The sequence below is a fragment of the Streptomyces sp. NPDC002004 genome (assembly GCF_053593975.1).
Genome location: NZ_JBSFDP010000004.1, coordinates 1 through 57,671 on the forward strand (window position 1 = coordinate 1; position 57,671 = coordinate 57,671).

At 69.2% G+C, this 57,671-nt stretch carries 49 protein-coding genes and 2 tRNA genes (1 of these 51 running past the window's edge); 20 read left to right on the plus strand and 31 right to left on the minus strand.

Features of this window, described 5'->3' with window-relative positions; all coding sequences use genetic code 11:
* Window positions 1-934: penicillin-binding transpeptidase domain-containing protein (locus tag ACWCP6_RS08350; protein ID WP_450931593.1), on the plus strand; the 934-nt coding region annotated here is incomplete at its 5' end.
* A gap of 170 nt (window positions 935-1,104) precedes the next feature.
* Entirely contained in the window at window positions 1,105-3,087 is a 1,983-nt protein-coding gene (pknB, locus tag ACWCP6_RS08355) for a Stk1 family PASTA domain-containing Ser/Thr kinase (RefSeq protein WP_450931594.1), read from the plus strand.
* A 158-nt stretch (window positions 3,088-3,245) separates the two neighbouring features.
* On the opposite strand, the gene ACWCP6_RS08360 is transcribed toward pknB, so the two are convergent.
* The 6 genes from ACWCP6_RS08360 to ACWCP6_RS08385 form a co-directional block, all read right to left on the minus strand.
* Entirely contained in the window at window positions 3,246-3,998 is a 753-nt protein-coding gene (locus ACWCP6_RS08360; protein WP_450931595.1) for a class E sortase, read from the minus strand.
* A gap of 24 nt (window positions 3,999-4,022) precedes the next feature.
* The gene (locus ACWCP6_RS08365; RefSeq protein WP_450931596.1) at window positions 4,023-5,132 is read right to left on the minus strand and encodes a class E sortase; all 1,110 of its coding nucleotides are present in this window, start codon (window positions 5,130-5,132) and stop codon (window positions 4,023-4,025) included.
* Window positions 5,129-5,767, minus strand: coding sequence for an aminodeoxychorismate/anthranilate synthase component II (locus tag ACWCP6_RS08370; RefSeq protein ID WP_450931597.1), 639 nt, complete (start codon window positions 5,765-5,767; stop codon window positions 5,129-5,131). The genes ACWCP6_RS08365 and ACWCP6_RS08370 overlap by 4 nt, the downstream gene beginning before the upstream one ends.
* A complete protein-coding gene (locus ACWCP6_RS08375; protein WP_450931598.1) occupies window positions 5,764-5,925 on the minus strand; it encodes a hypothetical protein in 162 nt (53 codons plus the stop codon). Before ACWCP6_RS08375 ends, ACWCP6_RS08370 begins: the two co-directional genes overlap by 4 nt.
* Window positions 5,926-6,001: 76 nt before the next feature.
* Entirely contained in the window at window positions 6,002-6,694 is a 693-nt protein-coding gene (locus tag ACWCP6_RS08380) for a class E sortase (protein WP_450931929.1), read from the minus strand.
* A 31-nt stretch (window positions 6,695-6,725) separates the two neighbouring features.
* Window positions 6,726-7,505, minus strand: a complete 780-nt coding sequence (locus ACWCP6_RS08385; protein WP_450931599.1) for a DUF881 domain-containing protein — start codon at window positions 7,503-7,505, stop codon at window positions 6,726-6,728.
* A gap of 141 nt (window positions 7,506-7,646) precedes the next feature.
* Between ACWCP6_RS08385 and crgA the strand changes: the two genes are divergently transcribed.
* On the plus strand, window positions 7,647-7,901 hold the full coding sequence (gene crgA / locus ACWCP6_RS08390) for a cell division protein CrgA (RefSeq protein WP_450931600.1): 255 nt from the start codon (window positions 7,647-7,649) through the stop codon (window positions 7,899-7,901).
* 242 nt (window positions 7,902-8,143) lie between these two features.
* Here crgA and ACWCP6_RS08395 read toward each other — a convergent pair whose 3' ends face one another.
* Together ACWCP6_RS08395 and ACWCP6_RS08400 are read right to left on the minus strand one after the other, a co-directional pair.
* On the minus strand, window positions 8,144-9,037 hold the full coding sequence (locus ACWCP6_RS08395; RefSeq protein ID WP_450931601.1) for a rhomboid family intramembrane serine protease: 894 nt from the start codon (window positions 9,035-9,037) through the stop codon (window positions 8,144-8,146).
* A 105-nt stretch (window positions 9,038-9,142) separates the two neighbouring features.
* The gene (locus tag ACWCP6_RS08400; RefSeq protein WP_450931602.1) at window positions 9,143-9,676 is read right to left on the minus strand and encodes a peptidylprolyl isomerase; all 534 of its coding nucleotides are present in this window, start codon (window positions 9,674-9,676) and stop codon (window positions 9,143-9,145) included.
* 386 nt (window positions 9,677-10,062) lie between these two features.
* Between ACWCP6_RS08400 and ACWCP6_RS08405 the strand changes: the two genes are divergently transcribed.
* Window positions 10,063-10,776, plus strand: a complete 714-nt coding sequence (locus ACWCP6_RS08405; RefSeq protein ID WP_450931603.1) for a DUF5324 family protein — start codon at window positions 10,063-10,065, stop codon at window positions 10,774-10,776.
* Window positions 10,777-11,113: 337 nt separating this feature from the next.
* Window positions 11,114-12,124, plus strand: coding sequence for a DMT family transporter (locus ACWCP6_RS08410; protein WP_450931604.1), 1,011 nt, complete (start codon window positions 11,114-11,116; stop codon window positions 12,122-12,124).
* 96 nt (window positions 12,125-12,220) lie between these two features.
* Here the strand turns inward: ACWCP6_RS08410 and ACWCP6_RS08415 are convergent.
* Window positions 12,221-12,293: transfer RNA gene (locus ACWCP6_RS08415), tRNA-Ala, on the minus strand.
* A 181-nt stretch (window positions 12,294-12,474) separates the two neighbouring features.
* On the opposite strand from ACWCP6_RS08415, the gene ACWCP6_RS08420 reads away from it, so the two are divergent.
* Both ACWCP6_RS08420 and ACWCP6_RS08425 read left to right on the plus strand, forming a co-directional pair.
* Window positions 12,475-13,026: a DNA-binding protein gene (locus tag ACWCP6_RS08420; protein ID WP_450931605.1), complete on the plus strand. Its 552-nt coding sequence runs from the start codon at window positions 12,475-12,477 to the stop codon at window positions 13,024-13,026.
* Between the two features lie 27 nt (window positions 13,027-13,053).
* Window positions 13,054-14,550 carry a serine/threonine-protein kinase gene (locus tag ACWCP6_RS08425; protein WP_450931606.1) on the plus strand — a complete coding sequence of 499 codons (1,497 nt, stop codon included), beginning with the start codon at window positions 13,054-13,056 and terminating at the stop codon, window positions 14,548-14,550.
* A 66-nt stretch (window positions 14,551-14,616) separates the two neighbouring features.
* On the opposite strand, the gene ACWCP6_RS08430 is transcribed toward ACWCP6_RS08425, so the two are convergent.
* Together ACWCP6_RS08430 and ACWCP6_RS08435 are read right to left on the minus strand one after the other, a co-directional pair.
* On the minus strand, window positions 14,617-16,149 hold the full coding sequence (locus tag ACWCP6_RS08430; protein ID WP_450931607.1) for a hypothetical protein: 1,533 nt from the start codon (window positions 16,147-16,149) through the stop codon (window positions 14,617-14,619).
* Window positions 16,150-16,538: 389 nt separating this feature from the next.
* Window positions 16,539-16,667, minus strand: a complete 129-nt coding sequence (locus ACWCP6_RS08435; protein ID WP_003999697.1) for a DLW-39 family protein — start codon at window positions 16,665-16,667, stop codon at window positions 16,539-16,541.
* 314 nt (window positions 16,668-16,981) lie between these two features.
* On the opposite strand from ACWCP6_RS08435, the gene ACWCP6_RS08440 reads away from it, so the two are divergent.
* On the plus strand, window positions 16,982-17,443 hold the full coding sequence (locus ACWCP6_RS08440) for a DUF6344 domain-containing protein (protein ID WP_450931608.1): 462 nt from the start codon (window positions 16,982-16,984) through the stop codon (window positions 17,441-17,443).
* Window positions 17,444-18,265: 822 nt separating this feature from the next.
* A complete protein-coding gene (locus ACWCP6_RS08445) occupies window positions 18,266-18,739 on the plus strand; it encodes a hypothetical protein (protein ID WP_450931609.1) in 474 nt (157 codons plus the stop codon).
* Window positions 18,740-18,893: 154 nt separating this feature from the next.
* Here ACWCP6_RS08445 and ACWCP6_RS08450 read toward each other — a convergent pair.
* The 9 genes from ACWCP6_RS08450 to dnaA form a co-directional block, all read right to left on the minus strand.
* A tRNA-Ile gene (locus ACWCP6_RS08450) sits at window positions 18,894-18,970 on the minus strand.
* Window positions 18,971-19,103: 133 nt separating this feature from the next.
* On the minus strand, window positions 19,104-19,763 hold the full coding sequence (locus tag ACWCP6_RS08455; RefSeq protein WP_450931610.1) for a DUF3566 domain-containing protein: 660 nt from the start codon (window positions 19,761-19,763) through the stop codon (window positions 19,104-19,106).
* Between the two features lie 18 nt (window positions 19,764-19,781).
* Window positions 19,782-22,370 carry a DNA gyrase subunit A gene (gene gyrA / locus ACWCP6_RS08460; RefSeq protein ID WP_450931611.1) on the minus strand — a complete coding sequence of 863 codons (2,589 nt, stop codon included), beginning with the start codon at window positions 22,368-22,370 and terminating at the stop codon, window positions 19,782-19,784.
* A gap of 38 nt (window positions 22,371-22,408) precedes the next feature.
* A complete protein-coding gene (gene gyrB, locus ACWCP6_RS08465; RefSeq protein ID WP_450931930.1) occupies window positions 22,409-24,493 on the minus strand; it encodes a DNA topoisomerase (ATP-hydrolyzing) subunit B in 2,085 nt (694 codons plus the stop codon).
* Between the two features lie 276 nt (window positions 24,494-24,769).
* Complete coding sequence (locus ACWCP6_RS08470; protein ID WP_450931612.1) at window positions 24,770-25,309, minus strand: DUF721 domain-containing protein; 540 nt, start codon at window positions 25,307-25,309, stop codon at window positions 24,770-24,772.
* Window positions 25,306-26,430, minus strand: a complete 1,125-nt coding sequence (recF, locus tag ACWCP6_RS08475; RefSeq protein ID WP_450931613.1) for a DNA replication/repair protein RecF — start codon at window positions 26,428-26,430, stop codon at window positions 25,306-25,308. The genes ACWCP6_RS08470 and recF overlap by 4 nt, the downstream gene beginning before the upstream one ends.
* 64 nt (window positions 26,431-26,494) lie before the next feature.
* On the minus strand, window positions 26,495-27,370 hold the full coding sequence (gene gnd, locus ACWCP6_RS08480; RefSeq protein WP_450931614.1) for a phosphogluconate dehydrogenase (NAD(+)-dependent, decarboxylating): 876 nt from the start codon (window positions 27,368-27,370) through the stop codon (window positions 26,495-26,497).
* A 253-nt stretch (window positions 27,371-27,623) separates the two neighbouring features.
* Window positions 27,624-28,754, minus strand: coding sequence for a DNA polymerase III subunit beta (gene dnaN, locus ACWCP6_RS08485; RefSeq protein ID WP_450931615.1), 1,131 nt, complete (start codon window positions 28,752-28,754; stop codon window positions 27,624-27,626).
* Between the two features lie 1,172 nt (window positions 28,755-29,926).
* Window positions 29,927-31,882, minus strand: coding sequence for a chromosomal replication initiator protein DnaA (gene dnaA, locus ACWCP6_RS08490; RefSeq protein WP_450931616.1), 1,956 nt, complete (start codon window positions 31,880-31,882; stop codon window positions 29,927-29,929).
* A gap of 398 nt (window positions 31,883-32,280) precedes the next feature.
* On the opposite strand from dnaA, the gene rpmH reads away from it, so the two are divergent.
* From rpmH to ACWCP6_RS08535, 9 genes are all read left to right on the plus strand, one after another.
* Complete coding sequence (gene rpmH, locus ACWCP6_RS08495; RefSeq protein WP_003949374.1) at window positions 32,281-32,418, plus strand: 50S ribosomal protein L34; 138 nt, start codon at window positions 32,281-32,283, stop codon at window positions 32,416-32,418.
* A 20-nt stretch (window positions 32,419-32,438) separates the two neighbouring features.
* Window positions 32,439-32,810 (plus strand): ribonuclease P protein component, encoded by a 372-nt coding sequence (gene rnpA / locus ACWCP6_RS08500; protein WP_450931617.1) that lies wholly within the window; start codon window positions 32,439-32,441, stop codon window positions 32,808-32,810.
* Window positions 32,807-33,181, plus strand: coding sequence for a membrane protein insertion efficiency factor YidD (gene yidD / locus ACWCP6_RS08505; protein WP_450931618.1), 375 nt, complete (start codon window positions 32,807-32,809; stop codon window positions 33,179-33,181). Before rnpA ends, yidD begins: the two co-directional genes overlap by 4 nt.
* A gap of 3 nt (window positions 33,182-33,184) precedes the next feature.
* Window positions 33,185-34,441: a membrane protein insertase YidC gene (yidC, locus tag ACWCP6_RS08510; protein WP_450931619.1), complete on the plus strand. Its 1,257-nt coding sequence runs from the start codon at window positions 33,185-33,187 to the stop codon at window positions 34,439-34,441.
* Between the two features lie 15 nt (window positions 34,442-34,456).
* Window positions 34,457-34,969 carry a Jag family protein gene (locus tag ACWCP6_RS08515; protein ID WP_450931620.1) on the plus strand — a complete coding sequence of 171 codons (513 nt, stop codon included), beginning with the start codon at window positions 34,457-34,459 and terminating at the stop codon, window positions 34,967-34,969.
* Between the two features lie 99 nt (window positions 34,970-35,068).
* Window positions 35,069-35,785, plus strand: a complete 717-nt coding sequence (gene rsmG / locus ACWCP6_RS08520; RefSeq protein ID WP_450931621.1) for a 16S rRNA (guanine(527)-N(7))-methyltransferase RsmG — start codon at window positions 35,069-35,071, stop codon at window positions 35,783-35,785.
* Between the two features lie 356 nt (window positions 35,786-36,141).
* The gene (locus tag ACWCP6_RS08525) at window positions 36,142-37,215 is read left to right on the plus strand and encodes a ParA family protein (protein WP_450931931.1); all 1,074 of its coding nucleotides are present in this window, start codon (window positions 36,142-36,144) and stop codon (window positions 37,213-37,215) included.
* Window positions 37,212-38,309 carry a ParB/RepB/Spo0J family partition protein gene (locus tag ACWCP6_RS08530; protein ID WP_450931622.1) on the plus strand — a complete coding sequence of 366 codons (1,098 nt, stop codon included), beginning with the start codon at window positions 37,212-37,214 and terminating at the stop codon, window positions 38,307-38,309. Before ACWCP6_RS08525 ends, ACWCP6_RS08530 begins: the two co-directional genes overlap by 4 nt.
* Before the next feature lie 380 nt (window positions 38,310-38,689).
* Complete coding sequence (locus ACWCP6_RS08535; RefSeq protein WP_450931623.1) at window positions 38,690-39,307, plus strand: GNAT family N-acetyltransferase; 618 nt, start codon at window positions 38,690-38,692, stop codon at window positions 39,305-39,307.
* Window positions 39,308-39,395: 88 nt separating this feature from the next.
* On the opposite strand, the gene trxA is transcribed toward ACWCP6_RS08535, so the two are convergent.
* From trxA to ACWCP6_RS08570, 7 genes are all read right to left on the minus strand, one after another.
* Window positions 39,396-39,728 (minus strand): thioredoxin, encoded by a 333-nt coding sequence (gene trxA / locus ACWCP6_RS08540; protein WP_450931624.1) that lies wholly within the window; start codon window positions 39,726-39,728, stop codon window positions 39,396-39,398.
* A 42-nt stretch (window positions 39,729-39,770) separates the two neighbouring features.
* Entirely contained in the window at window positions 39,771-40,733 is a 963-nt protein-coding gene (gene trxB, locus ACWCP6_RS08545) for a thioredoxin-disulfide reductase (RefSeq protein WP_450931625.1), read from the minus strand.
* 240 nt (window positions 40,734-40,973) lie between these two features.
* Window positions 40,974-41,951 (minus strand): anti-sigma factor family protein, encoded by a 978-nt coding sequence (locus ACWCP6_RS08550; protein WP_450931626.1) that lies wholly within the window; start codon window positions 41,949-41,951, stop codon window positions 40,974-40,976.
* On the minus strand, window positions 41,948-42,694 hold the full coding sequence (sigM, locus tag ACWCP6_RS08555; RefSeq protein ID WP_450931627.1) for an RNA polymerase sigma factor SigM: 747 nt from the start codon (window positions 42,692-42,694) through the stop codon (window positions 41,948-41,950). The genes ACWCP6_RS08550 and sigM overlap by 4 nt, the downstream gene beginning before the upstream one ends.
* A 25-nt stretch (window positions 42,695-42,719) precedes the next feature.
* A complete protein-coding gene (locus tag ACWCP6_RS08560) occupies window positions 42,720-44,435 on the minus strand; it encodes a serine/threonine protein kinase (protein WP_450931628.1) in 1,716 nt (571 codons plus the stop codon).
* A gap of 118 nt (window positions 44,436-44,553) precedes the next feature.
* Window positions 44,554-46,743, minus strand: coding sequence for a murein biosynthesis integral membrane protein MurJ (murJ, locus tag ACWCP6_RS08565; RefSeq protein ID WP_450931629.1), 2,190 nt, complete (start codon window positions 46,741-46,743; stop codon window positions 44,554-44,556).
* A gap of 46 nt (window positions 46,744-46,789) precedes the next feature.
* The gene (locus ACWCP6_RS08570) at window positions 46,790-49,150 is read right to left on the minus strand and encodes a DUF6049 family protein (RefSeq protein ID WP_450931630.1); all 2,361 of its coding nucleotides are present in this window, start codon (window positions 49,148-49,150) and stop codon (window positions 46,790-46,792) included.
* A gap of 276 nt (window positions 49,151-49,426) precedes the next feature.
* Here ACWCP6_RS08570 and ACWCP6_RS08575 point away from each other — a divergent pair, with 276 nt between their 5' ends.
* A complete protein-coding gene (locus ACWCP6_RS08575; RefSeq protein ID WP_450931631.1) occupies window positions 49,427-50,902 on the plus strand; it encodes a CCA tRNA nucleotidyltransferase in 1,476 nt (491 codons plus the stop codon).
* Between the two features lie 109 nt (window positions 50,903-51,011).
* Here ACWCP6_RS08575 and ACWCP6_RS08580 read toward each other — a convergent pair whose 3' ends face one another.
* The 4 genes from ACWCP6_RS08580 to ACWCP6_RS08595 all read right to left on the minus strand — a co-directional run bounded on the left by ACWCP6_RS08580 (window position 51,012) and on the right by ACWCP6_RS08595 (window position 54,860).
* The gene (locus ACWCP6_RS08580) at window positions 51,012-51,527 is read right to left on the minus strand and encodes an LppU/SCO3897 family protein (RefSeq protein WP_450931632.1); all 516 of its coding nucleotides are present in this window, start codon (window positions 51,525-51,527) and stop codon (window positions 51,012-51,014) included.
* A 116-nt stretch (window positions 51,528-51,643) separates the two neighbouring features.
* Window positions 51,644-52,924, minus strand: coding sequence for an MFS transporter (locus tag ACWCP6_RS08585; protein ID WP_450931633.1), 1,281 nt, complete (start codon window positions 52,922-52,924; stop codon window positions 51,644-51,646).
* A gap of 100 nt (window positions 52,925-53,024) precedes the next feature.
* Window positions 53,025-54,107: an inositol-3-phosphate synthase gene (locus ACWCP6_RS08590; RefSeq protein WP_450931634.1), complete on the minus strand. Its 1,083-nt coding sequence runs from the start codon at window positions 54,105-54,107 to the stop codon at window positions 53,025-53,027.
* A gap of 60 nt (window positions 54,108-54,167) precedes the next feature.
* Window positions 54,168-54,860 (minus strand): PadR family transcriptional regulator, encoded by a 693-nt coding sequence (locus ACWCP6_RS08595; RefSeq protein WP_450931635.1) that lies wholly within the window; start codon window positions 54,858-54,860, stop codon window positions 54,168-54,170.
* 370 nt (window positions 54,861-55,230) lie between these two features.
* Here ACWCP6_RS08595 and ACWCP6_RS08600 point away from each other — a divergent pair, with 370 nt between their 5' ends.
* Window positions 55,231-57,671, plus strand: partial view of a transglycosylase domain-containing protein gene (locus ACWCP6_RS08600; RefSeq protein ID WP_450931636.1) — the 5' portion only. 232 nt of this gene lie beyond the right edge of the window; the window shows 2,441 of its 2,673 coding nt (coding positions 1-2,441); its start codon is at window positions 55,231-55,233; its stop codon lies off the right edge, out of view.

Genomic DNA, 57,671 nt, shown 5'->3' on the forward strand with positions numbered 1-57,671 from the left:
CGACCCGTCGACTTTCGCCGGGATCACGAACAAGGACGGGGCACGGTTCCAGAAGCTGGACAAGGACCCCGACAAGCCCATGACCAATCGCGCACTGCGCGAGACGTACCCGCCCGGCTCGACTTTCAAGGTGGTCACGGCCGCGGCGGCGCTGGAGAACGGGCTGTACACCGACCCCGATGCCCACACGCGGTCCCCGCTTCCGTGGACCATGCCGGGCACGACGACCGAGCTGAAGAACGAGGGCAGCATCCCCTGCAAGGACGCCTCGCTGCGGGAGGCTCTGCGCTGGTCGTGCAACACCGTTTTCGGCAAGATCGGCTCCGACCTCGGCAACGACAAGATGCTGAAGGAGGCGGAGAAGTTCGGATTCAACAAGGAACAGTTCGTTCCGGTCCGCTCAAGCGCGTCCGTGTTCTCGAAGGACATGAACCAGTCGCAGACCGCGCTGTCCTCCATCGGCCAGTACAACACCGCCACCACGCCGCTCCAGATGGCCATGGTCGCCTCAGCCGTCGCCAACGACGGCACTCTGATGCAGCCGTACATGGTCAGCGAGCTCCAGTCCCAGACGGTCGACGTAGTCGAGAAGCAATCCCCGAAGCAGCTGAGCCGGCCGCTGTCGAAGGAGAACGCCCAGAAGCTGCAGTCGATCATGGAGACGGTGGTCAAGGAGGGCACCGGAACCAGGGCTCAGATTCCCGGCGCCACCGTCGGTGGCAAGACCGGTACGGCCCAGCACGGCCTGAACAACAGTGAGAAGCCGTACGCGTGGTTCATCTCATACGCGAAGATGCCCGACGGCAGCTCGCCGGTCGCCGTCGCGGTCGTCGTCGAGGACGGAAGCGCCAATCGTGACGACATCTCGGGTGGCGGTCTCGCCGCCCCGATCGCCCGAAGCGTCATGAAGGCGGTCATCGACAGCAAGAAGTGACCCCGGTCACGTCCCCTTCACATCGGTGCACGTTGCGATACCGGTCCTGTATCGGGTGACGGTCGCGGCCGGGGCAGGCACAGCGAGCCGGGTACGGTATGCCCGGACAGCACACCGCCGGACCACACAAAGGTGCGGTCGGAACCGACGGAGAGGGCTGGTAGGTAGCTATGGAAGAGCCGCGTCGCCTCGGCGGCCGGTACGAGCTGGGCCAGGTGCTCGGCCGCGGCGGCATGGCCGAGGTGTACCTCGCCCATGACACCCGGCTCGGCCGCACCGTCGCCGTGAAGACGCTCCGGGCGGACCTCGCCCGCGATCCGTCCTTCCAGGCCCGGTTCCGCCGTGAGGCCCAGTCGGCCGCCTCGCTCAACCATCCCGCGATCGTCGCGGTCTACGACACGGGCGAGGACTACGTCGACCAGGTGTCCATCCCGTACATCGTGATGGAGTACGTCGACGGGTCCACCCTGCGTGAGCTGCTGCACTCCGGGCGCAAGCTGCTGCCCGAGCGCGCCATGGAGATGACCATCGGCATCCTCCAGGCCCTCGAGTACTCCCACCGCAACGGCATCGTCCACCGCGACATCAAGCCCGCGAACGTCATGCTGACGCGCACGGGCCAGGTCAAGGTCATGGACTTCGGCATCGCCCGCGCCATGGGCGACTCCGGCATGACCATGACGCAGACCGCAGCGGTCATCGGTACCGCGCAGTACCTCTCGCCCGAGCAGGCCAAGGGTGAGCAGGTCGACGCCCGCTCGGACCTGTATTCGACGGGCTGCCTGCTCTACGAGCTGTTGACGGTGCGGCCGCCGTTCGTCGGTGACTCGCCGGTCGCGGTGGCCTACCAGCACGTACGGGAAGAGGCACAGGCGCCGAGCGTCTTCGACCCCGAGATCACGCCCGAGATGGACGCGATCGTGCTGAAGGCCCTGGTCAAGGACCCGGACTACCGCTACCAGTCCGCGGACGAGATGCGTGCCGACATCGAGGCCTGCCTCGACGGCCAGCCCGTCGCCGCCACCCAGGCACTGGGCGCCGCCGGATACGGCTACGCCGGCAACGACCAGCCGACGACGGCGATGCGCCCCCAGGACGCGGGCGCGACCACGATGCTGCCCCCGATGAACCCGGACGACGGCGGCTACGGCTACGACGACCGGCCCGATCGGCGGCGCCAGCAGAAGGGCAGCACCTCCACGATCCTGCTGATCATCGCGGGCATTCTGGTGCTGGTGGGCGCCATCCTGATCGGCAAGTGGGTGTTCACCGACCAGAAGGCCGGCGAGTCGTTCAAGGCTCCCAACTTCGTGGGCCGGACCCTGCCCGACGCCCTGAAGATGGCGAAGAACCGGGATCTGACGCTCAACACCACCGAGAAGCCCTGCGCCGACCAGCCGAAGAAGAGCATCTGCTCGCAGAACCCGACGGCGGGCACGTCGGTCAGCAAGGGCGAAACGATCAACGTGACGGTCTCCACGGGGGCGCCGAAGATCGCGGTGCCGGACGTCCAGGGTCTGTCGTACGACGAGGCCCGGGCGCAGCTCGAAAAGAAGGGCTTCAAAGTCGAGAAGCAGACGCAGGAGTCCGACCGGACGCCGGGCAAGGTGATCGCCCAGGATCCCTCCGGCGACACGAGGGTCCAGATGGGCACCACGATCACCCTGACCGTCGCACAGCAGAAGCAGCAGGCCCAGGTCCCCGACGTCACCGGAAAGACCTGTGAAGAGGCCAAGCAGCAGCTGGAGGACAACGACCTCCAGGGCCAGTGCACCGAGGTCGAGAAGCCCGATGCCGAGCCGGGCAAGGTCTTCGCCCAGAGCCTCGACCCGGGCAGCGAGGCCGACCCGGGCTCCACGGTGAACCTGCAGGTCGCCAAGGCGCCCCAGCAGTCACAGGTGCCGACCCTCACGGCGATGCAGCTGAAGGACGCCAAGAAGGCCCTCCGGCAGGCGGGTCTCCAGGTCGGCAACATCAACGGCTCGCAGGACGACAACGCCTTCGTGATCGCCTCCGACCCGCCGGCCGGCACCACGGTCCCGGCCAACACCCCGGTCAACCTGACCACCACGGGCGGCGGCCAGCCGGGCGGTAACAACGGCGGCAACAACGACGGAGGCGGAGGCCTCTTCGGCGGCCAGCTGGGCGGCTGAGGCCGCACGGGAGCCGCTGAGGAGCCGCTCGTACAACCGAGAAGGGCCCGGGCCCGCAACCTTCCGTTGCGGGCCCGGGCCCTTCTCGTGCCGTGTCCTCCGCGGCGCCTCCGTGACGCCTCCCCGGCGCGTCCGCGGAGCTCGGACCGCCCGCCGCCCTAGCGCAGCTCCGCCGGCGGCGTTCGCTTGCTGTCGACCTTCACCACGCGGTCCAGTTCGCCCCAGACGATGTAGCGGTACTCGGAGGTGAAGACCGGGGTGCAGGTGGTGAGGGTGATGTAGCGCCCCGGCTTCTTCACGCCCGCCTGCTTGGGGACCGGCTTGAGGACGTCGACGTTGAACTTCGAGGTCTGCGGAAGGATGTCGAAGACCTTGTAGACGTACCACTTGTCCCGCGTCTCGAAGACGATCGGGTCGCCCTTCTCGAGCTTGTCGATGTTGTGGAACTTGGCGCCGTGGCCGTCGCGGTGGGCGGCCAGGGTGAAGTTGCCGGTCCTGGCGTCCGGCAGGGCGGCCTTGACCGGGGACGTGTAGTAACCGGCCACACCGTCGTTCAGGACCGCCGTCGAGGTGCCCTTGCGGACGAGGACCTCGCCGTTCTTCATGGCCGGTACGTGCAGGAAGCCGATGCCGTCCTTGGTGTCCAGGGCACCTGGGCCCGGATCCAACCAGTGGTGACGCACCTTGTCGCCCTGCTTGTGCGCCTCCTGGTCGGCGATGACGTTGGTCCACCAGAGCGAGTAGACGACGAAGAGGCCCAGCACGAGGCCCGCGGTGATGAGGAGTTCGCCCAGGACGCTGACGGCGGTCGCTATCGGGCCACGCCCCCCGCGTCGGCGCGCGGGTGCGGACGCGGACTGCCCGGTCCGCGAGTCGTCGGTCGTGCCTGTCACAGCTTCCGCCCTGTTCATGGGTACACGTTCACTGGTTCACGTTCACTGGATGAGCGCATCCGGCTTGCCCTTGCTGCGCGGCCGCTCCTCGACCATCTTGCCCCAGACGATCATCCGGTACGTACTGGTGAATTCGGGGGTGCAGGTCGTGAGGGTGATGTAGCGGCCCGGCCCGGTGAAGCCGGAGCCCCCGGGGACCGGCCGGAGCACACTCGTGTTCGCCGGTGGAGTCTGCGGCAGGATGCTCGTCATGTCGTAGACGTAATAGGCGTCCTGCGTCTCGACCACGATCGGGTCGCCCGGCTTCAGCCGGTTGATGTACCGGAACGGCTCACCATGGGTGTTCCGGTGCCCCGCCAGCGCGAAGTTGCCGGTCCTGGCGTCCGGCATCGCCGTCTTGTTGGCGCCCTCGCCGTAGTGCCCGACCATGCCCCGGTCGAGCACCTTGTGCTTGTCGACACCCTCGGCGATCGGTACGACGACGTCCAGCTTCGGGATGTGCAGGATCGCGAAACCCTGCCCCGGCTCGAATACGCCCGGCTTGCGCTTGCCCTGCGCCCAGTCGTCCTGGAGATGGTGCGCCGCGCCGTCCGCCTCCTGGTGGGCGAGGACATTCGTCCACCACAGCTGATAGGTCACGAACAGCAGCATCAACACACCGATGGTGATGAAGAGTTCACCGATCGCGCGGCTCGCGATCACTCCCGCGCCCGGCTTCTGTGCCCGGGCGGCGCGTCGCGCCTCCAGACGGGACCGGGGCGGTGGAGCGGGCTCCGCGGCCGGGGCGGCGGCCGCCGGCTTCTTCGGAGCGCGGCGACGGCCGCCGCGCTGCTTCGCCGCCTTGCGCCGCGCGGCCCGTCCGCCCGTCGCGGGCGCAGCTGACCGGGCCGCCATGCTGCGCACGTCCGCGGCCCGCAGACTGACCGTGGCGTCGTCGATGAACGGCGGTGGTCCGCCCTGCTCGGGGAGGGCGGAGAGTCTGGGCGATGCCGACGCGGTATCGGCGTACGCCTCACCGCCTCCGTACAACTCGCCGTCCCCGTAGGGGCCGTCGCCGCGGTACGAGTCGTCGCCCCCGTACATCGCACCGTCGTTCCCGTACGCCTCACCGTCGTACGGGAACCCGTCGCGCTCGGAGCGCAACGCTGTCACGCCGTGGCCCTGCCCACGACCGGGGCGAGCCCGGCGGATCGTGCCACCGCGCCGGTGTCCCCGCACTCGACCAGCCAGTTGGCGAGCATGCGGTGACCGTGCTCCGTGAGCACCGACTCGGGATGGAACTGCACACCCTCGACGGGCAGTTCACGGTGGCGCAGCCCCATGATGATGCCGTCGTGGGTGCGCGCCGTGACGTACAACTCGGCCGGGACCGTGGCCGGTTCGGCGGCCAGCGAGTGGTAGCGCGTCGCCGTGAAGGGCGACGGCAGACCGGCGAACACACCCCGGCCCTCGTGCTCCACCGGCGAGGTCTTGCCGTGCAGCAGCTCCGGCGCCCGGTCCACGACCCCGCCGTACGCCACCATCATCGACTGCATACCGAGGCAGACCCCGAAGACGGGCACGCCGGTCGCGGCGCAGTGCCGCACCATCTCGACGCAGACGCCCGCCTGCTCCGGCGTCCCGGGTCCGGGTGACAGCAGCACGCCGTCGAACCCGTCCTGGGCATGCGCCGTGGACACCTCGTCGTTGCGGAGCACCTCGCACTCGGCGCCGAGCTGGTACAGGTACTGGACCAGGTTGAAGACGAAGCTGTCGTAGTTGTCGACTACGAGAATGCGCGCGCTCACTGGCCGTTCACCGTCACATCGTTGAAGGGGAGCAGCGGCTCCGCCCAGGGGAAGACGTACTGGAACAAGACGTAGACCACGGCGAGGGCCAGTACGAGCGAGCTGAACGCCTTGACCCATGCGTTCCCCGGCAGATGCCGCCAGATCCACCCGTACATGCCGTCCCCACTGTCCTGCTAGCCGACGCCGAAACTTGCAGCACCAGAGTAAGGGGACACGCCGGGGCTCCGTGGGTCAGCTGCGCAAAGCCTTGGGCTTGCCTTCCTCAACCGGCTGGGTGGCGTCGAGGTGCCCCCAGACGATCAGCCGATGGCTGTGACCCCACTCCGGCTCGCACGTCGTGAGGGTGAGGTAACGGCCGGGCCGCCGGTATCCGGACTCACGGGGCACGGGGTCGATGACCCCGATATCCGTGGGCAGCGTTTTGTACGGCTTCGTGTCGATGCGGTAGGTGTACCAGGTCGCGCCGTCGGTGAGGACGACCGCATCTCCCGGGCGCAACTCCGGAAAGTCCTTGAAGGGGTCGCCGTAGGTCCGGCGGTGCCCGGCCACCGCGAAATTGCCCTGCTGCCCGAGCTGGGCGGTGCCCGCATAGTGACCGAGGCCCTTGTGCAGGACATCGGCTCCGGTGCCCTCCAGCACGGGCTTGTTCCACGTGAAACCGAGCCGTGGGACGTACATGACGGCGAACGGCTTGCCGGCCGGGTAGGGGGCAGGCCTCTTGTCGACGGCAGGTGCCTGCGCCGGTGCGCTCGGCCGGACCGGGACCGCACCCTTGGCCCACTGGTCCTGGAGCTGCTCGATCTGGTGCCCCATCGCGCTGTCGGCCTGCACGCCGGTCCAGAAGAGCACGTAGACCACGAAGAGCACGATCAGCGCGCCGACGGTGATGCACAGTTCGCTGAACGTCCTGACGATCACTCGCACCGACACGGCGCCCCCTGTGACTGCGCTTCGGCTACTCCTTGGGCTGTGCGTAGTGGAGATCCACTGTGCCCGAGTAGCCGGGAAGAGTCACCGCTCCGTCGTCCTCCACTTTCCAGCCGAGGCCGTACGCATTGACGTAGAGCATGTAGTTCTGGATCTGCGGGGAGTCGGCGAGGGCCTGCTTGAGCTGCTCCGGGTCGCCGACGGCGGTCACCTTGTAGGGCGGCGAGTAGACGCGGCCCTGGAGGATCAGCGTGTTGCCGACGCAGCGCACCGCGCTGGTGGAGATCAGCCGCTGGTCCATGACCTTGATGCCCCGGGCGCCGCCGTGCCACAGCGCGTTCACCACGGCCTGGAGGTCCTGCTGGTGGATGACCAGGTCATTGGGCTGCGGCTCGGGGTAGCCGGGGAGCTTGGCGGTGGCGTTCGGGGGAGCGTCGTTGAGCGTGACGGAGACGGCCTTGCCCCGCAGCTTCTGGGTGCCGGCGTCCTTCTCCAGCCCGGCGACCCGTGCGTCCTCGGCCTTGGTGCCGCCCGCGCCACGCTGGGCCAGCGACTCGACCTCGTCACGGAGCGATCCATTGGACTGGTCCAGCTCCGCGTTCTTGCGGCTGCGCTCCTGAATCAGATCGGAGAGCTTCAGCAGTGAGGCATCGGTGCGGATGTTGGTGCCCTTGGCCGTGTTGAAGCTGGTGAAGAAGATCAGCCCGGCCAGGGCGAAGACGGCGGCAGTGAGTACCCGCACCGGTCGCCAGCGCCGCGCCGGAGCGGGGCTGGTGCCGGTGCCGGGGGAGTCGGCAGAATTGCTCAACGTACCCTTACTCCTTACGGCGCCGTAGAAGGACTACGCTAACTGACGCCCGGGGGAGCACTCAGTGTCCCCTTGTACGTTGCCCCGGGGCCAGCCCCGTTCCCTGCGCGGCCATGCAGCGCATCGACAGGAGAGACCCTCGTGCCGAAGTCACGTATCCGCAAGAAGGCCGACTACACGCCGCCGCCGACGAAGCAGGCGCAGAGCATCAAGCTGACCAGTCGCAGCTGGGTCGCGCCGGTGATGCTGGCCATGTTCCTGATCGGGCTGGCATGGATCGTCGTCTTCTATCTGACGGACGGCAAGCTTCCGGTGCACGCCCTGGGCAACTGGAACATCGTCGTCGGCTTCGGTTTCATCGCGGCGGGCTTCGGCGTCTCCACGCAGTGGAAGTAGCTGTCACCCGAGCTCTGCCCTGAGCTATCCACCGAGTTATCCACAGCGCTTTCCACACTGGGGAAAAGGTCTGAAGATCTGTGGATAACCTCCCCGAGGTTGACGCCGGTGTGACTGGCCTACCACATCTGTGACTCTGTCGGCCCCTTGTCCTGACTGGGAAAACCCTGATCAGCGACAGGGGGCACAGTCGTTCCCCACGGCGTGCACAAGATCCAGCACACGCTGTGGACAACCTCCGCTCAACTGAGCTGGGCGGTCCTCAACAGCACCATGAGGACGACGACCGCCAGCACGACCGCACAGGTGCCGATCTGGAGCAGCGCCCGCCGTTCGCGCGGAGCGTGCACCATCGCGTAGGCGATCACGACACCGGCGACCAGACCGCCGATATGTGCCTGCCAGGCAATGCCGGGCACGGTGAATGTGAAGACCAGGTTGATCGCCAGCAGCGCGATGACCGGCCGCATGTCGTAGTTGAGCCGCCGCACCAGGACCGCGGTCGCGCCGAAGAGGCCGTAGATGGCCCCGGACGCCCCGAGCGAGGCCGCCGTCGGCGCCGAGAGCAGATACGTCAGCGCTCCGCCGGCCAGCCCGGACACCAGGTACAGCGTGAGGTAGCGGGCACGTCCCAGTGCCGCCTCCAGCGGGCCGCCGAGCCACCACAGGCTGAGCATGTTGAACGCGATGTGCCACACCTCCTGGTGCGTGAACATCGATGTCAGCAGGAGGTACCACTGGCCCTCCGCGAGCCCCTGGGTCGCCGGGATCGGCGCCGGCGGCCAGCGGCCGATCAGGACGAGGTGGCCGAGCAGACGGTCGCTCACCTGGACCGCGATGAACACGGCGACATTGATCCCGATCAGGATCTTGGTGACCAGCCGCGGGTCGCGTGTGACCGTGCCGCCCGCGAGGGTGAGGGGCCGGCTCGCCGCCGGGGTGTGGCCGGTGCCGGAGCCCGTGCGCACGCACTCCGGGCACTGGAACCCGACCGAGGCGCTCACCATGCACTCCGGGCAGATGGGGCGCTCGCAACGGGTGCACGTGATGCCCGTGTGGCGGCCCGGGTGCCGGTAGCACGACGGGAGGCCGTGCTCGTCCTGCGGCCCCTGTGGATTCTCGGGCGCCTGGTCCATGGGTTCCCCTCAATCTGCGTACGACAGCCCCCGCGAGACCGTACGGCGAACGCACCGCCCCGCCCTCCTTGTACACGGACGGGCGGGGCGGTTTGTTCCCTGGAATCAGCTCTCGCGCGTCTCCACGACGACCGACTCGATGACCACGTCGTTGACGGGGCGGTCGGTGCGCGGGTTGGTCTGAGCGGTGGCGATCGTGTCCACGACCTTCTGGCTGGCCGCGTCGGTGACCTCGCCGAAGATGGTGTGCTTGCGGGTCAGCCAGGCGGTCGGGGAGACCGTGATGAAGAACTGCGAGCCGTTGGTGCCCGGGCCGGCGTTCGCCATGGCCAGCAGGTACGGCTTGTTGAAGGACAGGTCCGGGTGGAACTCGTCCTCGAACTCGTAGCCGGGGCCGCCGGTGCCGTTGCCCAGCGGGTCACCGCCCTGGATCATGAATCCGCTGATCACCCGGTGGAAGACCGTGCCGTCGTAGAGCCTGTCGGTGGAGCGCTTGCCCGTCGCCGGGTCGGTCCACTCGCGCTCACCGTTGGCGAGCTCGACGAAGTTCTTGACCGTCTTGGGCGCGTGGTTCGGCAGAAGCCGGATCTCGATGTCGCCGTGATTGGTCTTCAGGGTGGCGTAAAGCTGCTCGGCCACGATCTGCCTTCCGTTGTCCTCTGTGACTCCCCCGATCCTCGCACGGACCCCCTGTCGACGAAGAAAGGCAGTCACGGAGGAGTAGAGCGGAAGCGAAAGTCGCCCGCCGCACGGGCGAACCGTGGCATGGTTCGGCGGCGAGCTCTCCGCCCACCCCGGGCGCCGGGGCCCACCGGTTGCGGACCGGGCCTGCACCCGCCCCGCGGCCCGCGCTCTCCCCTCGGCCTTCCCTCCTCCCCCGCGCGTCCCCCGTGACCCGGATGCCTGTCCTCGGGTGCCGCATAGCCCTCCGGAAGGCATGATCCGGAGAAGGGTGGAAAGGTGAACTGTGGCTTTCCGGGGGTTTTCCCCGCACCCCGACGTACGCCACCGAGGAGGAGGATCCCGTGACCCGCATCGACAGCGTGCGCGCCGCGACCGGCTCGGCGAAGGACAGCGTGCTGCATGCCGCGGAAGTGGTGGCGCCCTACGCGGACACGGCCAAGGACCGGGCCGCGCACTACGCCCACGAAGCACGCGTACGCCTGGCTCCGAAGATGTCGTCCGCCGCGCAGCTGGCGGCCGAGCAGGCCCGTGTGCAGTACGACGCGTATGTGGCGCCGTATCTCGAACAGGCCCGCAGCCATGTGCCACCGAAGGTGGACCTGGCCGCCCAGGAGGCGGCCATCCGCACCCGCAGGGCCGCACGCCAGGCGGCCGACTACTCCCGGCCGCGCATCGAGCAGGCGATGGCCGCGGCCGGGCCCATGAAGGACGAGGCGGCCTCGCGGTCCGTGGCGGCCATCGCGGCGCTGCGCGGCCAGGTCACGCCGAAGGAGATCGAGCGGCTTGTCCGCAAGCACGAGCGCCGGGCCGCGTGCGCGCATGCGGCCAAGGTGCTCGCGGTCGTGGGCGTGGTGGCGATCGGCGCCTTCGCGGCCTGGAAGTGGTGGGACAAGCAGGCCAACCCGGACTGGCTGGTCGAGCCGCCCGCCGCCACGGAGGTCTCCGAGGGTTCGTCGCTGAGCTCGGTCGACGGCACCGGTCAGTCCGGCCTCGACCCCGAGGTCCAGGCCAAGCAGGCGGAGGCGGAGGCCTCGGACCGGGAGGACCGCGGCTGAGAGGCGAGGCGGAGGCCGCGGACCTGGAAGACCGCGGCTGAGAGGCAGGCGGAGGCCGCGGACCGGCGTCCGGCCCCGCTGACGGGCGGGCCCCGTCGCCGACGGAGCCCGCCCCCGACGTGCGCCTGCCCGGTGATCTCCCGCTGGGCTACGATCACCGCGCTCTGCACGCGGTGCTCCCGTGCCGCCGGGGGGGACCGCCCGGCACGGCACGCCCTCGCACGGTGTCCCGGCATTCCGGCGTTCCTGTGAACAACGCACGCGACGGTACGCGCCCCGGGCCGAGCAGCTGCCCCCTGCCGGCCGTGCACACCGGTGCACACACCGAGGAGCGCCCATGCCCGTCACCACGCCCCGCCGTAACGCGCTGCGCGCCTGGTGGACCGACGTCCCCGTGCTTCTGGTCGCGGCGGTGTGGGGCTCCAGCTATCTGGCGGCCAAGGGCGTCACCACGTCCGGGACCGTGCTCGGTGTGCTGGTGCTGCGGTTCGCGGTGGCGCTGCCCGTGCTGCTGGTCGCGGGGTGGCGGCGGCTGCGGGCACTACGCGCCGGACAGCTCCGGGGTACGGCGCTGCTGGGGGTGATGCTCGCCGGGATCTTCCTGCTGGAGACGTACGGCGTGGTGCACACTTCCGCGACGAACGCCGGACTGATCATCAGCCTCACCATGGTGTTCACGCCCCTCGCCGAGAGCCGGGTGCGGGGCGTCCGGCTGCCGGGGTCCTTCCTGTCGGCCGCGGCCCTGTCGGTGCTGGGCGTCGCGCTGCTGACCCAGGGAGCCGGGTTCAGCGCCCCGTCCGTCGGCGACGGGCTGATGCTGGGCGCGGCCGTCGCCCGTACCGTGCACGTGCTCACGATGGCGCACCTGGAGTCCGTGCGGGGCGCGGACGCGCTGTCGCTGACGACGGTCCAACTCGGGGGCGCCGTGACGGTGTTCGCCCTGCTCTGCGCGTTTCCGGGAACCGGTGCCTCGCCCTGGGCGACCGCGTCGCGGCTCGGGACGGAGGACTGGCTGGGCCTGTTGTATCTGTCGGTGTTCTGCACGCTGTTCGCCTTCTTCGTGCAGATGTGGGCGGTGCACCGCACCTCCCCGTCCCGGGTCGGCCTGCTGCTCGGTACCGAGCCGCTGTGGGCCGCGGTCGTGGGCATCGCGCTCGCAGGCGACCGGCCGGGATGGCCGGGACTGCTGGGCGCCGTCCTCGTACTGGCGGGCACGGCCTGGGGCCGGGCGGCCGCGGACCGCCTCCACGGGGAGAGCGCGGAAAACCCCGTCGCCCGGTCCGCCGGGGCGGCCTCAGGCCCGCACGAGGAGCGGGTGGCGGCCGCCGCGGACGGAACGAACGCCTGACCGGAGCCGGGTCCGTCCCCCGAGGAGGCAGGAAGCGGAAGCAGGAGAAAACCCCACCCTGGCAGCGTTTCCGCTGGTCGGATGGGGTTCTGCGAGTGGAGCCTAGGGGAGTCGAACCCCTGACATCTGCCATGCAAAGACAGCGCTCTACCAACTGAGCTAAGGCCCCGCGGACGACGGCCCGGGCCGGAGGATCACGCTCCCGGCGGCGTCGCAGACCAGAGTACCGGGTAACCCCCCGGATCTCGCAAAAGGATTGGGGTCCCGGTGCTCGGCCACTCTCCGTAAGATGCACGACATGGTTCGCTACAGCGAACCGCGGTACTAGGGGAAGCGATGGGGAGACGCGCATGGACGCCGCACAGACGGAAGCAACCGCCAGAGCACGGGAGCTGCAGCGGAGCTGGTACGGGGAGCCGCTGGGCACCCTGTTCCGCAAGCTCATCGACGATCTGGGCCTGAACCAGGCCCGGCTCGCGGCGGTCCTCGGTCTGTCCGCCCCGATGCTCTCGCAGCTGATGAGCGGCCAGCGCGCCAAGATCGGAAACCCCGCCGTGGTGCAGCGTGTGCAGCTTCTCCAGGAACTGGCGGCCCAGGTCGCGGACGGCAGCGTGAGCGCCGCCGAGGCGACCGAGCGCATGGAGGAGATCAAGAAGTCGCAGGGCGGATCGGTGCTCAGCGGCACCGCCTCGCAGACGGTGAGCAGCTCCGGTGCGCCCACGGTCAAGCGGGTGGTCCGCGAGATCCAGTCGCTCCTGCGCTCCGTCGCGGCGGCCGGCGACATCATCGATGCCGCGGACGCCCTCGCCCCGGCCCACCCGGAACTGGCAGAGTTCCTCCGGGTGTACGGCGCCGGACGAACCGCCGACGCGGTCGCCCACTACCAGTCACATCAGAGCTGAGGCGCTGAACGGGAGCGACGCACGACGATGGGTGAGGTCTTCGCCGGCCGGTACGAACTGGTGGATCCGATCGGGCGCGGAGGGGCAGGCGCGGTCTGGCGCGCCTGGGACCACCGACGGCGCCGCTACGTGGCCGCCAAGGTGCTCCTGCAGAGCGATGCGCACACGCTTCTGCGCTTCGTGCGCGAACAGGCGCTGCGCATCGATCACCCGCATGTGCTCGCTCCCGCCAGCTGGGCCGCTGACGACGACAAGGTCCTGTTCACCATGGAGCTGGTCGCGGGCGGCTCGCTGGCGCATCTGATCGGGGACTACGGCCCCCTGCCGCCCCGGTTCGTGTGCACGCTGCTGGACCAGCTGCTGTCGGGGCTCGCCGCGGTGCATGCGGAGGGGGTCGTGCACCGCGACATCAAGCCCGCCAACGTCCTGCTGGAGGCGACCGGGACCGGGAGGCCGCACCTGCGGCTGTCGGACTTCGGCATCGCGATGCGCAAGGGCGAGCCGCGGCTGACCGATACCAACTACGTCGTCGGCACCCCGGGCTACTTCGCCCCCGAGCAGCTGCTCGGCGCCGAACCCGACTTCCCCGCGGACCTGTTCGCGGTGGGCCTGGTGGCGCTGTATCTGCTGGAGGGCGCCAAGCCCGACTCCAAGGCGCTGGTCGAGCACTTCGCGGCGCACGGCACGCCGTCGGCGCCGCGGGGCATCCCGGAGCCGCTGTGGCAGGTCATCGCGAACCTGCTGCAGCCCGATCCGCAGGCACGGTTCCGTACGGCCACGGGTGCCCGCAAGGCGCTCGCGTCCGCCGCCGAGATGCTGCCGGAGCCGGGGCCCGACGACGAGTTGGTCGAGGTCTTCGACCAACTCGGCCCGATGCCCGTCGGGTTCGGTCCCGACGGCCCCGTCGGAAAGGCGACCGGCCCGGACGGCGGGGCGTACCCGGAGCCGTCCATGTCGGAGACGGGCAGCTTCCACCTGGCGCCCCCGCCGCAGGCCACGGCCGCCGCCCCGCAGGGGGCCCGGCCGGCCGCGGAGCACACCGGAGGTTCCCCGTCGGCCCGGGCGACCCACTCGTCCCACTCCCCCCTCGAGAGCCGGCAGCCCGCTCAGGCGTCCTTCCCCCCACCCGCGCAGTCGCCGCACGGACAGCCGTCGACGGGACAGTCACCGACCGGACAGTCGCCGGGACCTCGGCCCGAGCCCACGCAGATGTCCGCACACCACCACGCCGCGGCTCCCGCGCCGGAGCCCCCCTTTCCGCCGGACCTCTCGCAGGCTCCGACGGCCGCCGTACAGCACGAGCACGCCCCCACCCGCCCCTACACCGCCCACGTCCCGCAGTTCCCGCAGCACGGCGTGGGCGGCGCCGCGGCGACGGCGGGAACGCCTTCGACAGGGGTGCCGGCGGCCGCGGCGCACGGCGCGGTACGCCGACCGGGACCGCCCCCGAAGGTCGCGATCCCGGTCCTGGTGGTCGCCCTGGCCTGTTTCGTGGTGGGCATCTGGGCGCTGTTCCAGAGCTGAGTCCCGGGACAGCCTGAGCGGGGACGGGCGGGCCGTGGGGCAACCCGAGCCGCCGGTGCCTGCGTGCTACCGGCGCCGGTGCTGCCCGTAGCGCCCGGGAGCCGCGGGGGCCGGGGCTCCCGCTTCCGTGCCGCTACGCGGGCCCGGCAGCGTGGCAGCCCCGGCCCCCGCGGCCGCGGCGCGGCGGCGTGCGATCACCGTCCAGCCGACGAGGAACAGCACCAGCGCGGCGCCCGCCCCGAGGGCGGAGACACCCACCGCGCGCATGGTGTCGGCATGGGCGCTGTCGCTCACCGTCCGGCCGCTCTCGGCGGCCTCCTTGTCGGTGCCGGAGACGCTGAACACGCCGGCGGGCTGCGCCGACCCGTCGTACGACGGACCCGGCTTCGGGGTGCCGGTCACCTTCACGCGCAGCGTCAGCCCGTGCGCGCCGCTGCCGTAGGTCGCTCCCACCTGAGGATTGAGGTGCACGGCCAGGTAGTACCAGCCGGCGAAGCGCATCTGGGAGTTCGTGTCGTCGCTGTCGTACCGGTTCTTGTAGTCGACCGGCGGGACGGGGTCGAGGCCCGCCGTCGTCTGCCCGCCGCTGTACGACGTCTCCGCGCTGTCCACGAAGCCGCGCACCGGGTTGTACACCGACATCTCGAGGGCGGTGCCGACGAATCCGTCGCCGCTGGAGCTGCCCAGCTCGGCGCTCGCGGAGAGCTGCTGCCCCCAGTCGACGGGCACCCGGTAGAAGAGCGTCTCGCCGGGCTTGATGGCGTCCTTCCAGACGCCCTGCTCCAGGCCCGGTGCCGAGCCGAAGCTGCTGCCGCCCCGGCGCCGCCGCGGTTCACCGGACGCAGGCGCGGGCGATGCGGAGTTCCAGCCCTGGGGAGGGGTCGTGGGACCGGCCTTCTTCAGGGAGGGCTCGGACGCGTAGTTCAGCTCCAGGTCCCAGGTGTCCTGCGGGGACGAGGCGCCGGTGGTGCGCTCGACGACGGCGTAGTACGTCCCCGCCGTCTGGCAGGTGCTCGAATCCGCCTCGATCGTCCTGGCCGCCGCCGCGGCGAGGGGGGACGGGCTCGACGAGGAGCCGAAGGTGCTCTCCTGGGAGGAGCACTCGTTGCTGTTGCCGTCCTCGACGGAGATCGAGATGCCGTCCGAGTAGGAGACCTTCGTCCCCAGCCTGGGGACGGCCGTCACCGAGACGTACGCGTTGTCCTTGGCACCGAGTTCCAGGCGGTAGTAGAGCTTCCCACCGGGCTTGATCGAACTCTTGTACGCCGAACCGGGGTCGAGGCGCTGGGCGTCCGTATTGCTCGTCGCGCCCGTGACGGTCTTCGCACCGGCCTCGAAGGCGTACGGATCGGGCTTGCCCACGTCCGAGGCCCGCACCGCGGAGGCCCGCACCGCGGAAGCCCGTACAGGCGAAGCCTTCGCCGACGAGGCCTGCGCAGCCGCGCCCCGTACGGCCGGAGCCCGCACCGCCGCGGCCTCGGCCGTGGAACCCCGGGCAGCAGCCGATGCCTGCCCCGAAAGCGCCGCGACCGCGCACAGTGCCGCCCCCGCGGCCGCGGTCACCCGGCCGTATCGCCGCCCCGTCCCGAGCCGCCTCATCCCCGCGTCACCCCTCGTCGTCCCTGCGCCCGTCCCGGCCTGGAGTACCGTCCGCACGCCCCGATGCAACGGGACGGCGGTGGACCATCCTGCCCCACCCGGATCGCCCGCCCTACGCCGATCGGGGCGGAGGCCGCGTCATCGCGCCACTGTCCGGCCACGGCGGCCCCCACTGCCCTGGAGAGCAGCGCCGTACCCCCTGGTTCCCGGCCCCGCAACCGGACCGGATTTTGCACGCGCAAGCTATCCACTGGGCCGGATGAACTCAAGGGGACTCCGGTGCGTCCCCGGCGTGGCACTGCGGCCCCGCACCCGGTCGGTCCGGCGGGACAGCACGAGGCCCCGGCCGCAAACGCGGCCGGGGCCTGTGAAGAGGGTGTTGTCGATACTCACGAACCCGTGGGCACGGAGTCAGTCGCCTCCGTCCACAGATCCTGCTCGGCGCGATCCGCCTGGATCTGGCGGTACACGAGGAGCCCGCCGATGGCGGCCAGTGCGACCAGGAGAAGCTTCTTCACCGCGCGACCTCGTCTTTCGTTGACGTAGGGGACCTCTGGCGCCCGACTATACACACCGATCGATATCGATCGGTGACCTGTGTCCGCCCCCAACTTCCGCCCTGCACGGCCCAGTCCAATCGGATCCGGAGCCTCCGCCCGCCCCCGCAGACTGTGACGTTCGATGCCCATCCTCGCTTACCAGGGCACTTGCGGCCATCCGAGTGGTGTTCATCTGAAGATCGACGCACCGCGAGCGTCGGTCCACCACTCTCGGGCCCTCATACACATCATGAGGAAAGTACGCAAATCGCCCAACCTGAAAGTGAGGAGCCATGGCCGGCACCAAGGTCATGAAGTTGTGGACCGCCGTCATCACCGCCTTCGTCGCATTGCTCACCGCTCTTGGTTTCACGACGGCCGCCGCGGCCGCTCCGGCCCACCGGCCGGCGAACGAGTCCTGCGAGGGCCGGGACGCGATCTTCGAGGGCCTGCCGGCCTGGTCGCTCCCCTTGCTGTGGACGAAGCCGCACAAAAAATTCCTGCCACCCACGATGAAGCAGCGCATCCGGGCAGAGGCCCATGGCTCCTCACCCAGCTGCCGCCGCCTCCCGTCACTCGGCGACGACGCCCGCGACCTCGATGTGGCAGGCCCGCACGCCGTGGGATCCCCCGGCTCCTCCCACCCCTCCCACGGCTCTCCCCAGCCCGCCTTCGGCGCTCCCCGTCCCTCGCTCCGCACCGGTACGACGGCCGTCCACGACGCCGAACCCGCACCGGCACCCGCGCGCCGCTAGACAGCACGACGGACACACGCATCTCCCGACGAGCCGGCGCACACCGTCGCGGCTCAGGTCGGACGCCCCTCTCGGCGGAACACAGAGCCTCCAAGGCCTTCCGCACAGCCCATACGGCCCCACGGGCCAGGGCCGCAGCACCCTGAGCACCACCCGGTGAACACCGTGGCACGGTCGGTACGACGGCGCGGTCCACCACAGTCCTGTCGGCACGAAGGAACGGTCAGCACGACGCAGTAGGTGCCGACCCGGTCCCGTATGTCCCGTGCGCCCTGCGCGCCAACGCCTCACAACCCGGCCGACGACCGACGAACGGCCGACAACCGCAGAACGCACCACACGGCAGCAGCCACGAAGGTCCGCCCCCCGAGGCAGGGCCCTACAGGCATGTCTGCCCTTTCGCATGTCCGCACGCAGCCACGGGCTCGCATCGCTGCACACATCCTGCGTACACATCCCCGGCACTGTGCCGCTCGGCCCCCTGTGCCGCGACGCGCATGTCGCCGCCCGGATTCCCGATCACTGTCCTTCGGCCGCGCCCCTGCGCACGCGGCGGCCACAGGGACGGCGCCGCTCTCAGCGCGCCCAGGCTCCCACCACGGCGGCGGCAGCGGATCGGCGGGAGCCCGAAGGTCGGCCGGCCCGGGTGCAGTCCTCCACACCGCCGCAGAGCCTCCGTAAGCCCCCACGGCCCGAAAGCCGTGCCGCGAGCGGGCCGTTGGCTCCGGTCGTGAGCCACGCCGTACCGTGGCCGGGCGAGGTGCTGTCCTGAAATTTCTCAAGAACAGGGACATCCGGCGTCGCCGATGCCATGGTTTGGGCGTGACGTGGACAACGCTCGCGCCGCTGATCGGCGTCGTACTCGGCGGACTCGTGTCGTGGTTGGCCCAGCACTCGCTGGGACGCGCGTCGGAGCGTGCCGAGGTCCGCCGCAGCGTCCGTGAATACGCCGAAGCGCGCCGCAACGAACGCCTCGCCCACCTCATCGATTTCCTGTCCGCGGTGCAGGAGGCCGAACGGGTCGCCGTGGACCACTACCAGCACCATCTGGCCGACGAGCAGTGGCAGGCGCGGGCACGACAGACCCTGGACAGGATGTGGGTGGCGCAGAAGACGATCCACATGCTGTGCGCGCCCCAGGTGAACGAGGCGGCCCGCCGTGTCGCGTTCGCCGTTCAGCACGTGGTCAGAGAGGGCCCCGACGACCCGGGAGAACCCCAGGACGAGAAGGTCTGGGCCCATATACGTCCAAGCCGACGGGAGTTCCTCGACGTTGTGCGCGACCACCTGCGTTGAGAGCAGGGGATACGGGGAGGGCTGCCCTTCCCCCTGCCGGGAGGGCGAACAGCGCTCCCGCCCGCGAGTGATCATCCGGAAGATCCGCTGATCGGTTGATGTCAGCCGTGAATGCCGAAGACCCCCAGCCGCGATTGGCTGGGGGTCTTCGTGCTGGTGGGGCTAACAGGATTTGAACCTGTGGCCTCATCCTTATCAGGGATGCGCTCTAACCAACTGAGCTATAGCCCCGCCGCGCTCTGCGGTGTGTGTCCCGCGCGCTGACCTCTGAAGATTAGCGCACGACGTGCCCAGTCCCAAAATCGATACTTCCGGGCCGATGACCGGGGGTCGCCCCCGGCCCCGGAGGGCCTTGGAACCGGCTCTACTCGTCCTCCGCCAGCGTCAGCTCGACGCCGCCCACGAAGCCCGCGGAGAGGTTGTAGATGAAGGCGCCGAGCGTCGCGAGGGCCGTCGCGAGGACGACGTCGATCACCGCGATGATCGTCGTGAAGATCAGCACGTGCGGCAGCGAGAGGAAGGACTGGAGATCGAAGCCGTTGGCCTCGTTCGAGCCCGTGGCCTCGGAAATCGTGCCGCCGACCGTCGAGAAGACACCCATGGCGTCCATGACCATCCACAGCACCGCGGACGCGATGATCGTGCAGATCCCCAGCGCGATGGAGAGCAGGAAGCTGACCTTCATCACCGACCACGGGTCGGCCTTGGCCACCCGCAGCCGCGCCTTGCGGGTGCGCGGCGTCGTCCGGGCCCCGGTGCGCGGTCTGCGCACGGCGCCCGTCGCCGCGGCCGTCTGGTACGCCTGCGGCGGGTGGTACGGCTGTGCCGGCTGCTGCTCCGGCTGCCGCTCCCCGGGAAGAGCGCTGCCACCCGCACGGCCGTCGTGGGTCTGCGGTCCTCGGGTGTCCGTCACAGTTCCCCCCTGGGATCCATGAGTGTCGTGGGAGTCGTGCGTCTCAGCGGCGGGGCCACGGCCGCCTTCCGGTCCGGTGTTGTTCGCTCCGGCGCCCGTGGCTCCGCTCACGATGACTCACTCCTCGCGCTACTCGGCCGTGGACTCCGTGCCCTCGTCCGTACCGGCGGCCGTCTGGTCCTCGGCCGATTCGTCGAGGGCCACACCCTCGACTTCCTCGGCCTCGCGACCGGCCTCGGCGTTACGAGCGATACCGACCACGGCATCGCGCTTGCCCAGGTTGATCAGTTGGACGCCCATGGTGTCACGGCCCGTCTCCCTGACCTCGTTGACTCGCGTACGAATCACACCGCCGGACAGTGTGATGGCGAGGATCTCATCGGTCTCCTCGACCACCAGCGCACCGACGAGCGAGCCGCGGTCCTCCACGATCTTGGCGGCCTTGATGCCGAGGCCGCCGCGACCCTGGACGCGGTACTCGTCGACGGCGGTCCGCTTCGCGTACCCACCGTCGGTTGCGGTGAACACGAACGTACCCGGCCGCACGACATTCATCGAGAGCAGCTCGTCGCCCTCGCGGAAACTCATCCCCTTGACGCCCGACGTGGCACGGCCCATCGGGCGCAGCGCATCGTCCGTCGCGGTGAACCTGATCGATTGGGCCTTCTTGCTGATGAGCAGCAGATCGTCCTCGGCGGACACCAGCTCGGCGCCGATCAGCTCGTCGTCCGAACCGTCCTCCCGCTCGCGCAGGTTGATGGCGATGACACCGCCGGAGCGCGGCGAGTCGTAGTCCTTCAGCGAGGTCTTCTTGACCAGACCGGCCTTGGTCGCCAGGACCAGGTACGGAGCCGCCTCGTAGTCACGGATGGCGAGGATCTCCGCGATCGCCTCGTCCGGCTGGAAGGCCAGCAGGTTCGCCACGTGCTGGCCGCGCGCGTCGCGGCCGGCGTCGGGAAGCTCGTACGCCTTCGCCCGGTAGACCCGGCCCTTGTTCGTGAAGAACAGCAGCCAGTGGTGGGTCGTCGAGACGAAGAAGTGGTCGACGATGTCGTCTTCCTTCAGCTTCGTGCCACGCACGCCCTTGCCGCCGCGCTTCTGGGAGCGGTAGTCGTCCGTCTTGGTCCGCTTGACGTAACCGCCGCGCGAGATGGTGACGACGATGTCCTCCTCGGCGATCAGGTCCTCGATGGACATGTCACCGTCGAAGGGAACCAGCGCCGAGCGGCGGTCCTCGCCGTACTTCTCGACGATCGCGGCGAGCTCCTCGCTGATGATGCCGCGCTGGCGGACCGGCGAGGCAAGGATCTCGTTGTACTCGTTGATCTTGGCCTGGAGCTCGTCGTGCTCCTGGACGATCTTCTGGCGCTCCAGGGCGGCCAGCCGGCGCAGCTGCATCTCGAGGATGGCGTTGGCCTGGATCTCGTCGATCTCCAGGAGGCCCATCAGGCCTTCCCGGGCGACGTCGACGGTGTCGCTGCGCCGGATCAGCGCGATGACCTCGTCGATGGCGTCCAGGGCCTTCAGCAGGCCGCGCAGGATGTGTGCGCGCTCCTCGGCCTTGCGCAGCCGGAAGCGCGTACGGCGGACGACGACCTCGACCTGGTGCTGCACCCAGTGGCGGATGAACGCGTCCAGCGAGAGCGTGCGCGGCACCCCGTCGACGAGCGCCAGCATGTTGGCGCCGAAGTTCGTCTGCAGGTCGGTGTGCTTGTAGAGGTTGTTCAGGACGACCTTGGCGACCGCGTCCCGCTTGAGGACGATGACCAGGCGCTGGCCGGTACGCGAGGACGTCTCGTCGCGGACGTCGGCGATACCGCCGATCCTGCCGTCCTTCACCAGGTCGGCGATCTTCTGCGCGAGGTTGTCCGGGTTGACCTGGTAGGGGAGCTCCGTGACCACCAGGCACTGGCGGCCCTGGATCTCCTCGACCTCGACGACCGCGCGCATCGTGATGGAGCCGCGGCCCGTGCGGTACGCCTCCTCGATGCCCTTGCGGCCCACGACCAGGGCGCCGGTCGGGAAGTCGGGGCCCTTGATGCGCTCGATCAGCGCGTCCAGGAGCTCCTCGTGCGTGGCCTCCGGGTGCTCCAGGTACCACTGGGCGCCCGCCGCGACCTCGCGGAGGTTGTGCGGCGGGATGTTGGTGGCCATGCCGACCGCGATGCCCGCCGAGCCGTTGATCAGCAGGTTCGGGAACCGCGATGGCAGGACGGTCGGCTCCTGGGAGCGGCCGTCGTAGTTGTCCGTGAAGTCGACGGTTTCCTCGTCGATGTCGCGGACCATCTCCATGGACAGCGGCGCCATCTTGCACTCGGTGTAGCGCATGGCGGCGGCGGGGTCGTTGCCCGGGGAGCCGAAGTTGCCGTTGGAGTCCACCAGCGGCATCCGCATCGACCACGGCTGCGCCAGGCGGACCAGCGCGTCGTAGATCGAGGAGTCGCCGTGGGGGTGGTAGTTGCCCATGACGTCGCCGACGACGCGGGCGCACTTGTAGAAGCCCTTCTCGGGCCGGTACCCGCCGTCGTACATGGCGTAGAGCACGCGCCGGTGGACGGGCTTGAGACCGTCGCGTACGTCGGGCAGCGCACGCGACACGATGACGGACATCGCGTAGTCGAGGTACGAGCGCTGCATCTCCGTCTCGAGCCCGACGGGCTCGATGCGCAGGTTCTGGCCCTCGTCCTCGGCAGGAGTGGGAAGGTTGTCGTCGGCCATTGCCGTTCAGGATCCTTTCGAAGCGGTCGTCGACCGACTCAGATGTCGAGGAAGCGGACGTCCTTGGCATTGCGCTGGATGAACTGGCGGCGCGCCTCGACGTCCTCGCCCATCAGGACCGAGAAGAGGTCGTCGGCCTGAGCGGCGTCGTCCAGGGTGACCTGGCCGAGCACGCGGTGCTCGATGTCCATCGTGGTGATGCGCAGCTCCTCGGCGTTCATCTCGCCGAGACCCTTGAAGCGCTGGACCGAGTCGTCCTTGATGCGCTTGCCCTGCTGGCGGCCCCGCTCGATGAGCGCATCGCGCTCGCGGTCCGAGTAGGCGTACTCGAAGTCGTCACGGCCCCACTTGATCTTGTACAGCGGGGGGCGGGACAGGAAGACGTGACCCGCCTCGACCAGCGGCCGCATGAAGCGGAACAGGAACGTGAGCAGCAGCGTGTTGATGTGCTGGCCGTCGACGTCGGCGTCCGCCATCAGGACGATCTTGTGATAGCGCAGCTTCTCGATGTCGAAGTCCTCGTGGACTCCGGTGCCGAAGGCCGAGATCAGCGCCTGGATCTCCTGGTTCTGCAGGATCTTGTCGATCCGCGCCTTCTCGACGTTGAGGATCTTGCCGCGGATCGGGAGGATCGCCTGGTACTGCGGGTTGCGGCCGGACTTCGCCGAGCCGCCGGCGGAGTCACCCTCGACGATGAAGATCTCGCACTTGGTGGGGTCGTTCGACTGGCAGTCGGACAGCTTGCCCGGCAGGGACGCCGACTCCAGCAGGCCCTTGCGGCGTGTGAGGTCACGGGCCTTGCGGGCCGCCACGCGCGCGGTGGCCGCCTGGATGCCCTTGCGGATGATGTCCGTGGCCTCGTTCGGGTTGCGGTCCAGCCAGTCGTTGAGGTGCTCGTAGACCGCCCGCTGGACGAAGGTCTTCGCCTCCGTGTTGCCCAGCTTGGTCTTGGTCTGGCCCTCGAACTGCGGCTCGCTCAGCTTGACCGAGATGATCGCGGTCAGACCCTCACGGATGTCGTCACCGGTGAGGTTGTCGTCCTTCTCGCGCAGCAGCTTCTTGTCGCGTGCGTACTTGTTGATCAGCGACGTGAGCGCGGCGCGGAAGCCCTCCTCGTGGGTACCGCCCTCGTGGGTGTGGATGATGTTGGCGAAGGAGTACACGCCCTCGCTGTAGCCACCGTTCCACTGCATCGCGACCTCGAGGGACAGGCTCTTGTCCTTGTCCTCGGCCTCGAGGTCGATCACCGTCGGGTGCACCACCTCTCCCTTGCGGGAGTTGAGGTACTTCACGAAGTCGACGATGCCGCCCTCGTAGTGGTACGCCACCGTGCGCGGCTTGGCGTCGGTGTCGTCGCTCGGCTCCGCGGTGTCCGCACCGCTGGTGGCCTTCGCCGACTCGCGCTCGTCGGTGAGCTTGAGGGTCAGGCCCTTGTTGAGGAACGCCATCTCCTGGAAGCGCCGCGACAGCGTCTCGAAGGAGTACTCGGTGGTCTCGAAGATGTCCGGGTCGGCCCAGAAGGTGACCGAGGTGCCGGTCTCGTCCGTGGCCTCGTGCTGGGCGAGCGGCGCCGTCGGGACACCCATCTTGTAGTCCTGCGTCCACCGGTGGCCGTCGGTCCTGACCTCGACGGACACCTTGGACGACAGGGCGTTCACGACGGAGACGCCGACGCCGTGCAGACCACCGGAGACCGCGTAGCCGCCACCCCCGAACTTGCCGCCCGCGTGCAGCACGGTCAGCACGACCTCGAGGGCCGGCTTGTTCTCGGAGGGGACGATGCCCACCGGGATGCCGCGGCCGTTGTCGATCACGCGCACGCCGCCGTCGGCGAGGATCGTGACGTCGATGGTGTCCGCGTGGCCGGCCAGCGCTTCGTCGACGGAGTTGTCGACGACCTCGTAGACCAGGTGGTGCAGTCCACGCTCACCGGTCGAGCCGATGTACATGCCGGGGCGCTTGCGGACGGCGTCCAGACCCTCGAGGACGGTGATGGCGCTGGCGTCGTACGACGAGGCCACGGACGACTCGGTGATCTCCGCCGTCACGTCGGCGGAAGTGGACGGGATGTTCTCGTTGGGGTTGCCGGAATCGGCCACGAAGCGCCCTTTCTGGCACAGCACGAGCCTGGCTCCCGGCAAGGGCCGGAGCGGCTGCGGCATGTTGCGTGGATAAGCCTTTGTCAGCGTTGCTCGGGTGTGTGTCCCACAAGTGGGCCGGATTATGTTCCAGTCTACCGGTAGCGCCGACAGTGATGGGGGTTTGCCGGTACCTGAGTCCGCATGTGCCGCCCGGAACCGGTCCCCGCCGACTCCCCATATGCGGAGCGGGCCCCAAAGTGGCTCACAGCGGCACTCAGCGCTTCGGGGTGTCAACCCCCAGCTACGGTCCTCGATCACTCAGCCGTAGGTGTCTCCGGGGCCGGTGCTGCCGGGGGCGCGCAAGGGTCCCCAGCGGTGTGCGGGGCCCCCGGGGCCCTGCACCTTGAGCAGCTTCACGGTGCCGTGGCCCAGGTCCTCGTTCAGCCGCGCGACCAGCTGCGGGGCCAGCAGCCGCAGCTGCGTCGCCCAGGCCGTGGAGTCGCACTGCACCGTCAGCACGCGCTCGTCCTCGTCGTACTTCTGCGGTACGCAGTGCCGCGCCAGCTCGGGGCCGACGATCTGCGGCCAGCGGCCCATGACGCCGCCCACCGCGGCGGGTGTCTCCCAGCCGCGCTCCGTGATCAGCCGGTTGATCGCGGCGCCGAGCGCCATGGGGTCGCGGCCGTCCGCGCGCGCCCCGGAGCGCAGGCCACCACGCCGGGCCTGCTTCTTCTGCTGTGCGGCCGCGCCCCGCGCGCGGGCCTGCTCCTTGGCCGCGCGCAGCGCCACGCGCGCCAGATCGACGCCCGACGGCTCGGGGGCCTTCCCGGGCGTCCCGTCGCTCGGTTCCTCGCTCATACGCGCTCCACCGTGCCCCCGGCGACCGTGAACCGCGTGCCCGCGAGGGCGCCGGGCACGTCGTCCTCGACCGCCGCCGTCACCAGCACCTGCTCGCCCGGCGCGACCAGCTCGGCGAGACGCTCCCTGCGGCGGGCGTCCAGCTCGGCGAACACGTCGTCGAGGACCAGCACCGGCTCGTTGCCCTCGGCGCGCAGCAGGTCGTACGACGCGAGCCGCAGGGCCAGCGCGTACGACCAGGACTCGCCGTGGCTCGCGTATCCCTTCGCGGGCAAGCGGCCCAGCAGGAGCACCAGCTCGTCGCGGTGCGGGCCGACGAGCGTGACGCCCCGCTCGATCTCCTGCTTGCGGGCATCGGTGAGCGCGGCGATCAGCTGTTCGAACAGCTCCTCGCGCGTCTGACCGGTGATCCCGGGAGCGGAGGGCTTGTACTCCAGCGCGAGGGGGCCGCCGCCCGGTGCCAGCTGCTCGTACGCCTTGTCGGCGAGCGGCTGGAGCGCGGCGATCAGGTCGAGCCGCTGCGCGAGCAGCTCGGCGCCCGCACGCGCGAGATGCTGGTCCCAGACGTCGAGCGTGGACAGGTCCATGGCACGACCGCCGTGCCGGCGGGCCAGCGCGGCCGACTTCAGGAGCGTGTTGCGCTGTTTCAGGACACGGTCGTAGTCGGAGCGCACACCCGCCATGCGCGGGGCGCGTGCCGTGATCAGCTCGTCGAGGAAGCGGCGCCGCTCCCCGGGGTCGCCCTTCACCAGGGCCAGGTCCTCCGGCGCGAACAGCACCGTCCGCACGATGCCGAGGACGTCACGCGGCCTGACCTGCGAGGACCTGTTGATACGAGCGCGGTTGGCCCTGCCCGGGTTCAGTTCGAGCTCGATCAGCTGCTGCCGCTCGCCCTGCCGCACGGCGGCGCGGATCACCGCCCGGTCGGCGCCCATGCGCACCAGCGGGGCGTCCGACGAGACGCGGTGGCTGCCGAGCGTGGCCAGATAGCCGACGGCCTCGACGAGGTTCGTCTTCCCCTGTCCGTTGGGGCCGACGAAAGCGGTGACGCCCGGGTCGAGCGGGACCTCGACCCGGGCGTACGAGCGGAAGTCGGCCAGCGACAGATGCGTGACGTGCATGGCCGTGGAACCGACCTCCCCCTGGGTTACGGGGCCCCCGGGGTGCGGGGGCCGGACTACGTGATCAGGCCTTCTCGACGGCGTGGCCGCCGAACTGGTTGCGCAGCGCCGCGATCATCTTCATCTGCGGGGAGTCCTCCTGCCGCGAGGCGAAGCGGGCGAACAGCGACGCCGTGATCGCGGGCGCCGGCACCGCGTGGTCGATGGCGGCCTCCACAGTCCACCGGCCCTCGCCGGAGTCCTGTGCATAACCCCGGATGCCTTCCAGATGCTCGTCGTCGTCGAGCGCGTTGACCGCGAGGTCGAGCAGCCAGGAGCGGATGACCGTGCCCTCCTGCCAGGAGCGGAAGACCTCACGGACGTCGGTGACCGAGTCCACGGCCTCCAGCAGCTCCCAGCCCTCGGCGTAGGCCTGCATCATCGCGTACTCGATGCCGTTGTGAACCATCTTGGCGAAGTGGCCGGCGCCGACCTTGCCGGCGTGGACCGCGCCGAAGTCGCCCTCGGGCTTCAGTGCGTCGAAGACCGGCTGCACCCGGGCGACGTGCTCCTTGTCGCCGCCGTACATCAGCGCATAGCCGTTCTCCAGGCCCCAGACGCCGCCGGAGACACCGCAGTCGACGAAGCCGATGCCCTTGATGCCCAGCTCCACGGCGTGCTTCTGGTCGTCTGTCCAACGCGAGTTGCCGCCGTCCACGACGATGTCGCCGGCGTCCAGGAGCCCGGCGAGCTCGTCGACCGTGGCCTGTGTGGCAGCGCCGGCCGGGACCATCACCCAGACCACGCGCGGGCCCTTGAGCTTGCCCACAAGCTCTTCCAGGCTGTGGACATCGGAGATTTCCGGGTTGCGGTCGTATCCGATGACGGTGTGGCCTGCGCGGCGGATCCGCTCGCGCATGTTGCCGCCCATCTTGCCGAGGCCGACGAGTCCGAGCTCCATCAGATGATCCTTAAGTAGCGATGTGGCGTACGGGCACGTGCTCTGTGGGCACCTCCAGGAGGTGCCCAGGGGCGCTTTCGTACCTGCGTCCGAGCCTACGCCGGGCACCTCACGCACACCTGTGGGCTCAGCCGCTCAGACGCACACTCCGTCAGGTGCCGCGAGCGGGCGCGGCCGGCAAGCCGCGTCGGGCGGTGGGGACCCCTGTGAACAGGGGGATCCCCACCCTGTGGACGGGCGGCGGCCGACGGCGTCAGCCGGACAGGCGCACCGGCATGATCAGGTACTTGTAGGCGTCGTCCGCCTCGGCGTCCACGGCCGGCTTGCCGTTCAGCAGCGCGGGCTTGGTGGACGTCGTGAACGAGAGCTGGGCGACCGGCGAGTCGATGGCGCTGAGGCCGTCCAGCAGGAAGGTCGGGTTGAAGGCGATCGAGATGTCGTCGCCCTCGAGGTGGGCGTCGACCCTTTCCACAGCCTGTGCGTCGTCGCTGGAGCCGGCCTCCAGGATCAGCACGCCCTGCTCGAAGCTGAGGCGCACCGGAGTGTTCCGCTCGGCGACCAGGGCGACGCGCTTGACGGCCTCCACGAAGGGGGCGGTCTCGATGGTGGCGACCGAGTTGAACTCCGTCGGGAACAGCGTCCGGTACTTCGGCAGGTCGCCCTCGAGGAGACGCGTCGTCGTACGGCGGCCCGCGCCCTCGAAGCCGATGAGGCCCTCGCCCGCACCGGAGCCGGACAGGGCGAGCGTCACCGTGTCACCGCTGGTCAGGGCCTTGGCGGTGTCCAGAAGCGTCTTGGCGGGCACCAGCGCGACGGCGGACGCCTCGGGGTCCTCCGGCTTCCACAGGAACTCGCGGACCGCGAAGCGGTAGCGGTCGGTGGAGGCCAGCGTGACGGTGTCGCCCTCGATCTCGATGCGCACACCGGTGAGCACCGGGAGCGTGTCGTCGCGGCCGGCGGCGATGGCCACCTGGGCGGCGGCCGAGGCGAAGACCTCGCCGGGGACGGTGCCGGTCGCCGACGGCATCTGCGGCAGCGCCGGGTACTCCTCCACAGGCAGGGTGTGGAGGGTGAAGCGCGAGGAGCCGCAGACCACGGTCGCCCGTACACCGTCGGTGGAGATCTCCACCGGGCGGTTGGGGAGGGCGCGGCAGATGTCGGCGAGGAGGCGGCCGGAGACGAGGACGGTGCCCTCCTCGTCGACCTCGGCGTCGACGGACACACGCGCGGAGACCTCGTAGTCGAAGCCGGACAGGCTCAGCTGGCCGTCCTCGGCCTTCAGCAGCAGGCCGGCGAGGACAGGCGCCGGCGGACGGGCCGGGAGGCTGCGCGCCGCCCAGGCCACTGCCTCCGCGAGTACGTCGCGTTCCACCCGGATCTTCACGGTTAGCCGCCTCCTGCTGTTGCTGGCTGCTCTGGCCCTGCTGGTCTCGTCGTCTGACTCGGTGTCGCTCGCTCCCCTCGGGGGAAGGACACCGGAGACCAGTCTGACGCACCGCACTGACAGCTGGTGCCTGTCGGGGTCAAGTCGTACCGGGCGGCACTCGGGCTCCGAGCCGCGAGTTGTGCACAGGCCCCCCTTCGAAGCGATTTCCCGGGTCTCTCTAGTCGGGAGTAGTAGTAGGGGCTGTGGAAACCGTGGATAACCGCGTTTGCGCAGGTCAGCAACCGAATTTTGTCCACGGGGCCTGTGGGTGGGGGCGGTGGACAACCGGGTCGCGCTGTGGACGGGGAAAAGTTCTGCACACCCGATGCACAGGCAGGGGCCACTTCTCCCCAGTGCCGTCCCCAGCTTTACCCCGGTTCCCCACAAGCCAACCCGGCACCTTGGTGTGACGGCTTTCACTCGGGCCGGTGAGATGGCGCGTTGCGTTGCCGAACAGTGGACAGGCATGTGGAGAAGCTGGGGAAAGCTGGGGACAACCGGGCATTCCCTGTGGGTCGCCGGTGGACAAGCCCACACGCGCCCTGTGGGCCGATTCTTCGTCCACAGCCTGTGGAGATCCTTTGTCCACGAATCCACACCCGGTTGACCTGGGCTGACGACTTCTCACCAGCCCTGCCTGTGGACCCAGTCTGGACAACTTCGCAGTCCCCAGGGTGTGGACGCAAAAAAGTCGGTGAATCTGTGGAGAAGCGGCGGCGTCGGGCCGTCGATCGAACAGCGGGCCCGGCAGCGCGGCGGGGACGGAGGCACACAGGCTCCGCCGTGGGACGCCAGGACGGCGGCGGACGAACGTTCAGGCATGGGCGGACGACCGTTCGGGCACTGGTGGACGACCGGTCAGGCACCGGCTCCGGGGCGCCGGGCGCGTGAGAGCGGGTGCCGGGGCGCCCGCCGGACGGTCGCCGTCAGCCGCCGGCCGCGCTGCGGGGAGGAGCGATCCCCGTGGTGGTGGGGATGCGACGGGGCGGCGCGCGGTCCGGGCACGGGGTGCGACGGGAAGACGACCGGTCCCGAGTGCGCGGCAAGGCACCGGGGCGGCCCCGGCACGGCGAAGGGCGCCCCGGAAGCTCTCCCGGGGCGCCCGTCACCGCAGGTGCGGCGGCTTGCGGTCAGCCGTTCTTGATGCGGTTCGTGAGTTCGGTGACCTGGTTGTAGATGGAGCGGCGCTCCGCCATCAGCGCGCGGATCTTGCGGTCCGCGTGCATGACCGTCGTGTGGTCCCGGCCGCCGAACTGCGCGCCGATCTTCGGCAGCGACAGATCCGTCAGCTCGCGGCACAGGTACATGGCGATCTGCCGCGCGGTGACCAGGACCCGGCTGCGCGAGGACCCGCACAGGTCGTCCACGGTCAGACCGAAGTAGTCCGCGGTGGCCGCCATGATCGCGGTGGCCGTGATCTCCGGTGCGGAGTCCTCACCGCCGGGAATGAGGTCCTTCAGGACGATCTCGGTCAGCCCGAGGTCCACCGGCTGCCGGTTGAGCGAGGCGAAGGCCGTCACCCGGATCAGCGCGCCCTCCAGCTCACGGATGTTCCGCGAGATCCGGGAGGCGATGAACTCCAGCACCTCCGGCGGGGCGTTGAGCTGCTCCTGGACCGCCTTCTTGCGGAGGATCGCGATACGCGTCTCCAGCTCGGGCGGCTGCACGTCGGTGATCAGGCCCCACTCGAAGCGGTTGCGCAGCCGGTCCTCCAGGGTCACCAGCTGCTTGGGCGGCCGGTCCGAGGACAGCACGATCTGCTTGTTCGCGTTGTGGAGCGTATTGAAGGTGTGGAAGAACTCCTCCTGCGTCGACTCCTTGTCCGCCAGGAACTGGATGTCGTCGACGAGCAGGATGTCCATCTCGCGGTAGCGCTTGCGGAAGCTGTCGCCCTTGCCGTCGCGGATGGAGTTGATGAACTCGTTGGTGAACTCCTCCGAGCTCACGTAGCGCACCCGCGTGCCCGGGTAGAGGTTGCGCGCGTAGTGCCCGATCGCGTGCAGCAGGTGGGTCTTGCCGAGGCCCGACTCCCCATAGATGAAGAGGGGGTTGTACGCCTTCGCGGGCGCCTCGGCGACGGCGACCGCCGCCGCGTGCGCGAAGCGGTTCGACGCGCCGATCACGAACGTGTCGAAGAGGTACTTCGGGTTCAGGCGTGCCGTCGGTTCGCCCGGGCCCGTCGCCGGTGCGGGCTGGGCGCCCACCGGACCGGGGGCCCCGCCCGCCGGCATCGGGCCGCCGGCTCCACCGCCGTGCGCACCGGGGCCCCCGCGCGTACCGCTTCCGGGCACGTCGGGGAGGTCCCGGCGGTCGCTCCTGGGGTCGTCGAAGCGCTGTCCGTCGTACGGGGCACGCTCGGAGTCGAAGGACCCGCGGTCGCCGTCGAACCCCGCACGGTCCGTGTCGTAGGACGGACGGTCGGTGTCGTACGGGGGGCGATCGGAGTCGTAGGAGGGGCGCTCGCCGTCGTAGGACGGGCGCTCCGGCTCATAGGCGGAACGCTCCGGCTGCGGACGGTAGTCGCGCTGCGACTGCTGTCCCGGGGTGGCGTACGGATCGCGGTCGGGGAAGCCGAGCCGCGGCTGCTGCCACCCGTAGTCGTCCTGCGGCCGTGGCCAGGCGCCGGGCTCGGGGCGCTGGTAGTCCGGGTACGCGGGACGGGCGACGGGCAGGTCCTGGCGGCCCGGGGCGCGGTCGGCCCCGGGGCGGCGGCCGTAGGCGTCGTACGCGTCGCGGCCCTGACCGGGCCCCGAGGGCAGTTCGGGCTCCTCGTAGCGCTGCTGCGGCGCCACGGGGGCGGGCGGCTCGCCCGCGGAGTCGTCCACGGTGATCGCGATCCGGATCGGACGCCCGCACTCACGGCTCAGCGTCTCGCTGACGACCGGGGCGAGCCGGCCCTCCAGGACACCCTTGGCGAATTCGTTCGGCACGGCGAGCAGCGCGGTGTCGGCGACCAGCGCCAGCGGCTGACAGCGCCTGATCCAGTGCTCGTCCTTGGCCTCGACGCCCTGCCCACGGCCTTCACCGAGGAGCTGCTCGAGTACTCGTGGCCACACTGCGGCAAGATCGGCAGGTACGTCAGCCACAGGGCACGCTCTCTCGCAGGTCCCACGAACGTGTGGTTCTCAGGACGGGTCGGTACACCGGATCCGGGCGGTGGGAACGGATCGGATGGGGTGGTGGGAAGGGAACGAATCGGAGTTCAGTCACGGTAGTCAGGGCAACGGGTGCGGTTCAAGTTGTTGTCCACAGCCTGTGCATAGTGTCTCGTACACCGTCGCTGGTTTGACCGGACGGCGGGGCCCCGCGTACCGTAACCAGGTCGAGTTGTCGATGGCTGCTGCCGCCTGCCTCCGATGGGCAAAGATCACGTTCCTGTGATCGGGAAAGCGGTGCACTCGGGCGTATTGCGAGCTACTCGTGGGCGCACGGTGACAGCCAGGCGACACCCCGCCACCCACCGATTCATTACTGGAGCCCCCGAGTGAGCAAGCGCACCTTCCAGCCGAACAACCGTCGTCGCGCGAAGACCCACGGCTTCCGGCTGCGTATGCGCACCCGTGCCGGCCGCGCGATTCTCGCGTCCCGCCGTGGCAAGGGTCGCGCCCGCCTGTCCGCCTGATCTCGACAGGTCATGACGTCGTGCTGCCTGTCGAGCATCGGCTGAGGCGGCGCGAGGACTTCGCGACCGCGGTACGCCGAGGACGCCGGGCCGGACGCCCGCTTCTCGTCGTCCACCTACGCAGCGGTGCCACGGACCCGCACGCGCCTGGGGAGAGCGCTCCCCTGTCGCGTGCGGGTTTCGTCGTGAGCAAGGCAGTGGGTGGCGCGGTCATACGCAATACCGTGAAGCGCAGGCTTCGCCATCTGATGCGTGAACGACTGCCCCAGTTGCCCCCCGGTAGCCTGGTAGTCGTACGAGCGCTGCCCGGTGCGGGCGACGCCGACCACGCTCAGCTGGCCCGAGACCTGGATGCCGCACTTCAGCGGCTACTGGGAGGGGGCGCGCGATGAAGTACCCGCTGCTGGCTCTCATCAAGCTGTACCAGTGGACCATCAGCCCGCTGCTCGGGCCGGTGTGCAAGTACTACCCGTCGTGTTCCCACTACGGCTACCAGGCCATCGACCAGCACGGTGCGATCAAGGGCACGGCGCTCACCGCCTGGCGCCTCCTCCGATGCAACCCCTGGTCACTGGGTGGTGTCGACCACGTACCGCCGCGCAAGCGTCCCAGGTGGCACGAACTGCTGCGCAACGCCTGGAGCGCACGCAAGGGCGGGCCCTCCGCCGCCGGCGAACCCTCCGGGGCCGCCGCTACCGGCCCCTCGGGTCCTGACCCCTCGAGCCCGGCCGCCGAGACCCCGTCCCATGCTCAAGGAGCCTGATTAGTGGACACGATTGCCAGTCTGTTCAGCTTCATCACGACACCCGTCTCCTGGGTCATCGTGCAGTTCCACTCGCTGTACGGTGCGATTTTCGGCCCTAACTCGGGCTGGGCCTGGGGTCTGTCGATCGTGTCCCTGGTGATCCTGATCCGAATCTGCCTGATCCCGCTCTTCGTGAAGCAGATCAAGGCCACTCGGGCGATGCAGACGCTGCAGCCCGAGATGAAGAAGATCCAGGAGCGCTACAAGAACGACAAGCAGCGCCAGTCCGAAGAGATGATGAAGCTGTACAAGGATGCGGGCACCAACCCGCTCTCCTCGTGCCTTCCCATCCTGGCGCAGTCCCCGTTCTTCTTCGCCCTGTACCACGTGCTCAACGGCATCGCCTCGGGCAAGACGATCGGCGTCATCGACCAGCCGCTGCTGGAGAGCGCGCAGAAGGCCCACATCTTCGGTGCCCCGCTCGCCGCGAAGTTCCTGGACAGCGCGGACCAGGTCGCCGCTCTGGGCGCCGATCTGACCAATGTGCGCGTGGTCACCGCGGTCATGATCGTCATGATGTCGCTGTCGCAGTTCTACACGCAGCGCCAGCTGATGACGAAGAACGTCGACACCACGGTGAAGACGCCGTTCATGCAGCAGCAGAAGATGCTGATGTACGTCTTCCCCGTCATCTTCGCCTTCTTCGGCATCCGGTTCCCGGTCGGTGTCCTGATCTACTGGCTGACCACCAACGTGTGGACCATGGGCCAGCAGATGTACGTGATCCACAACAACCCGACCCCGGGCTCCAAGGCCCAGGCCGCGTACCTGGAGCGTCTCCAGAAGCACGTTGCGCACCACGGCAAGACCCGTAACCGCCGTGAGCGCGCCATCGTCAAGGCCATCGTCGCCAAGGGCCGAGACCGCAACGAGTTCGAGCGCAAGTTCGTCACCGGTCTCGGCAAGTCGGGTCTGGCGGCCCAAGCCGACGGCTCCGTCGTGGCGAGTGCCGTCGCGGTCGACACGGATGGTGTGGAGACCACGCAGGCCACGGGAGCCGCTGCCAAGCGGCAGCAGCCCAAGCGGCAGACCAAGTCGCAGCGCCAGGCCGGTCCCAGCCTCGCGAAGTCCGCGGGTGCCGAGACGGCGGAGAAGGACGATCCGCAGGACAACCCCTCCGCGGCGAAGCCGGCGGGCCCCAAGCCCGGTGTCGGTGCACGCAGCAAAGCCCAGTCCGGACAGCGCAAGGGTCAGCCCAAGCACCCGTCCAAGAAGTAAGAAGGAGTCCATCCCGTGACGGAAGGCACCACCTCCGCCGCTGCCGAGGGTGGCGACACCCTGACCCGCCTGGAGCAGGAGGGCGAGATCGCGGCGGACTACCTCGAGGGTCTGCTGGACATCGCCGACCTCGACGGCGACATCGACATGGACGTCGAGGCCGACCGGGCCGCTGTCTCGATCGTCAGCGACGCGAGCAGCCGTGATCTGCAGAAGCTGGTCGGCCGTGACGGGGAGGTCCTGGAAGCCCTCCAGGAGCTGACCCGCCTCGCGGTGCACCGGGAGACCGGTGACCGCAGCCGCCTGATGCTGGACATCGCGGGCTACCGAGCCAAGAAGCGCGAGGAACTCACCGAGCTGGGCGCCAAGGCCGCCGCCGAGGCGAAGAGCAGCGGCGAGCCGGTCAAGCTCAATCCGATGAGCCCGTTCGAGCGCAAGGTCGTGCACGACGCGGTCAAGGCCGCGGGGCTGCGCAGCGAGTCCGAGGGCGAGGAGCCGCAGCGCTTCGTCGTCGTGCTCCCTGCCTGACCGGCACATCGTTTTCCCGGCCCCGTCTGTTGCGCAGACGGGGCCGATCTTTGTCAGCCTGATAGTCAGCACCCAGTGCGGTACGGAAGGACGGTTCCCGTGACGGAGGCAGTGGAGCTCCCCCCGGCTCCGGAACAGGCCCGGAGGGTATTCGGTGAGCGCTTCCCGGACGCAGTCCGGTATGCGGAGCTGCTGGCCGACGCGGGAGTGAAGCGCGGTCTGATCGGTCCCCGGGAAGTGCCCCGGCTGTGGGAGCGGCACCTGTTGAACTGCGCGGTGCTGTCCGAGGTCGTACCCGAGGGCGTGACCGTCTGCGATGTGGGCTCCGGCGCCGGTCTGCCCGGTATCCCGCTGGCCCTCGTCCGCCCGGACCTCAAGATCACGCTCCTTGAGCCCCTGCTCCGCCGTACGAATTTCCTCACCGAGGTCGTCGAGCTGCTCGGCCTGGACCATGTGACGGTCGTCCGCGGCCGCGCCGAAGAGGTGCTGGGCAAGTTCCCGCCGGTCCATGTCGTCACGGCACGCGCCGTCGCTCCGCTGGATCGTCTGGCGACCTGGGGCGTCCCGCTGCTGCGGCCGTACGGCGAGATGCTGGCACTCAAGGGCGACACCGCCGAGGAAGAGATCAAGAGCGCGGGCGCCGCGCTGAGCAAGCTGGGCGCCGAGAACATCTCGGTGCTGCATGTCGGAGAGGGCATCGTTGATCCGCTCTCCACGGTCGTGCGGGTCGAGGTCGGCGAGAGCCCCGGCGGTGTCCGTTTCGCCGCCAAGCGTGCCAAGGCCGCCCGGACGGGGCGCGCGCGGCGTCGTCGCTGAGCGTAGACCGCGAGGGTGGGGCCGGACGGGACGCGCCCGGCGCTACTGAGCAGAGTCGGCATCCGAGGCGTACGTCACAGCAATGACGTGGCCGTGTCGGCGTACTCCACACAAGCTGCCCAACCTACGCATCTCGGAGTGTCTCCAAGATGCGGTCCGGGCAGCTGGGCATCGTGTTTCACGTGAAACGTCGCTCACTGCTGCATGGCATCATCAGTCGCGGCCGCGCTGCGGCCGAGCCCCGAGACCGTCGGCCCTTGGGCTCCCTGGGTTCCCCCGGGGAGGGCACGGAGTTGTCCACAGAGGTGGATTTCTCCACAGAACACCGGGCCTCGCTGGTTCACGACCCCAAAGGCATGGGAGGCTCTGTTCATTGCGAGCCTGAAGTCGAGGAGAGTGAATCCTTGCGGTCCGACGCCAACATCGCGGGACCGATGACCGATCCGGTCCCCGGTCCCCGTACCGAGTCGGCGGGGGCGGATGTTTCACGTGAAACACCGCCTCCGATGGACGACACCCCTATCGGTCGTGCTGCCCAACTGGCAGTGGAAGCTCTCGGCCGCGCCGGCGAGGGCCTCCCACGCCCCGAGCAGACCCGCGTCATGGTCGTCGCCAACCAGAAGGGCGGCGTGGGCAAGACCACGACGACGGTGAACCTCGCCGCGTCCTTGGCCTTGCATGGCGCCCGTGTCCTGGTGGTCGACCTCGACCCCCAGGGCAACGCCTCCACTGCGCTGGGAATCGATCACCACGCCGAAGTTCCATCGATCTACGACGTGCTGATCGACAGCAAGCCGCTCTCCGACGTGGTCCAGCCCGTCCCGGATGTCGAGGGTCTCTTCTGCGCCCCCGCCACGATCGATCTCGCCGGTGCGGAGATCGAACTGGTCTCCCTGGTGGCCCGGGAGAGCCGGCTGCAGCGTGCGATCCAGTCGTACGAGCAGCCGCTGGACTACGTCCTGATCGACTGCCCACCGTCGCTCGGCCTTCTGACCGTCAACGCTCTGGTGGCAGGAGCAGAGGTACTGATCCCTATCCAGTGCGAGTACTACGCCCTGGAAGGCCTGGGACAGCTCCTCCGCAATGTCGACCTGGTGCGCGGCCATCTCAACCCGGCCCTCCATGTCTCGACGATCCTGCTCACGATGTACGACGGCAGGACGCGGCTGGCCTCGCAGGTCGCCGACGAGGTGCGCAACCACTTCGGTGAGGAGGTCCTGCGGACGAGCATTCCCCGCTCGGTCCGTATCTCCGAGGCCCCGAGCTACGGGCAGACGGTCCTGACTTACGATCCAGGTTCCAGTGGCGCACTTTCGTACCTGGAGGCGGCGAGGGAGATCGCGCTGCGTGGAGTCGGAGTGCACTACGACGCCCAGGGCCACGTGGGCATTCAGAACGAACAGCAAAGCATGGCGGAGGGGATCCAGTGAGTGAGCGACGAAGGGGGCTGGGAAGGGGGCTTGGCGCCCTGATCCCCGCGGCCCCGACACCGGAGAAGGCGCCACCGGCCGTGGGAGGCGCCTCCACCCCGGGGGGCCCCGCGTCCGTGCTCACCGCCGAGCGAGGAGTGGCCGCTGCCAAGATGGCCACCCTGTCGCAGGGCTCTGTTTCCCGTGAAACAGAGGAGCCTGGGACCGGTCTCGTCGACGGGCTGGACCGGCCCGCCGGTGCTCACTTCGCCGAGGTGCCGCTGGACTCCATCTCCCCCAACCCGCGCCAGCCGCGTGAGGTGTTCGACGAGGACGCCCTCGCCGAACTCGTGACCTCCATCCAGGAGGTGGGACTTCTCCAGCCGGTCGTCGTACGACAGGTGGAGTCGGGCCGCTACGAGCTCATCATGGGCGAGCGGCGCTGGCGGGCCTGCCGTGAGGCGGGACTCGAGCGGATTCCGGCGATCGTGCGGGCCACGGAGGACGAGAAGCTTCTCCTGGACGCCCTGCTGGAGAACCTGCACCGTGCCCAGCTCAACCCGCTGGAAGAGGCCGCCGCCTACGACCAGTTGCTGAGGGACTTCAACTGCACGCACGACCAGCTGGCTGACCGCATCGGGCGGTCCCGCCCGCAGGTCTCCAACACGCTGCGCCTGCTGAAGCTCTCCCCTGCTGTGCAGCGGCGTGTCGCTGCCGGAGTGCTCTCCGCCGGCCATGCGAGGGCCCTGCTCTCCGTCGAGGACTCGGAGGAGCAGGACCGGCTGGCCCACCGGATCGTCGCCGAGGGTCTCTCCGTGCGTGCGGTGGAGGAGATCGTCACCCTCATGGGGTCCCGGCCTCAGAGCACGCCGAGGCCCAAGGGTCCTCGTGCCGGAGGGCGGCTGTCGCCCGCACTGTCGGAGCTCGCCACGCGCCTCTCGGATCGCTTCGAGACCCGTGTGAAGGTCGACCTCGGCCAGAAGAAGGGCAAGATCGTCGTCGAGTTCGCCTCCATGGAGGACCTGGACCGGATCCTCGGCACGCTTGCGCCGGGTGAGGGCCGCGTTCTCCAGCAGGATGCCTCGGAGTCCGCGGAGGACGACGCCGAATCCTGAGTCCTCATGGGGGTGCGTCGGCAGCGTGCACGGCGTCCCCCCGGGCCACTCTCCTAGGGCTGCGGGATGCTTTTCCCCTCCGGCTCATCGCACAAGAGCGAGCCTTGTCCGGTCTGTGCCGGAACACGGCTCGCTCTTTGCTTTCTTACAGTTTCGATGGAATCGCAGGCTGGTTACGATGCGAGCGGGTATGGCGCATCCACCTGAAGGCACCTCATAGGGGAGGCGGGGGTCATGCGAATGGTGAGCCGCACCGGACTGATGGCAGCCGGCCTGGGGCTGGGGGCCGTTGGAGGGTTCGTCGGAAGCCTGCTCCGGGAACGGAGTGCTCTGACAGCCGCGTATGAAGCGGCGGACGGAGGAAGTGAGGAACTGCCGTCATGGGGCGTCGTCTCGTACCGCTCACGCTGGACAACCTTCCGGATCTCCCCAAGCGCTGTCGCACATGCGTCTTCTGGGAGCTGGATCCGGTCAGCGGCCAGGCCGCGGTAAAGGCGGGAACTCCCGAACTGGAGAAGGAGGCCTGGATCTCCGCGGTCCTCCTGGAGTGGGGCTCGTGCGGCCGGGTCGTCTATGTCGACGACGTCCCCGTGGGCTTTGTGCTCTACGCGCCGCCCGCCTATGTGCCACGCTCCACCGCGTTCCCCACAAGCCCTGTGTCGCCCGATGCCGTGCAGCTGATGACGGCGTGGATCTCGCCCGGATATCAGGGGCAGGGACTCGGCCGTGTCATGGTGCAGACGGTCGCGAAGGATCTGCTGCGGCGCGGCTTCAAAGCCATCGAAGCCTTCGGGCATGCCCAGTGGAAGGAACCGGCATGTGTACTGCCGGCCGACCATCTGCTGGCGGTCGGCTTCAAGACGGTGCGCCCGCACCCGACGTATCCGAGGCTCCGGCTGGAGCTGCGGACGACGCTCTCCTGGAAAGAGGACGTGGAGCTGGCTCTGGACCGGCTGCTCGGTGCGGTCCAGAAGGAGCCCGCGCTTCGGCCGCTCTGACACCGTTCGGCGTGGGACCGCTGATATGCGAATGGGCCAACCCGTGAGGGTTGGCCCATTCGTGTTTCACGTGAAACAACGCCGCGAGTTACTCGGCGATGAACTCCTCCAGGTCGCGCACGATTGCGGCCTTCGGCTTGGCGCCGACGATGGTCTTCGCGACCTCACCGCCCTGGTAGACGTTCAGGGTCGGGATCGACATGACGCCGTACTTGGCCGCGGTGGCCGGGTTCTCGTCGATGTTCAGCTTGACGATTTCGATCTTGTCGCCGTGCTCGGCAGCGATCGCCTCCAGGGAGGGCGCGATCTGACGGCAGGGACCGCACCAGGCGGCCCAGAAGTCCACCAGGACGGGCTTGTCGCTCTTGAGGACGTCCTCGTCGAAGGAAGCGTCGGTCACGTTCTTCAGGGTGCCGGCCACGGCGGGGCTCCTTATCTAGGTGATGCGTGAGGCGGGTGGGGGTCAGACAGCAGCGGCTACGGCGTTCTCGCCGTCCGCGAGAGCGGCGAGGAAGCGCTCGGCGTCGAGTGCGGCGGAGCAGCCGGTGCCGGCCGCGGTGATTGCCTGGCGGTACGTGTGGTCCACGACATCGCCGGCGCCGAACACCCCGGTGAGGTTCGTCCGGGTCGAGGGCGCATCGACCTTGAGGTAGCCCTCGTCATCCAGGTCGAGCGTGCCCTTGAAGAGCTCCGTGCGCGGGTCGTGGCCGATCGCGATGAACAGGCCGGTCACCGGCAGCTCGGACGTAGTGCCCGTCTTGACGTTGCGCAGCGTCAGACTGGAGAGCTTCTGGTCACCGTGGATCTCGGCGACCTCGCTGTCCCAGACGAACTTGATCTTCGGGTCCGCGAAGGCGCGGTCCTGCATCGCCTTGGAGGCGCGCAGGCTGTCCCGGCGGTGCACGACCGTCACGGACTTGGCGAAGCGCGAGAGGAAGGTGGCCTCCTCCATCGCGGTGTCGCCGCCGCCGATCACGGCGATGTCCTGGTCCTTGAAGAAGAAGCCGTCACACGTGGCGCACCACGAGACGCCACGGCCGGAGAGCGCGTCCTCGTTCGGCAGGCCGAGCTTGCGGTGCTGCGAGCCGGTAGCAACGATGATGGCCTTGGCCTGGTGGACGGTTCCGGCGGTGTCCGTGACGGTCTTGATGTCTCCGGAGAGGTCGACGGCGACGACGTCGTCCGGCACCAGTTCGGCACCGAAGCGCTCGGCCTGGGCGCGCATGTTGTCCATGAGTTCGGGGCCGATGATGCCGTCCCGGAAGCCGGGGAAGTTCTCGACCTCGGTGGTGTTCATCAGCGCACCGCCCGCGGTGACGGCGCCCTCGAAGACCAGCGGCTTCAGCGACGCGCGCGCGGTGTACAGCGCCGCCGTGTAGCCGGCGGGCCCGGAGCCGATGATGATCACGTTACGGACGTCGCTCACGGCTTGATTCCTCGTCTCTGGGGACTGCTGCGTACTGCTGGTGCGAGTCCGTGTCAGGACCCTCACCCCACCCAACGGATCCTAAGGGGCGCGCATTCCCGACGTGACCGTGCCTCCGGACCGTGTGTCAGTGCGGTGGGTGGGGTTACGCCGACCAGGTGAAGTCGTGCTGGAATCCACTGTCGGGAATCGGGCGCCGCCGTCGGGTCCTGTGCTTCTGACGGGGCCGTGAGACGGGATCTACTGGCGCTTGTAGGACTGCTTGAGGAGCACCTTCCCCGGAGGCGACGACGGCTTCCCGGCGCAGGAGGCGTCCACGACGTAGGCCGAGACCCGTGTGACGTCGCTCGTGTGCGGAAGCACCACCAGGTAGGCCCGTGTGCCGTTGTAGGTGCCCTGCTCGGCAGCGAGCGGCGCTTCGGTGCGGCCGATACCGCGTTGCACACAGTCCGGGACCGATGTGGCCGTCCCGGTTTCCCGGAGCGGCATGTTCCTGGGGGTCCGGGGGCTGGAGCGAAGGTCGAAGGACGGCTGGCCGGAGTTGGACTCGGCCGAGGCCGATCCCTTGCCGAGGAGATCGGCCACCTGCCCCTGGAGCTTCCCCTCGGAGAAGGCGAGCGCGCTCTCGGACACCTGGTGCGTCGGCTTGTGGGCGCCGTTCGATCCGTTGCCTCCGAGGGACTGGACGAGCAGCGTGCCCAGACCGAGCGCTGCGGCCGTGAAGACCGCGCCGAGGGTGACGGTACGGCGGCGTCCTCTGCGGCTGTTGCGCGTGCGGCCCGGGCCGGTGGCGCCGCGGGGCCGGCCGACGGGTCGGCTCGACGGTCCGCCGGGCGCGGGCGTCGTGGCCGGAGCAGCTGTGGGGGCGGGGGAGTTTGTGTCCGCAGGAGTGCCGGAGATCGATGTTTCACGTGAAACATGGGCCGCGGTTGCTCCGGAATCCGGCTCGGCCATGGGCGCCGAAGCCGTCAGCAGCGCCTCGGCGGCGAGCGCCGCATCGATCCGCTCCGCCACATCGGCCGGCATACGCGTGGGCCCGGGAAGCGTGCCCAGAAGCCCGCGGATCTCCTCCAGCGACGCCAGGACATCGCCGCACAGGTCGCAGCCGTCCAGATGGTGCCGTACTTCGGAGGCGCGGGCAGGGGCGAGGAGGCCTTCGGAGAGGTCGGAGATCTCCTCGACCTCCGGGTGCCCGGCCGTGTCGGTCGTGGATGTCACGCTCGCCCACCTCCGCCCTTCACGGCAGCTGAATCACTTGGACCGGTGTCCCCGGGACGCTCCGTGCCCGTCCCCTGAGGACCTACTGCGGGTGGGACGGATGACCCCTGAGTCTGGTTCCTGTTTTCGCCGGGCTTCAACCTTTCGCGTCCGCCGCTGTCCCCCCGACCCGGGCGTAGATGGGTGAGCAGCGGCAGCAGTCTGGCTCGTCCGCGGGCACAGCGGCTCTTCACCGTTCCGGTGGGGACGTCGAGCATCCGGGCGGCTTCGGCGACCGGATAGCCGTGCATGTCCACCAGGACCAGGGCGGCCCGCTGGTCGGGCGGCAGGGCGCCGAGTGCCTCGGCCACCTCGCGGTGGAGATCATTGCGCTCGGCGGGAGCAGAAGCGGATTCCTCCGGCTCCAGGAGCTGCTCCAGGCGCTCGGTGTCGTCGACGGGGGAGGTCTTGCGGGATGCCGCTTTGCGGGCCCGGTCGAGGCAGGCGTTCACCGTGATCCGGTGCAGCCAGGTCGTGACGGCGGACTGCCCGCGGAAGGTGTGCGCGGCCCGGAAGGCCGAGACGAAGGCGTCCTGCACCGCGTCTGCGGCTTCCTCCCGGTCGCCGAGCGTCCGCAGTGCCACCGCCCACAGCCGATCCCGATGCCGGCGCACAAGCTCGCCGAAGGCATCGGGATCGCCCGCGACGTGGCGGGCGAGGAGGTCGCGATCGCTCGCGTCACGGGACGCGACGCCATCCGTCATCAAACCTCCCCCAAAGTGGTGATAACTACCCTAGAACCTTGATCTCGGAAATCCCGCCACGGTACTGGTCTCCGCCCTCGGGAGGCAGCGAGGTGATGTGGACCAGCACGTACCTGGTCTTCACCGCCTTGTCGAGCGTGGCACTAACGCTCGAACCGGCCTTACCCAGTTTCGTGAGCCGAGTCGGGAAGTCCGCCAGCCCGGACGGCGACGAGGCCCCGGCGTCGGCTGCCAGTACCTCCACCGTCTGACCGGGGCGATAGAGCGCGATGTCCAGGCCCGAGACGGCCTTCACACTGCCGAGGTCGACGATGATCCCGCTGCCCTGCTTACGGCTGGGCAGATTCCCGAAGTTCGGGTAGCCGGTGTAGTGCGGCGTTACCCAAGCAGTCCCGGGGTCGTTGTCTATGGCCAGCGGTACCTGACTTTCCTGGATGCCGGAGCCGCTGGGCGTGAACTCGACGGCGTTCTCGATCTTGAGTGGCTTGCCCGGATTCTTCTTTGCGGGATTCTTGCCGTTGCCGTCGGAGCTCTGTGCCGGGGTCGGCTTCTGCTGCTTGCTGCGGTCCATGAGCGCCTCCGCCAGCTGCCAGCTGCCGAGACCCAGGGCGGCGATGAGAAGCGCCGAGACGGCCCATTTGAGGGCCTTGCCGGTGCGGCTCTGCAGCGGAGGGGGCGGAGAGGCCACGACGGGCTGCGTGGCGCTCGCAGGGGCCGCGCTGGGGCGGCCGTAGGAGCCCTGCTGGTACGTCGTGCGCTGGTACTCCGGCGGCGCAGTGAACGCGGGCTCCGGCGGCCGGATACGCGGCAGCTCGCCGATCGCCTTCACCAGGTCCTCGGGCGTGGTGCACGGGAGCTCCTGGCGCGAGGCGGTGGCCCCGTCGTTGACGAGCGCCCGCATCGCCAGCTCCGACAGGCCACGGTGGATGCCTGCCCGCACCTGGTCCGGCGCGATGAGGCCGACGCCCTTGGGCAGCCCGGAGAGCCCGTGCGCGTCGCTCTCGTACGGCCAGCGCTGCGTCAGGGCCGCGTACAGCAGTGCCCCGATCGCCTCGGTGTCGGTGCGCTGCGGGGTGTCCGAGCTGATGCCGCGCAGAGCGGCGTTCACCGCGAGGCCGCGGACCCGCCACTGGCCGGACGAGGTGCGCAGGACGGCGCCAGGCGTCAGCCGCAGATGGGCCAGGCCCTCGCGGTGCGCGGCGGCCATGGCCTGGGCGACCTGACTGACCATCTGATAGGCCTCGTACGCCTCGAGCGGACCCGAGGCGAGCAACGTTGTCAGCTCCGTGGCGTCCGGCAGCCACTCGTGCACCACGTAGACGAGGTCGTTCTCCTCGACCGCGTCCAGTACCTGCACGAAACGGGGGTCGCCGAGCAGCGCCGAGGACCGGGCGGCGGCCAGCACCGAACGTCCCCGCGGGTGATCGGCGGGCAGCAGATGCACACCGACCGCGCGGCGGAGTTTCTCGTCCACCGCACGCCAACTGCTGAAGCCGTCCAGACGGGTGACGCACTCCTCGAGTCGGTAGCGTCTGGCGAGCTTGTGCCCGCTGTGCAACTCGGGCGGCGACGGCTCGGCGGCGCCGCTCACGTCGCCGGTCCTGTCCGCGTCCTCGCTCGCCTCGTCCCGATTCCGGGTCTGGGCCGCCCCGTCGGCCGTGGCTTCCTCCGCCTTCGCGGACAGCGGCTCGTCACCACTGTTGTCTGCCACGTCGACGGCAGCCGTGCTCCGTTCCGCCACCGTCGTTCCTGCCTCCCCATCCGTTGCGTTCCCTGCGACGCCAAAGCCAATTGTGCCCACAGTCCGGCGCTATGCACGACACACGGCGGCGGACGATGGTTGTGCGGATGCCCCCGACTCAGCGACCCAGTCGTCCGCGCACCATACCGACCAGTGAGTTGAGCTCTTCGATCCGCATACGCCGTGCGGCGACGAAGAAGATGCCCAGCAGGGCCGCACCGCCGCCGAGGAGGGCCAGCAGCGAGCCCCCGGCGCCCTGTCCCAGGGTCCGGCCGACCCCGTAGCAGGCCGCGCCGCTGAGCAGGGCCGCAGGCACCGACGCGATGCCGAGTCTGGCGTACGTCCGCACCACCCGCGCACCGTCCAGGTCGCCTCCCAGCCGCTTGCGCAGCCGGTTCCAGGCGACACCGACACCGATCGCGTAGGCGAGGCCGTACGAGGCGGCCATGCCGACCACGGCCCAGCGGGCCGGGAGGACGAAGTAGCAGAGCGCAGAGGCGCCGGCGTTGACGGCGGCGACAATAACCGTGTTGTAGAAGGGGGTTCGGGTGTCCTCGTACGCGTAGAAGGCGCGCAGCACGACGTACTGCACGGAGTACGGAATCAGGCCGAGACCGAAGGCCATGAGCATGTAGCCCATGTTGGTGGCCTCGTCGGTGCCGGAGGAGCCGAAGATCAGCGTGCACATCGGGATGCCGAGCGCGACGAAGCCGAACGCGACGGGCACGATCGCGACGGCCGTGGTGCGCAGCCCCTGGGAGATGTCGTCCCGGACGGCCCCGGCGTCGCCCTCGGCGGCCGAGCGGGAGATCCGCGGCAGCAGGGCCGCCATCAGCGAGACGGTGATGATGGCCTGCGGCAGGCCCCAGATGAGCTGGGCGTTGGCGTAGGCGGCGAAGCCGGTGCCGTCGACGGAGGAGTGCTTGCCCGCGGCGGTGGAGAGCTGGGAGACGACGATCGCGCCGGCCTGGTTGGCGAGGACGAAGAGCACGGTCCACTTGGCGAGCATGGCCGCCTTGCCCAGGCCGTGGCCCTTCCAGTCGAAGCGCAGGCGCAGCCGGAACCCGGTCTCCCGCAGGTACGGGATCATCGCGAGCGCCTGCACGACCAGGCCCAGCAGTACGCCGATGCCGAGCAGCCGCTGGCCCTCCGGCGGGATGGTCGTGACCTTCATGCCGGAGTTGGCCGCGGTGCCGTACACCCAGATGAACATGCCGAGGGTCACGATGATCACGACGTTGTTGAGGACCGGCGTCCACATCATCGCGCCGAACTTCCCGCGCGCGTTCAGGACCTGGCCCATCACCACGTGGACGCCCATGAAGAAGATCGAGGGCAGGAAGTAACGGACGAAGGTGACACCGACCTGATTGGCCGCAGGGTCGCTGGCCACTGGGTTCGACAGCAGCCTGATCAGCAGCGGAGCCGCGACGATACCGAGTGCGGTCAGCGCGCCGAGCGCCACCATCACGACCGTCAGCAGCCGGTTGGCGTACGCCTCGCCGCCGTCGTCGTCCTCCTTCATCGCACGCACGAGCTGCGGCACGAAGACGGAGTTCAGGCCGCCGCCGACGGTGAGGATGTAGATCATCGTCGGCAGCTGGTACGCGACCTGGAAGGTGTCACCGAGCAGGCCGACACCCAGGGCCGAGACGATCAGCGCGGAGCGGATGAAGCCGGTGAGGCGGGACACGAGCGTTCCCGCCGCCATGACCGCGCTGGACTTCAGAAGGCCCGACGCCTTGCCCTTGCGGGGCGTGGGGGGCGCCGTCGGCGGGGTCAGGGGCGCCGGGGACGGCGCGGGGACCGCTGCGGCCTCGGTGAGCGGGCGGCTCGGACCGCCCTGCTGGTCCCGCAGCAGATGCGCGAAGGCGTCCGGCTCGTGGCGCTCCTCGGCCGAGTGCGAGACGAGGTCGTCGACGCCCACGAACTGCGTCGTACGGGCGTCCTCGCCGAACGGCAGATGCCGCATCGGCCCGGACGGCTCCGGCGGCGGCGTCTGCGCCCACACACGGGGGTCCGGGGTGTACTGGCCGCTCTGCGGCTGCGCGTAGAGCTGCTGAGGGTCGTGGTAGGCGCCGGGCGGCGGCGGAGGGTGCGCGGCGCGGTCGTAGAGCGCCTCGGTCACGGGGTCCTGGGCCGCGAGGTCCTGCCCGCGATAGGGGTCCTGGTCGTAGGCGTCCTGGAGGTACACGTCCGCAGCGGGCTGCGGTGGCACCTGGCCGGGCTCGGGCGTGCCGGGGTGCGGGCCGTCGGGCGAGGCGGAGCCGCCCGCGCCCTCGCGGTCACCGTTGTACGGCGCGTTCATCGTTACCCCACCTCATCGTCCCCGGGCCCACGGGCCACGACATCGCTCAACGGTCCACTCTCTCATTCGGGCCGGACGCGTCGGCGCTTTCCGATGCGGTGTCCGGTGTCGGGTCACTCGGCTGCTCCGGGTCGCCTGCCCCGGACCGGTCACCCGACTCCCCTTCGGGGTCGCTCTCCCCCTCAGGGGCGTTTCCGGCATCCTCCGCCTCCCGGCGGGCAGCAGCACGCTTGCGCTGCGTGTACATCCTGAAACCGGCGAGGACGAGCAGCAGCACGCCGCCGGCGATGACCAGCATCACCGTCGGGGTGATCTCGGTGACGTTCACCTTGAACTGGACCGGCTTGCCGTAGGCGATGCCGTCCTCGGTGTACAGCTGCGCGATCACATCGACCGGGCCGTTGGCGTTGGCCGATGTGGTGAACTTCAGTGACTGGGCGCGACCGCCCGCGATCTTCACGGACTGCTCGGAGTATGGGCCGTCGACGATCTTGAGACGTGTCGGCTTCGTCGAGGTCAGCCGCAGGACGAGGTGGTCGACCCCTTGGAACAGGTTGTTCTGGACCGTTACGGGGATGGTGGCACTGCGCCCGGAGAGCTTGGTCTCCGACTTCTGGATCAGCTGAACGCTCTGCGTGAGGACCGAGAGGTAGCGCTGGACCGACTGGCGGAAGTCGCTCGACTCGGTGGGCCGACCGCGCCAGGAGGTGGACATCTCGCGGTCGATGGCCCGGCCGAAGGGGGTCACCACCCGGTCAGGGCTGGTGAGGATGACCTTGAAGCTCTCCAGCTTGGCCTGGGTCTTCTTGACGTCCTCGAACGCCGAGGTGGGCAGCTCCTGCTTGCGCAGTGCCGACGGGTAGACCGAGGTCGACGGAACCTGGGTGGTGGCGCCCGGGTCCGGCTTCTCCTTCGCGGCTGCCGTCAGGTCCTCGGGCTGGGACCAGCGGCCGTCACCGAGCCCCTGCAGGGCCTTCGCCATGGACTGGGCCTGGCTCGCGGACGGCATGCGCTGGGGGGCGACGACGAGGGAGCGCTGCTTCTCCGGGGCCTGGAGGGTCACCATCAGGCTCTGGGCGAGGAACCGCTGCACGGCGAGCGTGGAGTCCTCGGCCTGCGTCATGTCGCCCTCGAAGGCGGTCGACAGCCGTGCGTCGGACACCACCGCGGTCGTGCCGCCGCCGATGGGCCGTGCCGCGTTCGGCGTGTAGGACAGCCTCCGGTAGTCCCGCATGCTGTCGCTGCGGGCGATCACCGTGTCGGCACCGGCCGAGGTGGCGACGTCGACGACCGACGGGTCGATCGCGCCGTCCGCCGGCCAGGCGAAGTCCGTGGCCGGCTTCATATGGAGCACGGTCTCCACCGTGATCGACGCCACATCGGTGGCGCCCTTGAGGTAGCTGAGCGAGCCGGAGACGTTCTTGCCGTTGTGGGCGAGGGAGGCCAGGTCGGGGTCGGCGAAGGGCAGGGCGACGACCTTCTTGTCCTTGACGGTCGTCTCGAGCTTGTTGAGCCACTGCTTGGCGACGGCCTGGTTCTTGCCCGGCGTCGTGGTGCCGTGCGGGCCCTTGAGGCGGTACGGCCTGGTCATCGCGTCGACCGAGGCCAGCAGGTCCGGATCGACCACCCAGGTGACATCCAGGGTGGAGCCCAGAGACAGCATCTGGTCCAGGCGGCCGCCGGGCGAGATCTCCTTGGCCAGCGAGTCGTCGGCGAAGACGCGGGTCTGCTGCTCGTCGGAGCCCGTCTCGGCCGTCAGATGCGTGGTCGAGATCAGCGGCCAGAGATAGGTGAGCTTGGTCTTGGTGTCGGCGGCCTCGGGCTGCCAGGGCAGGAAGGTCCGCTCGATGCCCATGACGTGCGCATACGGCTGTGCGGCGGTCTGCCCGGTCAGGGCGACTCCGAGCTCGTAGACGCCGTCCTCGCCGAGGTTGAGGTCCTTCACCGGTACGGAGAGGCTGAAGGTCTCCGGGACGCCCGGGGCGAGCCGGGAGAACTTCGCACGGTACTTGTCGGCGATCTCCGTGCCGTCGGCGCCCGGGACGTATCGGCTGCGCTTGGCGATGGCGTCGAGCTGGCTGCGCCCGCTGAGCGCCGATCCCACCCGCAGGCCCACCTCGGCGCCCGTGACCGGCTGCCTGCCGTTGTTCGTGACCGTTCCGGAGATCTTGAGGGTGTCCCCCTCGACCGGCGCGGTGGGCGTGAGCGAGTTCACGGAGACATCGACGGGGCTCGACCCGCTGGTGTCGCTCCTGACGGCCTCCGTGGCGCCGTACGCGGACGTGATGGCGGGAAGCTGGAGCAGACCCGCCAGCAGCGGCGCAGCGGCGAGCAGAGCCCCGGCCCGCCGGAGCCACCGGCGGGCAGGAGAGGGATTGGTCCCCTGGAAGTCTGCCGCCTCGGCCACGCGCTCGCCCGTCCCTCGTCGTCGTCAGTGGTCGTCGGAATGTGCGTCCACGCATGGTAACGATGCTCGGAGCTGTGAAGTGCCACGGAGTGACCGAGGCGACCTTCGGGCCGGCCGGCCGTCCGGGCACCGCCGCACGGGGAGACCCAGGGCATCCCTGAGCTTGTCCCCGTATGAAAGGAGATGCCTCTGAGAGGGACGTCCGAGGCCTTACGGGGGGTTCCCGGCCTTAATGCAGGCACCTCCGGCTGTCCGCGCCACGTACTCTTTTCTGTTGTGCCGAACGCCAATGAAGACAATCCCAGTGCCCTGAGTCACGTGCAGCGCCGAGCGGTGAGCGAACTGCTGCGGGTGTCCCCTGTCGCGGACGATCTCGCGCGCCGGTTCCGGGAAGCCGGGTTCTCGCTCGCCCTGGTCGGCGGCTCCGTCCGTGATGCGCTGCTCGGGCGGCTCGGCAATGACCTGGACTTCACGACCGACGCCCGCCCCGAGGACGTACTCAAGATCGTCCGCCCGTGGGCGGACGCGGTCTGGGAGGTCGGGATCGCGTTCGGCACCGTCGGCTGCCAGAAGACGGGACGCGTCGGCGACACCGAGCAGCGTTTCGACATCGAGATCACGACGTATCGCTCCGAGGCCTACGACCGGACCTCGCGCAAGCCCGAGGTGTCGTACGGCGACACTATCGAGCAGGATCTTGTGCGCCGGGACTTCACGGTCAACGCGATGGCCGTGGCACTGCCCGAGAAGGAGTTCGTCGACCCGTACGGCGGACTCGAGGACCTGGCCGCACGGGTTCTGCGCACCCCCGGTACCCCGGAGGAGTCCTTCTCCGACGACCCGCTGCGCATGATGCGGGCCGCGCGGTTCGCCGCCCAGCTGGACTTCGAGGTGGCCTCGGATGTGCTGGAGGCCATGAAGGGCATGGCCGAGCGCATCGAGATCGTCTCGGCCGAGCGTGTGCGGGATGAGCTGAACAAGCTCATCCTCTCCACTCACCCTCGCAAGGGCCTCGCGCTGCTCGTCGACACGGGCCTCGCCGACCGGGTGCTGCCGGAGCTGCCTGCGCTGCGGCTGGAGCGTGACGAACACCATCGGCACAAGGATGTCTACCACCACACGCTGATCGTGCTGGAGCAGGCGATGGCGCTGGAGACCGAGGGGCCGGACCTGGTGCTCAGGCTTGCGGCGCTGCTGCACGACATCGGAAAGCCGCGGACGCGGCGGTTCGAGTCGGACGGGCGTGTCTCCTTCCATCATCACGAGGTGGTGGGCGCCAAGATGTCCAAGAAGCGTCTGACCGCGCTCAAGTACTCCAATGACCTTGTGAAGGACGTCTCGAAGCTCGTCGAGCTCCACCTGCGCTTTCACGGCTACGGCACGGGCGAGTGGACCGACTCCGCCGTCCGCCGGTATGTGCGTGACGCCGGCCCGCTGCTGGAGCGTCTGCACAAGCTGACCCGCTCGGACTGCACGACGCGGAACAAGCGCAAGGCGGCGGCGCTCTCCCGGGCGTACGACGGCCTGGAGGAGCGCATCGCACGGCTCCAGGAGCAGGAGGAGCTGGACGCGATCCGCCCGGACCTCGACGGCAACCAGATCATGCAGATCCTGGGCGTCGGCCCCGGACCGGTCATCGGTCAGGCGTACAAGTTCCTGCTGGAGCTGAGGCTGGAGCACGGCCCGATGGGCGAGGAGGCCGCTACGACGGCGCTCAAGGAGTGGTGGACGGCCCAGCAGGCGCAGGGCTGACGCATACGGAGTGGGGGTCGTGTTTCACGTGAAACACGACCCCCACGCGAAGGGCGAGGGGCGATGTTTCACGTGAAACATCGCCCCTCGCCCTATACCGCCCGGAGCGCTACTTGTTCTCCTTCAGGCAGAGCACCACATCGTGGCCGCCACCGTACTGAACGTAGTAGACCGTCGATTCCTTGACGGCCTTGCACTTGTCCTCGTCGCTGGAGTCGAACTTCTGGACCACCTTGTACTGGGCGTCGCTCGAGGAGCAGTCGACCTCATTGAGGTCGGCCTTGGTGTCCGTGCCGTCGTTGTGCATGCAGGCACCGACGGAGGTGGTCTCGGCGTCGTCCCGGTCCACGAACCAGCGGATGCCGAAGGCGGCACCGAACTTCAGGACGATGACGACGATGGCGACGAGGATGCCGCCTATGATGCGCAGCACCTTCTTGCCGCCGCCCTTGGAGGGCGCGGGCGGCGGGGGAACGGGCGCCCCGCCCATCGGCGGGACGGGGCCGCCCTGGTTGGGGAAGGGTGCGTAGGGCTGCTGCGGAGGAACTCCCGGCTGGCCGGGCTGCTGCCCCATGGGAGCGGAGGCGTACGGGTTCTGGCCCTGGGGCGGCGGCGGAGTGGTCAACTTGGGGGTCCCCCTCGAACGTAAGCGCGCGTGGCGTGAAATAAGACGCACGTAAGTTAGCGGGCCCCACCGACAACTCTGAAGTCGGGAGGGGCTCTGTGGCACTCATGTGACACTTACGGGCCGCCAAACCGGGCCATAGATACAGCAATTGCCGTGTAGACAACGGCGACCGTGAGAACCAACTGAGCCGATTGCCCGTCAGGGGGCAGCATCAGCGCGGCTGCTGCTGCGGCTCCGACGAAGGCGACGTTGAAGAGCACGTCGTAGAGGGAGAAGATCCGGCCGCGGAAACCGTCGTCGACCGAAGACTGCACCACCGTGTCCGTGGCGATCTTCGCGCCCTGGGTGATCAGGCCCAGCACGAAGGCCGCCATCATAACGGGCACCTGCGCGAAGCTCAGGGCGAGTGCCGGTTCCAGGACTGCGGCGGCAGCGGCGCAGACGACGATCCAGCCCCGCGGTCCCCACTGACCGACCGCCCACGGGGTCACCACGGCCGCCGCGAAGAAGCCCGCCCCCGAAAGAGCCACGGCGAGTCCCAGCAGCGCCAGCCCCCTGTCGGCCCCGGCCTGTCCTGCGGACGGCGACGACCATGCGTAGCGGCACAGCATCAGCACCATGACGGTCAGTGCTCCGTAGCAGAAGCGCATCAGCGTCATCGCCCCGAGGGCCCAGGCCGCGGGCCTGCGTGCCGGCTCCACGAGGTGCCGTACCCCCGCGGCGAGTCCGCGTGCGGTCCCCGCGAGCTGGGAGGCCAACGGAGTGTGCGTCAGGGCGGTGTCGGGCCCGAGGAGTTCGCGCGGGATGCGCACGGCGGCGAGTCCCGCGCAGAGGTAGAGCACCGCGCCGCACAGGACGACGGCGGCATCGGAGTCCGGGCCCAGGAGGCGCACGGCGAAGGCGAGCGCGCCGCCCGCGGTCGCGGCGAGCGTTCCGGCCGTGGGCGATACGGAGTTCGCCATCACCAGACGCTCGGTGTCCACGACCCTGGGCAGGGCGGCCGAGAGTCCGGCCAGGACGAAGCGGTTGACGGCCGTGACACACAGCGCGGAGACGTAGAAGAGCCAGTCCGGGACGTGGTTGAGGATCAGCAGGGCCGTCACGGCGGCGAGGAGCGCACGCAGCGCATTGCCGTAGAGGAAGACCTGACGGCGCTGCCATCGGTCGAGGAGCACACCGGCGAAAGGACCGATGAGGGAGTACGGAAGGAGCAGCACGGCCATCGCGGAGGCGATCGCCGCGGCGGAGGCCTGTTTCTCCGGGGAGAAGACGACATACGTCGCGAGCGCGACCTGGTAGACGCCGTCGGCGCACTGGGAGAGCAGTCGTACGGCGAGCAGGCGCCGGAAGCCCTGGAAGCGCAGGAGTACGCGCAGGTCACGTACGACAGGCATGACCCCAGCCTCACATACGAGGAGGGTCCCCGGGCGGAAATGCCCGGGGACCCTCGACCGCTCTCACGGAGGCGGACTGTGCAGTCGCGCCGTCGGCCGCTTAGCGCTCGACCTCGCCCTTGATGAACTTCTCGACGTTCTCACGAGCCTGGTCGTCGAAGTACTGGACCGGCGGGGACTTCATGAAGTACGAGGACGCGGAGAGGATCGGGCCGCCGATGCCGCGGTCCTTGGCGATCTTCGCGGCGCGCAGGGCGTCGATGATGACACCCGCGGAGTTCGGCGAGTCCCACACCTCGAGCTTGTACTCCAGGTTCAGCGGGACGTCACCGAAGGCACGGCCCTCGAGGCGGACGTAGGCCCACTTGCGGTCGTCGAGCCACGCGACGTAGTCGGACGGGCCGATGTGGACGTTCTTCTCGCCGAGGTCCCGGTCGGGGATCTGCGAGGTGACGGCCTGCGTCTTGGAGATCTTCTTGGACTCCAGGCGCTCGCGCTCGAGCATGTTCTTGAAGTCCATGTTGCCGCCGACGTTCAGCTGCATGGTGCGGTCCAGGACGACGCCCCGGTCCTCGAACAGCTTCGCCATGACGCGGTGCGTGATGGTGGCGCCGACCTGCGACTTGATGTCGTCACCGACGATCGGGACGCCCGCCTCGGTGAACTTGTCCGCCCACTCCTTGGTGCCGGCGATGAAGACCGGGAGGGCGTTGACGAAGGCGACCTTGGCGTCGATGGCGCACTGCGCGTAGAACTTCGCGGCGTCCTCGGAGCCGACCGGCAGGTAGCAGACGAGAACGTCGACCTGCTTGTCCTTGAGCACCTGGACGACGTCCACCGGGGTCTCGGAGGACTCCTCGATGGTCTCGCGGTAGTACTTGCCGAGACCGTCCAGGGTGTGGCCGCGCTGGACCGTCACACCCGTCGAGGGCACGTCGCAGATCTTGATGGTGTTGTTCTCGCTGGCGCCGATGGCGTCCGCGAGGTCGAGGCCGACCTTCTTCGCGTCGACGTCGAAGGCGGCGACGAACTCGACGTCACGGACGTGGTAGTCGCCGAACTGGACGTGCATGAGGCCCGGGACCTTGCTGTCCGGGTCGGCGTCCTTGTAGTACTCGACGCCCTGCACCAGCGAGGCGGCGCAGTTGCCCACGCCGACGATGGCTACGCGAACCGAACCCATTCCGGTTGCTCCCTGTGTGTTCTCGGTAATCCGGATGAAGTCCTGCACAGATGCAGGGCCTCACTTGAAGGTGTCGTCGGACGGATCCGGCCGGGTGCCGTCCCGGTGCCGGGGCAGGCCGTCCGCCTTCCCAGCCTCGTCCTGCTGGGACCGAGCCCGATCCGAGCCGTCGGAGAGGGGTCGTCGCTGATCCCGCCCCGCTCGCTCGCTTTCGATCAGCTCGTTCAGCCAGCGGACTTCGCGCTCCACGGACTCCATGCCGTGCCGCTGGAGCTCAAGGGTGTAGTCGTCAAGGCGCTCCCGGGTGCGTGCCAGCGAGGCGCGCATCTTCTCCAGGCGCTCTTCCAGCCGGCTGCGCCGGCCTTCGAGCACGCGCATACGGACGTCTCGCGAGGTCTGCCCGAAGAAGGCGAACCGGGCGGCGAAGTGCTCGTCCTCGTACGCGTCCGGGCCTGTCTGGGAGAGCAGATCCTCGAAGTGCTCCTTACCTTCCGCCGTCAATCGATAGACGATCTTGGCGCGGCGCCCCGAGAGAGAGGCGGCAAGGGCATCCTCGGGCGTGCCGCCCGATTCCTCGATCAACCATCCGTTGGCGACCAGGGTCTTGAGGCATGGGTAGAGCGACCCATAGCTGAAGGCGCGGAACACCCCCAGTGACGTATTGAGTCGTTTGCGCAGCTCATAGCCGTGCATGGGCGACTCGCGCAGCAGGCCCAGGACGGCGAATTCGAGGATGCCGGAACGCCGGCTCATCGTCGCCTCCTCTCGCCTGGATCCACCGTCACGCGTCTTTATGTCGAGCTGATGTATCGACTCGATACATCTCGACGATAGAACGGCCTTCCGGTTGCGACAAGTGGGGGCGCGGTGAACGGCATCACATCACTGATTCGTTGCAAGCGAGTTGCCTGAATTGGGGTGAATGTCAGCACTAGGGCGGTTTTGGAGATGCGTAGTCTGTGCGCCATGCAGACCGCCGGGAACCAAGTGATGCCGGGGGGCGTCGTTGTCCTCGGTGCAGTACGGGTGAGTGCCGTTTCGGCCACGTCCGTACATCGGGGGGAACCGGAAACCAGCCGCCGTTTCCAGGCGTGTCAGCGCCTGCCCGAGGAGTAGTCGTTCGATGAGCGAGCACCGTCGCAAACCGCCGCAGCCGCCGCAGGGTGGCGGACGCGCCGCGGCCCGACGAAGCGCGTCCGGAGGGGCACCAGGCCGCCGGGCCACACCGCGAGCAAACAATGGATCGCCGGCCGATCCCTATGACGAGTATCCGTCCGGGGGCGAGGAGCGCCCCTACGGAGGCCGAGCCGAGGCGCGCCGGGCGGCACAGCGCTCGACCGGCCGGCGCCGGGCTCCCGAGCCTGCGGGCCGCGGGCCGGGGCGCGGCAGGGGCCGACCGGCTCCGCCGGACAAGAAACGGATCATCGACTATCCGCGCGCGTACAAGACCGGCGCCGGCCGCTGGGTGCCGTCGTGGAAGCTTGTGACCGGTCTCTTCCTGGGCTTCGTGGGCAGTCTGATGATAGTGGCGGGCGTCGCCTACTACCTGGTTGCCGTCCCGGACATTGCGAAGGCGGCCAAGGCCCAGAACAACGTCTACTACTGGTCCAACGGGTCCCAGATGGTCGCGACCGGCGGTGAGACGAACCGCCAGATCATCAGCTACGACGAGATTCCCGCCTCGATGCGGTACGCCGTGATGTCGGCGGAGAACAAGACGTTCGAGACCGACAAGGGCGTCGACCCGATGGGTATCGCCCGCGCCTTGTTCAACATGGCGCAGGGCGGCCAGACCCAGGGTGGTTCCACCATCACCCAGCAGTACGTGAAGAACGCCCGGCTGGACGACCAGTCGCAGACGCTCACGCGTAAGTTCAAGGAACTCTTCATCTCCATAAAGGTGGGAGCTCAGGTCCCCAAGCCGCAGATCATGGCCGGCTACCTGAACACCGCCTACTACGGCCGTGGCGCCTACGGCATCCAGGCCGCCGCCCGCACGTACTACGGCAAGGACGCCAACGATCTCAACGCGAGCCAGACCGCCTTCCTGGCGGCTCTGCTCAAGGGCGCGACGTATTACGACCCGGCCGGTGCGACGGCGATCGACCCTGCTGCCAATCCCCAGGCGAACCGCCAGCGGGCCACGGCGCGCTGGAAGTGGATCCTCGACGAGGAGGTCAAGGACCACCGGCTGAGCGCCGCCGATCGGGCCACGTTCACCAAGTTCCCGGAGCCGAGGCCCCCGCGGGCCAACGCGGCGCTGGGCGGCCAGGTCGGGTATCTCGTCGATCTCGCCAACGGGTACATCCTCCATAACACCAAGATCACCCAGGACCAGCTCCAGCAGGGTGGCTACGAGATCCACACCACCTTCGACAAGAAGAAGGTGGAGGCGCTCGAGAAGGCCGTGAACAAGGTCCGCAAGGCCAAGATCAACCCGAAGCTGCGCCCCGACAAGGACACCTACGTCCAGTTCGGCGGTGCCTCCGTTGACCCGACGAGCGGCGCGATCAAGGCGATCTACGGTGGTGAGGACGCCACCAAGCACTTCACGAACAACGCCGACCAGACGGGTGCGCAGGTCGGTTCGACGTTCAAGCCGTTCGTGCTGGCTGCCGCCATGCGCGACGGCGTGCGCGACCCCAAGGGTCCCGAGACCCAGGGGGCCGCCCAGCGGACGCTGGTCTCGCCCAAGAGCCTGTTCGTGGCCAAGAACAAGCTGAAGATAAAGAACTACGACGGGACCGTCTGGACGGACCGGGACGGCAAGGAGTGGCTGCAGACCAACGACGGCGGTGAGTCGTACGGGGAGAAGCCCAACTACATGATCGATCTGCGCGAGGCGATGCGGGTCTCCGCCAACTCGCCCTACGTGCAGCTCGGCATGGACGTCGGCCTCGACAAGGTGCGACAGTCGGCCCTGGACGCGGGTCTGCTGAAGGAGAGCCTGGCCAGCTCGCACTTCCCGTCCTTCTCGATCGGTACCTCCGACCCCAGCGCGATCCGTATGGCGGGCGCCTACGGGACCTTCGCCGATGAGGGCCAGCAGCACGAGCCGTTCTCGGTCAAGCAGGTCAAGCACGAGGGCGCGCCGGTCTACACGCACGCCAACAAGGCCAGCCAGGCGTATCCCTCGAACGTCGCCAACAACGTCACCGACGTGCTCAGGACGGTCGTCGACAAGGGCACCGGTACCAATGCACAGCTGCCCGGCCGTGAGGTGGCCGGTAAGACGGGTACGACGGACGGCAACAAGTCCGCCTGGTTCGTCGGATACACCCCGCAGCTGTCGACGGCGATCACGATGTACCGCCTCGACGACAACGAGAAGAGCAAGAAGCGCCAGTTCCTGGAGATGTTCGGCACGGGTGGCGAGGAGAAGATCCACGGTGCCTCGTTCCCGTCCCAGATCTGGCGCGACTACATGATGCAGGCCCTCCAGGGGGCACCGATCAAGGCCTTCACACCGCCGCAGCCCATCGGTGAGATCGTCGGCGCCACCCCGAGCCCGAGCCCGACCCCGTCGGTCACCTCGTCGCCCTCGGAGAGCCCGTCCCCCTCGGC

What these genes read in the sequence shown, in the direction of transcription:
- ACWCP6_RS08375 (WP_450931598.1), bottom strand. Translation starts at nt 5,925, where the DNA reads ATGTACGGGTGGATCTGGCGGCATCTGCCGGGGAACGCATGGGTCAAG.
- gyrA (WP_450931611.1), bottom strand. Translation starts at nt 22,370, where the DNA reads ATGGCCGACGACAACCTTCCCACTCCTGCCGAGGACGAGGGCCAGAAC.
- pknB (WP_450931594.1), top strand. Translation starts at nt 1,105, where the DNA reads ATGGAAGAGCCGCGTCGCCTCGGCGGCCGGTACGAGCTGGGCCAGGTG.
- ACWCP6_RS08525 (WP_450931931.1), top strand. Translation starts at nt 36,142, where the DNA reads ATGGGAGGCTCTGTTCATTGCGAGCCTGAAGTCGAGGAGAGTGAATCC.
- ACWCP6_RS08440 (WP_450931608.1), top strand. Translation starts at nt 16,982, where the DNA reads ATGGCCGGCACCAAGGTCATGAAGTTGTGGACCGCCGTCATCACCGCC.
- ACWCP6_RS08410 (WP_450931604.1), top strand. Translation starts at nt 11,114, where the DNA reads ATGCCCGTCACCACGCCCCGCCGTAACGCGCTGCGCGCCTGGTGGACC.
- ACWCP6_RS08360 (WP_450931595.1), bottom strand. Translation starts at nt 3,998, where the DNA reads ATGAACAGGGCGGAAGCTGTGACAGGCACGACCGACGACTCGCGGACC.
- gnd (WP_450931614.1), bottom strand. Translation starts at nt 27,370, where the DNA reads ATGGAGCTCGGACTCGTCGGCCTCGGCAAGATGGGCGGCAACATGCGC.
- ACWCP6_RS08585 (WP_450931633.1), bottom strand. Translation starts at nt 52,924, where the DNA reads ATGCCTGTCGTACGTGACCTGCGCGTACTCCTGCGCTTCCAGGGCTTC.
- ACWCP6_RS08395 (WP_450931601.1), bottom strand. Translation starts at nt 9,037, where the DNA reads ATGGACCAGGCGCCCGAGAATCCACAGGGGCCGCAGGACGAGCACGGC.
- sigM (WP_450931627.1), bottom strand. Translation starts at nt 42,694, where the DNA reads ATGACGGATGGCGTCGCGTCCCGTGACGCGAGCGATCGCGACCTCCTC.
- ACWCP6_RS08420 (WP_450931605.1), top strand. Translation starts at nt 12,475, where the DNA reads ATGGACGCCGCACAGACGGAAGCAACCGCCAGAGCACGGGAGCTGCAG.
- ACWCP6_RS08535 (WP_450931623.1), top strand. Translation starts at nt 38,690, where the DNA reads ATGGGGCGTCGTCTCGTACCGCTCACGCTGGACAACCTTCCGGATCTC.
- murJ (WP_450931629.1), bottom strand. Translation starts at nt 46,743, where the DNA reads ATGAACGCGCCGTACAACGGTGACCGCGAGGGCGCGGGCGGCTCCGCC.
- ACWCP6_RS08470 (WP_450931612.1), bottom strand. Translation starts at nt 25,309, where the DNA reads ATGAGCGAGGAACCGAGCGACGGGACGCCCGGGAAGGCCCCCGAGCCG.
- ACWCP6_RS08430 (WP_450931607.1), bottom strand. Translation starts at nt 16,149, where the DNA reads ATGAGGCGGCTCGGGACGGGGCGGCGATACGGCCGGGTGACCGCGGCC.
- ACWCP6_RS08595 (WP_450931635.1), bottom strand. Translation starts at nt 54,860, where the DNA reads ATGAGCCGGCGTTCCGGCATCCTCGAATTCGCCGTCCTGGGCCTGCTG.
- ACWCP6_RS08590 (WP_450931634.1), bottom strand. Translation starts at nt 54,107, where the DNA reads ATGGGTTCGGTTCGCGTAGCCATCGTCGGCGTGGGCAACTGCGCCGCC.
- ACWCP6_RS08425 (WP_450931606.1), top strand. Translation starts at nt 13,054, where the DNA reads ATGGGTGAGGTCTTCGCCGGCCGGTACGAACTGGTGGATCCGATCGGG.
- yidD (WP_450931618.1), top strand. Translation starts at nt 32,807, where the DNA reads ATGAAGTACCCGCTGCTGGCTCTCATCAAGCTGTACCAGTGGACCATC.
- recF (WP_450931613.1), bottom strand. Translation starts at nt 26,430, where the DNA reads ATGCACGTCACGCATCTGTCGCTGGCCGACTTCCGCTCGTACGCCCGG.